The organism is Glutamicibacter nicotianae (genome assembly GCF_016907615.1).
GTDB lineage: Bacteria > Actinomycetota > Actinomycetes > Actinomycetales > Micrococcaceae > Glutamicibacter > Glutamicibacter nicotianae.
Map to the genome: position 1 here is coordinate 167,893 of NZ_JAFBCH010000001.1, position 55,721 is coordinate 223,613.

General features: G+C 62.5%; 54 protein-coding genes, 1 pseudogene and 1 riboswitch (1 of these 56 running past the window's edge). Of the genes and pseudogenes, 20 read left to right on the forward strand and 35 right to left on the reverse strand.

From position 1 onward, the window contains the following. Positions 1 to 248 precede the first annotated feature (248 nt). The 4 genes from JOE62_RS00885 to JOE62_RS00900 all read right to left on the reverse strand — a co-directional run bounded on the left by JOE62_RS00885 (position 249) and on the right by JOE62_RS00900 (position 5,443). Complete coding sequence (locus JOE62_RS00885; RefSeq protein WP_204719626.1) at positions 249 to 1,085, reverse strand: bifunctional allantoicase/(S)-ureidoglycine aminohydrolase; 837 nt, start codon at positions 1,083 to 1,085, stop codon at positions 249 to 251. A 10-nt stretch (positions 1,086 to 1,095) separates the two neighbouring features. Continuing rightward, positions 1,096 to 2,349 carry a DUF6986 family protein gene (locus JOE62_RS00890; RefSeq protein WP_204719628.1) on the reverse strand — a complete coding sequence of 418 codons (1,254 nt, stop codon included), beginning with the start codon at positions 2,347 to 2,349 and terminating at the stop codon, positions 1,096 to 1,098. After that, the gene (gene aceB / locus JOE62_RS00895) at positions 2,346 to 3,977 is read right to left on the reverse strand and encodes a malate synthase A (RefSeq protein WP_204719630.1); all 1,632 of its coding nucleotides are present in this window, start codon (positions 3,975 to 3,977) and stop codon (positions 2,346 to 2,348) included. Before aceB ends, JOE62_RS00890 begins: the two co-directional genes overlap by 4 nt. 80 nt (positions 3,978 to 4,057) lie before the next feature. Continuing rightward, positions 4,058 to 5,443 carry an NAD-dependent malic enzyme gene (locus tag JOE62_RS00900; RefSeq protein WP_204719632.1) on the reverse strand — a complete coding sequence of 462 codons (1,386 nt, stop codon included), beginning with the start codon at positions 5,441 to 5,443 and terminating at the stop codon, positions 4,058 to 4,060. 220 nt (positions 5,444 to 5,663) lie between these two features. Between JOE62_RS00900 and JOE62_RS00905 the strand changes: the two genes are divergently transcribed. Beyond that, positions 5,664 to 6,437: an IclR family transcriptional regulator gene (locus JOE62_RS00905; protein WP_204719633.1), complete on the forward strand. Its 774-nt coding sequence runs from the start codon at positions 5,664 to 5,666 to the stop codon at positions 6,435 to 6,437. A gap of 56 nt (positions 6,438 to 6,493) precedes the next feature. Here JOE62_RS00905 and JOE62_RS00910 read toward each other — a convergent pair whose 3' ends face one another. After that, a complete protein-coding gene (locus JOE62_RS00910) occupies positions 6,494 to 8,347 on the reverse strand; it encodes an ABC transporter ATP-binding protein (RefSeq protein WP_204719635.1) in 1,854 nt (617 codons plus the stop codon). Between the two features lie 423 nt (positions 8,348 to 8,770). Here JOE62_RS00910 and JOE62_RS00915 point away from each other — a divergent pair, with 423 nt between their 5' ends. Next, positions 8,771 to 9,070, forward strand: coding sequence for a type II toxin-antitoxin system Phd/YefM family antitoxin (locus JOE62_RS00915; protein WP_239543095.1), 300 nt, complete (start codon positions 8,771 to 8,773; stop codon positions 9,068 to 9,070). Further along, positions 9,067 to 9,633: a type II toxin-antitoxin system RelE family toxin gene (locus tag JOE62_RS00920; protein ID WP_338085727.1), complete on the forward strand. Its 567-nt coding sequence runs from the start codon at positions 9,067 to 9,069 to the stop codon at positions 9,631 to 9,633. The genes JOE62_RS00915 and JOE62_RS00920 overlap by 4 nt, the downstream gene beginning before the upstream one ends. A gap of 399 nt (positions 9,634 to 10,032) precedes the next feature. Here JOE62_RS00920 and JOE62_RS00925 read toward each other — a convergent pair whose 3' ends face one another. After that, positions 10,033 to 10,368 (reverse strand): hypothetical protein, encoded by a 336-nt coding sequence (locus JOE62_RS00925; RefSeq protein ID WP_204719641.1) that lies wholly within the window; start codon positions 10,366 to 10,368, stop codon positions 10,033 to 10,035. Between the two features lie 38 nt (positions 10,369 to 10,406). Here JOE62_RS00925 and JOE62_RS00930 point away from each other — a divergent pair. Then, positions 10,407 to 11,648 (forward strand): annotated as a pseudogene (locus tag JOE62_RS00930) (cation:dicarboxylate symporter family transporter); the annotation flags it as partial. 161 nt (positions 11,649 to 11,809) lie between these two features. On the opposite strand, the gene JOE62_RS00935 reads toward JOE62_RS00930, so the two are convergent. Then, a complete protein-coding gene (locus tag JOE62_RS00935; protein WP_204719643.1) occupies positions 11,810 to 12,406 on the reverse strand; it encodes a TetR family transcriptional regulator in 597 nt (198 codons plus the stop codon). Between the two features lie 194 nt (positions 12,407 to 12,600). Between JOE62_RS00935 and JOE62_RS00940 the strand changes: the two genes are divergently transcribed. Continuing rightward, positions 12,601 to 13,629, forward strand: coding sequence for an aldo/keto reductase (locus JOE62_RS00940; RefSeq protein WP_204719645.1), 1,029 nt, complete (start codon positions 12,601 to 12,603; stop codon positions 13,627 to 13,629). A 75-nt stretch (positions 13,630 to 13,704) separates the two neighbouring features. Beyond that, the gene (locus JOE62_RS00945; protein WP_204719646.1) at positions 13,705 to 14,499 is read left to right on the forward strand and encodes a carbon-nitrogen hydrolase family protein; all 795 of its coding nucleotides are present in this window, start codon (positions 13,705 to 13,707) and stop codon (positions 14,497 to 14,499) included. 13 nt (positions 14,500 to 14,512) lie between these two features. On the opposite strand, the gene JOE62_RS00950 is transcribed toward JOE62_RS00945, so the two are convergent. After that, positions 14,513 to 15,388, reverse strand: coding sequence for an alpha/beta hydrolase family protein (locus tag JOE62_RS00950; protein ID WP_204719649.1), 876 nt, complete (start codon positions 15,386 to 15,388; stop codon positions 14,513 to 14,515). Between the two features lie 178 nt (positions 15,389 to 15,566). Here JOE62_RS00950 and JOE62_RS00955 point away from each other — a divergent pair, with 178 nt between their 5' ends. Beyond that, a complete protein-coding gene (locus JOE62_RS00955) occupies positions 15,567 to 16,595 on the forward strand; it encodes a Gfo/Idh/MocA family oxidoreductase (protein ID WP_204719651.1) in 1,029 nt (342 codons plus the stop codon). On the opposite strand, the gene galE is transcribed toward JOE62_RS00955, so the two are convergent. The 12 genes from galE to JOE62_RS01015 all read right to left on the reverse strand — a co-directional run bounded on the left by galE (position 16,596) and on the right by JOE62_RS01015 (position 32,433). Next, on the reverse strand, positions 16,596 to 17,558 hold the full coding sequence (galE, locus tag JOE62_RS00960; RefSeq protein ID WP_204719653.1) for a UDP-glucose 4-epimerase GalE: 963 nt from the start codon (positions 17,556 to 17,558) through the stop codon (positions 16,596 to 16,598). Next, entirely contained in the window at positions 17,555 to 18,751 is a 1,197-nt protein-coding gene (gene galK / locus JOE62_RS00965; RefSeq protein ID WP_204719655.1) for a galactokinase, read from the reverse strand. The genes galE and galK overlap by 4 nt, the downstream gene beginning before the upstream one ends. After that, positions 18,748 to 19,857 (reverse strand): galactose-1-phosphate uridylyltransferase, encoded by a 1,110-nt coding sequence (galT, locus tag JOE62_RS00970; protein WP_204719657.1) that lies wholly within the window; start codon positions 19,855 to 19,857, stop codon positions 18,748 to 18,750. Before galT ends, galK begins: the two co-directional genes overlap by 4 nt. A 66-nt stretch (positions 19,858 to 19,923) precedes the next feature. Next, positions 19,924 to 20,868 carry an aldose 1-epimerase family protein gene (locus tag JOE62_RS00975; RefSeq protein ID WP_204719659.1) on the reverse strand — a complete coding sequence of 315 codons (945 nt, stop codon included), beginning with the start codon at positions 20,866 to 20,868 and terminating at the stop codon, positions 19,924 to 19,926. 97 nt (positions 20,869 to 20,965) lie between these two features. Then, positions 20,966 to 22,147 carry a multiple monosaccharide ABC transporter permease gene (mmsB, locus tag JOE62_RS00980; protein ID WP_204719661.1) on the reverse strand — a complete coding sequence of 394 codons (1,182 nt, stop codon included), beginning with the start codon at positions 22,145 to 22,147 and terminating at the stop codon, positions 20,966 to 20,968. Next, complete coding sequence (mmsA, locus tag JOE62_RS00985; RefSeq protein ID WP_204719663.1) at positions 22,144 to 23,682, reverse strand: multiple monosaccharide ABC transporter ATP-binding protein; 1,539 nt, start codon at positions 23,680 to 23,682, stop codon at positions 22,144 to 22,146. Before mmsA ends, mmsB begins: the two co-directional genes overlap by 4 nt. A 93-nt stretch (positions 23,683 to 23,775) precedes the next feature. After that, complete coding sequence (chvE, locus tag JOE62_RS00990) at positions 23,776 to 24,945, reverse strand: multiple monosaccharide ABC transporter substrate-binding protein (protein WP_204719665.1); 1,170 nt, start codon at positions 24,943 to 24,945, stop codon at positions 23,776 to 23,778. A gap of 176 nt (positions 24,946 to 25,121) precedes the next feature. After that, positions 25,122 to 26,633 (reverse strand): L-arabinose isomerase, encoded by a 1,512-nt coding sequence (gene araA, locus JOE62_RS00995; RefSeq protein WP_204719667.1) that lies wholly within the window; start codon positions 26,631 to 26,633, stop codon positions 25,122 to 25,124. Between the two features lie 7 nt (positions 26,634 to 26,640). Beyond that, entirely contained in the window at positions 26,641 to 27,357 is a 717-nt protein-coding gene (locus tag JOE62_RS01000; protein ID WP_038992817.1) for an L-ribulose-5-phosphate 4-epimerase, read from the reverse strand. Positions 27,358 to 27,382: 25 nt separating this feature from the next. After that, the gene (locus tag JOE62_RS01005) at positions 27,383 to 28,996 is read right to left on the reverse strand and encodes a xylulokinase (protein WP_204719669.1); all 1,614 of its coding nucleotides are present in this window, start codon (positions 28,994 to 28,996) and stop codon (positions 27,383 to 27,385) included. A gap of 163 nt (positions 28,997 to 29,159) precedes the next feature. Further along, the gene (locus JOE62_RS01010; RefSeq protein WP_239543097.1) at positions 29,160 to 30,161 is read right to left on the reverse strand and encodes a LacI family DNA-binding transcriptional regulator; all 1,002 of its coding nucleotides are present in this window, start codon (positions 30,159 to 30,161) and stop codon (positions 29,160 to 29,162) included. Between the two features lie 532 nt (positions 30,162 to 30,693). Then, positions 30,694 to 32,433: a hypothetical protein gene (locus tag JOE62_RS01015; protein ID WP_204719672.1), complete on the reverse strand. Its 1,740-nt coding sequence runs from the start codon at positions 32,431 to 32,433 to the stop codon at positions 30,694 to 30,696. A gap of 447 nt (positions 32,434 to 32,880) precedes the next feature. On the opposite strand from JOE62_RS01015, the gene JOE62_RS01020 reads away from it, so the two are divergent. Beyond that, the gene (locus JOE62_RS01020) at positions 32,881 to 33,414 is read left to right on the forward strand and encodes a hypothetical protein (RefSeq protein ID WP_204719674.1); all 534 of its coding nucleotides are present in this window, start codon (positions 32,881 to 32,883) and stop codon (positions 33,412 to 33,414) included. A gap of 121 nt (positions 33,415 to 33,535) precedes the next feature. On the opposite strand, the gene JOE62_RS01025 is transcribed toward JOE62_RS01020, so the two are convergent. The 4 genes from JOE62_RS01025 to uraD form a co-directional block, all read right to left on the reverse strand. Continuing rightward, on the reverse strand, positions 33,536 to 35,071 hold the full coding sequence (locus JOE62_RS01025; protein WP_204719676.1) for a nucleobase:cation symporter-2 family protein: 1,536 nt from the start codon (positions 35,069 to 35,071) through the stop codon (positions 33,536 to 33,538). A 75-nt stretch (positions 35,072 to 35,146) separates the two neighbouring features. Then, positions 35,147 to 36,070 (reverse strand): factor-independent urate hydroxylase, encoded by a 924-nt coding sequence (gene pucL / locus JOE62_RS01030; RefSeq protein WP_204719678.1) that lies wholly within the window; start codon positions 36,068 to 36,070, stop codon positions 35,147 to 35,149. Positions 36,071 to 36,074: 4 nt separating this feature from the next. Next, complete coding sequence (gene uraH / locus JOE62_RS01035) at positions 36,075 to 36,431, reverse strand: hydroxyisourate hydrolase (protein ID WP_038993376.1); 357 nt, start codon at positions 36,429 to 36,431, stop codon at positions 36,075 to 36,077. Positions 36,432 to 36,498: 67 nt separating this feature from the next. Further along, positions 36,499 to 36,993: a 2-oxo-4-hydroxy-4-carboxy-5-ureidoimidazoline decarboxylase gene (gene uraD / locus JOE62_RS01040; protein WP_204719679.1), complete on the reverse strand. Its 495-nt coding sequence runs from the start codon at positions 36,991 to 36,993 to the stop codon at positions 36,499 to 36,501. A 322-nt stretch (positions 36,994 to 37,315) separates the two neighbouring features. Between uraD and JOE62_RS01045 the strand changes: the two genes are divergently transcribed. Further along, on the forward strand, positions 37,316 to 37,510 hold the full coding sequence (locus JOE62_RS01045; RefSeq protein ID WP_066142901.1) for a hypothetical protein: 195 nt from the start codon (positions 37,316 to 37,318) through the stop codon (positions 37,508 to 37,510). 188 nt (positions 37,511 to 37,698) lie between these two features. Here JOE62_RS01045 and JOE62_RS01050 read toward each other — a convergent pair whose 3' ends face one another. Together JOE62_RS01050 and JOE62_RS01055 are read right to left on the reverse strand one after the other, a co-directional pair. Next, on the reverse strand, positions 37,699 to 38,034 hold the full coding sequence (locus JOE62_RS01050; protein WP_204719681.1) for a cupin domain-containing protein: 336 nt from the start codon (positions 38,032 to 38,034) through the stop codon (positions 37,699 to 37,701). A gap of 106 nt (positions 38,035 to 38,140) precedes the next feature. Then, on the reverse strand, positions 38,141 to 39,157 hold the full coding sequence (locus JOE62_RS01055) for an AEC family transporter (RefSeq protein ID WP_204719683.1): 1,017 nt from the start codon (positions 39,155 to 39,157) through the stop codon (positions 38,141 to 38,143). Between the two features lie 199 nt (positions 39,158 to 39,356). On the opposite strand from JOE62_RS01055, the gene JOE62_RS01060 reads away from it, so the two are divergent. Both JOE62_RS01060 and JOE62_RS01065 read left to right on the forward strand, forming a co-directional pair. Further along, the gene (locus JOE62_RS01060; protein WP_204719685.1) at positions 39,357 to 40,121 is read left to right on the forward strand and encodes an SDR family oxidoreductase; all 765 of its coding nucleotides are present in this window, start codon (positions 39,357 to 39,359) and stop codon (positions 40,119 to 40,121) included. Between the two features lie 29 nt (positions 40,122 to 40,150). Next, complete coding sequence (locus tag JOE62_RS01065) at positions 40,151 to 40,534, forward strand: nuclear transport factor 2 family protein (RefSeq protein WP_204719687.1); 384 nt, start codon at positions 40,151 to 40,153, stop codon at positions 40,532 to 40,534. A gap of 3 nt (positions 40,535 to 40,537) precedes the next feature. Here JOE62_RS01065 and JOE62_RS01070 read toward each other — a convergent pair whose 3' ends face one another. The 3 genes from JOE62_RS01070 to JOE62_RS01080 form a co-directional block, all read right to left on the reverse strand. Then, entirely contained in the window at positions 40,538 to 40,987 is a 450-nt protein-coding gene (locus JOE62_RS01070; protein ID WP_204719688.1) for an SRPBCC family protein, read from the reverse strand. A 45-nt stretch (positions 40,988 to 41,032) separates the two neighbouring features. Continuing rightward, on the reverse strand, positions 41,033 to 41,290 hold the full coding sequence (locus tag JOE62_RS01075; RefSeq protein ID WP_204719690.1) for a hypothetical protein: 258 nt from the start codon (positions 41,288 to 41,290) through the stop codon (positions 41,033 to 41,035). Positions 41,291 to 41,375: 85 nt separating this feature from the next. Then, entirely contained in the window at positions 41,376 to 41,837 is a 462-nt protein-coding gene (locus JOE62_RS01080; protein WP_204719692.1) for a MarR family transcriptional regulator, read from the reverse strand. Positions 41,838 to 42,006: 169 nt separating this feature from the next. On the opposite strand from JOE62_RS01080, the gene JOE62_RS01085 reads away from it, so the two are divergent. Next, entirely contained in the window at positions 42,007 to 43,008 is a 1,002-nt protein-coding gene (locus tag JOE62_RS01085) for a pirin family protein (RefSeq protein ID WP_204719694.1), read from the forward strand. A 17-nt stretch (positions 43,009 to 43,025) separates the two neighbouring features. Further along, positions 43,026 to 43,358 (forward strand): GNAT family N-acetyltransferase, encoded by a 333-nt coding sequence (locus tag JOE62_RS01090; protein ID WP_204719696.1) that lies wholly within the window; start codon positions 43,026 to 43,028, stop codon positions 43,356 to 43,358. A gap of 10 nt (positions 43,359 to 43,368) precedes the next feature. Here the strand turns inward: JOE62_RS01090 and JOE62_RS01095 are convergent, their stop codons facing one another. Next, on the reverse strand, positions 43,369 to 43,584 hold the full coding sequence (locus JOE62_RS01095; protein WP_204719698.1) for a helix-hairpin-helix domain-containing protein: 216 nt from the start codon (positions 43,582 to 43,584) through the stop codon (positions 43,369 to 43,371). A gap of 252 nt (positions 43,585 to 43,836) precedes the next feature. Here JOE62_RS01095 and JOE62_RS01100 point away from each other — a divergent pair, with 252 nt between their 5' ends. Further along, a complete protein-coding gene (locus tag JOE62_RS01100; RefSeq protein WP_204719700.1) occupies positions 43,837 to 44,220 on the forward strand; it encodes a hypothetical protein in 384 nt (127 codons plus the stop codon). 26 nt (positions 44,221 to 44,246) lie between these two features. After that, on the forward strand, positions 44,247 to 45,425 hold the full coding sequence (locus tag JOE62_RS01105; RefSeq protein WP_204719701.1) for a hypothetical protein: 1,179 nt from the start codon (positions 44,247 to 44,249) through the stop codon (positions 45,423 to 45,425). Positions 45,426 to 45,447: 22 nt separating this feature from the next. On the opposite strand, the gene JOE62_RS01110 is transcribed toward JOE62_RS01105, so the two are convergent. The 4 genes from JOE62_RS01110 to JOE62_RS01125 form a co-directional block, all read right to left on the reverse strand. Further along, the gene (locus JOE62_RS01110; RefSeq protein WP_204719703.1) at positions 45,448 to 46,830 is read right to left on the reverse strand and encodes an MFS transporter; all 1,383 of its coding nucleotides are present in this window, start codon (positions 46,828 to 46,830) and stop codon (positions 45,448 to 45,450) included. 23 nt (positions 46,831 to 46,853) lie between these two features. After that, positions 46,854 to 47,591 carry a ZIP family metal transporter gene (locus tag JOE62_RS01115; RefSeq protein ID WP_204719705.1) on the reverse strand — a complete coding sequence of 246 codons (738 nt, stop codon included), beginning with the start codon at positions 47,589 to 47,591 and terminating at the stop codon, positions 46,854 to 46,856. A 61-nt stretch (positions 47,592 to 47,652) separates the two neighbouring features. Beyond that, positions 47,653 to 49,008 (reverse strand): replicative DNA helicase, encoded by a 1,356-nt coding sequence (gene dnaB, locus JOE62_RS01120; protein ID WP_038992790.1) that lies wholly within the window; start codon positions 49,006 to 49,008, stop codon positions 47,653 to 47,655. An 856-nt stretch (positions 49,009 to 49,864) separates the two neighbouring features. Next, positions 49,865 to 50,365, reverse strand: a complete 501-nt coding sequence (locus tag JOE62_RS01125) for a flavin reductase family protein (protein WP_128470894.1) — start codon at positions 50,363 to 50,365, stop codon at positions 49,865 to 49,867. A 94-nt stretch (positions 50,366 to 50,459) separates the two neighbouring features. Further along, a riboswitch (SAM riboswitch) is annotated at positions 50,460 to 50,577 on the reverse strand. A gap of 376 nt (positions 50,578 to 50,953) precedes the next feature. On the opposite strand from JOE62_RS01125, the gene JOE62_RS01130 reads away from it, so the two are divergent. From JOE62_RS01130 to JOE62_RS01150, 5 genes are all read left to right on the forward strand, one after another. Beyond that, positions 50,954 to 52,561, forward strand: a complete 1,608-nt coding sequence (locus JOE62_RS01130; protein ID WP_204719707.1) for a long-chain-fatty-acid--CoA ligase — start codon at positions 50,954 to 50,956, stop codon at positions 52,559 to 52,561. 15 nt (positions 52,562 to 52,576) lie between these two features. Beyond that, positions 52,577 to 52,993: a PaaI family thioesterase gene (locus JOE62_RS01135; protein WP_204719709.1), complete on the forward strand. Its 417-nt coding sequence runs from the start codon at positions 52,577 to 52,579 to the stop codon at positions 52,991 to 52,993. Between the two features lie 118 nt (positions 52,994 to 53,111). After that, positions 53,112 to 53,390 (forward strand): hypothetical protein, encoded by a 279-nt coding sequence (locus tag JOE62_RS01140; RefSeq protein WP_204719711.1) that lies wholly within the window; start codon positions 53,112 to 53,114, stop codon positions 53,388 to 53,390. 94 nt (positions 53,391 to 53,484) lie between these two features. Next, positions 53,485 to 54,075: a dihydrofolate reductase family protein gene (locus tag JOE62_RS01145; protein ID WP_204719713.1), complete on the forward strand. Its 591-nt coding sequence runs from the start codon at positions 53,485 to 53,487 to the stop codon at positions 54,073 to 54,075. A 7-nt stretch (positions 54,076 to 54,082) separates the two neighbouring features. After that, complete coding sequence (locus JOE62_RS01150; RefSeq protein ID WP_204719715.1) at positions 54,083 to 55,141, forward strand: PQQ-dependent sugar dehydrogenase; 1,059 nt, start codon at positions 54,083 to 54,085, stop codon at positions 55,139 to 55,141. A gap of 128 nt (positions 55,142 to 55,269) precedes the next feature. Here JOE62_RS01150 and JOE62_RS01155 read toward each other — a convergent pair whose 3' ends face one another. Beyond that, positions 55,270 to 55,721: the end of a succinyl-CoA:acetate CoA-transferase ScpC gene (locus JOE62_RS01155; protein WP_204719717.1), read on the reverse strand. 1,066 nt of this gene lie beyond the right edge of the window; the window shows 452 of its 1,518 coding nt (coding positions 1,067-1,518); the start codon falls outside the window, past its right edge; the stop codon is at positions 55,270 to 55,272.

Consider the following 55,721-nt stretch of genomic DNA (forward strand, 5'->3'; position numbering starts at 1 on the left):
CGCTTCCCTCGCCTGCCCGGATGCCAACCGATATTGCCGATGTTTGTGGTACATGGGTTCTGATAATCGTTTGGTCCTCAGGCAACAACCGGGAACCCAAAACCAAAGGTCGCATCCCGCGCGACCCGGCCGTCAGCCCACCACGTCCGAGCAAAGAAAACATCACTGGAACATGAAAAGGACACGGTGCGCCGATAATCGGCGGGTCAGCGCGGGGTGCGGCCCCGGCAGTCTCTGGAAATGAACGCTTACAACGCGATCTGGCGGTTCTGGTCCTTGTAGAGCAGGTAGCGGAAGTTCTCCGGGCCGCCGGCGTAGCAAGCCTGCGGGCAGAAGGCACGCAGCGACATGTAGTCCCCGGCCTCGACCTCGACCCAGTCGCCGTTCATCCGGTACACGCCCTTGCCTTCCAGCACGTACAGGCCGTGCTCCATGACGTGGGTTTCGGCGAACGGGATGGACGCGCCCGGTTCGAAGGTCACGATGTTCACACCGAAGTCGAAGGCTACATCGTTGGGATCCAGCATGCGCGTGGTGCGCCACTTGCCATCGGTGCCCGGCATCGGGCCAGGCTCGATGTCACGTTCGTTGCCCACGACCGGGCCCGGAGCCGCGACGCCGGCCAGGACTTCGTAGCGTTTGCGCAGCCAGTGGAAGCTGGTGGTCTCGGTGCCGTCATTGCGGGCGGACCAGATGGCGCCGGCTGGCAGGTAGGCGAAGCCGCCGCCCACCAGCACATGCTCGGTGCCCTCGATGAGAAGGGTCAGCTGGCCGGTGAGCACGAAGATGAATCCCTGCACCTCGGCCTGCGGCTCCGGCTTCTCGGCACCGCCACCGGGGGCGACTTCCACGATGGACTGGGCGAAGGTGGTGGCGCCGCCGGCCACTGGGCGGTTCAGCACCCAGGCGCGGGTGTTGGTCCATTCGGGGAAGACGCTGGTGACGATGTCGCGCAGCACGCCCTTGGGGATGACGGTGTAGGCCTCGGTGACGATGGCGCGGTCGGTGAGCAGATCGCTCTGCGGCGGGTGGCCGCCGAAGTTCGAGTAATAGGACGAGGAGTTCTGGATGGCAGGAACAGTCATGGTGTAACCCTTAGGCGTGGGAGCGGTTCAAGGCGATCGCCTCGAGTTCGGGCAGGGTGATCTGGGCCAGTTCGGTGACCTCGTCGGCGGTGACCGCACCGCAGGCGACCCCGCGGTGGATGTAGCGGGCCAGGGCACGCGCGGTGGCTGGCTCGTCCATGATGGCCGAGTTGATCTGGTGGACGTAGTTGCGCAACCGGGTGCCGGCCGCCTGAAGTCCCTCGCGGAAGAAGGCGAAGGTGGCCAGGTAGCGGGTGACCAGCTGGTTCTCGTGCATATCCCAACCCTGGTAGATGCCGCGGGCCAGATGGCGGGACACCAGGCGGGCGTGCAGCTCCCAGGCGGCGGCGACGTTCTCCGGGTCGCCGGCGGGCAGGATGTTGGTAGAGCCGTCGGACAGTTCCACACCGGTGCCTGCCACGGCGACCTGCATGACGTCCTTGGCGAAGTCCGCCACCGGGTGCTCCATGGACTGGTAGCCGGCGGCCACGCCCAGCGAGGCGGAGTAGTCGTAGGTGCCGTAGTGCAGCGAGGAGACGCGTCCCTGACCGGCATGGATCAGGGTGGCGACCGGGTGGGTCCCGTCCGCGGCGATGATCACCTGTGGGGTCTCGACCTGGACCTCGAAGCGGATGCGTCCGGCTTCCAGGCCGTGGGCTTCCTCCAGCTTCTCGGCCAGGAAGACCATGGCCTGGACCTGGGCCACCGTGGTGACCTTCGGCAGGGTCAGGCGCAGTCCTTCGGGCAGGCCGCCGTTGGCGACCAGGCGCGAGATGAACAGGTCCAGGGTGCGGATCCCGCGGGCCCGGGTGGGGGCCTCGAAGCACTTGAAGCGGATGCCGATGCAGGCCGGGGCCTTGCCGGCGGCTACGGCAGCGGATACCGAGTCGGCGCCAGCCAGAACGGCTGCGTCCTCCTCGGCATCCGTGCGGTTGCCATAGCCATCCTCGAAATCGAGGCGCAGATCTTCGATGGGTTCACTTGCCAGCTTCGCGGCCACCAGGTCGCCCAGGCGTTCGGGCTCGGCCAGATCCAGCTTGGCGGCCAGCTTGGCCAGCCCGGCGGCATTGCCGGCGGCGGCCAGGGCGTTGGCGCCCCAGGCATCCGGCAGGCCGGCGGTGAACTTGTCCCCCGGCACGTACACGGTGTGCACGGGCTGGCGGGCGCCGGAGTCTCCCGGGTAGGAGTGCTCCAGCAGGTGGTCGGTATCAGCCAGTTGGGCTTCTACGCTGGCAAGCGTTGACTCATCGAAGACGGTGCTCATGGCTTGGTCACGTATTCCTTTTCCAAGAGTTCGTAGGCAGGGGTGGTGAGGAAGTCCGCGAAGTCCTCGTCCTTGCCGCTGGTCAGTTTCGCGATCAGTTCCGCGGCCGGCTCGTAGTACGCGGCAAAGCGTGCCTCGTCATTGACTTCCCCGCGCAGCTTCTCAACCTCTTCGGCGAGAATGGTCTGCACCAGTTCGGCGGTGATGGTGTTGCCGGTATCGGCGGCCACGACCTGGTTGCGGATCTGCTGCCAGATCTGCGAGCGCGAGATCTCGGCGGTGGCGGCGTCTTCCATCAGGTTGTGGATGGCGACCGCGCCGTTGCCCGAGAGCCAGACGGCCACGTAGTTCACCGCCACGTAGAGGTTGGCGCGTACGCCGGCCTCGGTGACATCGCCGGGGGCGCTGGCCACGTCCAGCAGCTGGGCTGCGGTGACCTCGACCTCCGGGCGCTGGCGATCGATCTGGTTCGGCTTCTCGCCGAGCTTCGCGTCGAAGATCTCCTTGCACAGGTCGACCAGGTCCGGGTGGGCCACCCAGGAGCCGTCGAATCCGTCATTGGCCTCGCGGGACTTGTCCTCGCGGACCTTGTCGAAGGCGGCGGCGGTGACTTCCGGTTCGCGGCGGTTCGGGATGAACGCGGCCATGCCGCCCATGGCGAATGCCCCGCGCTTGTGGCAGGTCTTGACCAGCAGCTCGGTGTAGGCGCGCATCATCGGCGCGGTCATCGACACGGCCGAGCGGTCGGGCATGATGAACGCCTCGCCGGCTTCGCGGAAGGTCTTGATGATGGAGAACAGGTAGTCCCAGCGGCCTGCGTTCAAGCCCGAAGCGTGCTCGCGCAGCTCGTAGAGGAACTCTTCCATCTGGAAAGCGGCCGGAATGGTCTCGATGAGCATGGTGGCGCGCACGGTGCCGTGGGCGATGCCCAGCTCGGACTGGGCGAAGGTGAAGACCTCGTTCCACAGGCGCGATTCCAGGTAGTGCTCCATCTTCGGAAGATAGTAGAACGGTCCTTGGCCGGATTCTGCCAGCACCTTCGCGTTGTGGAAGAAGTGCAGGCCGAAGTCCACCAGTGCGCCGACGGCAGGCTTGCCGTCGATGAGCACGTTGTTCTCCGGCAGGTGCCAGCCGCGGGGGCGGACCACCACGACAGCCCGTGGGGCGTCGGTGCGCAGCGCGTAGGACTTGCCGGTCTTCGCATCGGTGAAGGCCAGGGTGCCGCGGGCGGCGGCCGAGAGGTTGGAAATCGCGTCGATGACGTTGAACCAGCTCGGGGTCGAGGCATCTTCCAGGTCGGCCAGCCAGACCTTGGCGCCGGAGTTCAGCGCGTTGATCGCCATCTTGGCCGGGGAGGCCGGGCCGGTGATCTCCACACGGCGGTCCTTGAGCGCCTCGGGCGCTTCGGCGACCTTCCAGTCGCCGGTGCGCACGGATTCGGTCTCCGGGTCGAAGTCGATGGACTTGGCGGCGGAGAACTCTTCGCGGCGCACGCCGCGGGCGGCGAGCAGCTCGTCGCGGGTGCCGGCGAACTTCTGGTGCAGCTTCTCGATGAAGGCCAGTGCCTCGTCGGAGAGGATCTGCTGGGCATCGGCGACATCGGGGATGCTGGTGATTTCAATACTCATGGGTTGTTCCTTAACCTCTTGTGCTCTGTTCCATTGAAAGGATGCGTTGACATGCACCCTTGGGTCTTGCTGCGCAGCACCTACTTAGCGGCGGCTGCGTCCTGCACCGCCAGTGCAACATCGGAGGCGACCTGTGGGTCGAATACCGACGGGATGATGAATCCTGGGTTCAGCTCTGATTCGCTGACTCGGGCGGCAATGGCATCCGCGGCGGCCAGGAGCATGGCGTCGGTGATCTCGGTGACGCCTGCATCCAGCAGCCCGCGGAAGAAACCTGGGAATGCCAGGACGTTGTTGATCTGGTTCGGGAAGTCGCTGCGCCCGGTGGCGACCACCACGGCGTGGCGGCCTGCAATCTCCGGGTCCACCTCGGGATCCGGGTTGGCCATGGCGAAGACGACGGCACGCTCGTTCATGGCGGCGATGTCCGCTTCGTCCAGCACGTTCGGGGCCGAGACGCCGATGAAGACATCTGCGCCGACGACGGCTTCCTTCAGGGTGCCGGTGACGTTCTCCGGGTTGGTGTTCTGAGAGAGCCAGATGCGGTGCGCATCGGTGTAGCTCTCGTTGCGGCTGATCGCGCCGTTGCGTCCGCAGGCGATGATGTTCCTTGCGCCGCGGGCCATGAGCAGCTGGATGATCGCGTTGCCGGCCGCGCCGACACCAGAAACCACGATGCGCAGGTCCTCGATCTTCTTGTCCACGACTTTCACCGCGTTCAGCAATGCGGCCAGCGTGACAATTGCGGTGCCGTGCTGGTCGTCGTGGAAGACCGGGATGTCCAGCTCCTCGCGCAGCCGCGCTTCGATCTCGAAGCAGCGCGGGGCGGCGATGTCCTCGAGGTTCACCCCGCCGTAGACCGGGGCCAACGCCTTGACGATCTTGATGATCTCCTCGGTGTCCTGGGTGTCCAGGCAGACCGGCCAGGCATCGACATCGGCGAACTGCTTGAACAGCGCGGCCTTGCCTTCCATGACCGGCAGGGCCGCGGCCGGGCCGATATTGCCCAGGCCCAGCACTGCCGAGCCGTCGGTGACCACTGCGATGGTGTTGCGCTTGACCGTCAGGTTGCGCGCGTCGGCAGGGTTTTCGGCGATGGCCATGCAGACACGGGCGACACCCGGGGTGTAGGCGCGGGAGAGGTCGTCGCGGTTTCGCAGGGCCACCTTGGGGGTGACCGAGAGCTTGCCTCCCAGATGCATCAGGAAGGTGCGGTCCGAGACGTTGCGCACGCTCACGCCGTCGAGGTTCTCCAGTGCAGCGCGCACGGTCTCGCCGTGGGCCACGTCGGTGGTGTTGCAGGAAACGTCCACCACCATGTGGGTGTGGTTCGACTCGGTGACATCCAAGGCCGTGATGTGCGCGCCGGCCGAGCCGACAGCGCCGGCCAGTTCGCTGGTCGCGGTAATCGACGCAGGCGCCTGGACGCGAAGGGTGAGTGAATATCCCGGGCTTGGCGCTGCCATCTGATCCTCCTGTAAAAGTTTTCCGTATAGTGGATACTATTATCCTCAAAATGAAAATGCAAGGATGTTTTGTGGAGTGGGGCACGATTTTTTGACGGCTTAATATCGGATCGTGGAAGGAATGGTCGTTTCTGCGCTATTCTTGGGACGAAGGATCTCGCATCGTAGAAGTAATGCACTATCCGTTTCCGAAAACTACTGCCTCTATATAGGAGCAAAGATGACGCAGACTGCCAGCAAGTCCACCACCGGCGGCGTCCAGTCCGTCGAGCGTGCTTTTGAGCTCCTGGAAGTCATCGCGCGGACTGGCGGCGAAGCGGCGCTCAGCGAGCTGGCCGCCGATACTCCCCTGCCATTACCGACCATCCACCGATTGCTGCGCACCCTGGTGGGCGTGGGCTACGTGCGCCAGCTGCCCAATCGCCGCTACTCGCTCGGCCCGCGGCTGATCCGCCTCGGCGAGGTCGCCAACCGCCAGCTGGGGGCCCTGGCTTCCCCCGCATTGAAGGAACTGGTCGCGAAGCTGGGCGAATCGGCGAATATCGCCGTGCTCGATGGCGACATGGTCACCTACATCGCCCAGGTCCAGTCGGCCCACTCGATGCGCATGATCACCGAAGTAGGCCGGCGCGCCATGCTGCACAACTCCGGGGTCGGCAAGGCCGTGCTCTCGGTGCTCGATGACGAGCGTGTGCAGCGCCTGGTCTCGCAGGCGGGCATGCCGCCGAAGACCGCTAACACCATCACCACCCTGGGAAAGCTGTTCACCGATGTCGAGGCCACCCGGGAGCGAGGCTACGCCGTCGACGAGGAAGAGCAGGAATTGGGCGTGCGCTGTATCGCGGTGCCGGTACCGGGCGCGCCCACGCCGATGGCCATCTCGGTCTCCGGCCCGGTGACCAGAGTCGACGAGGCCTTCACGAAGAAGGCCGTGCCGGTACTGCAGGACGCTGCCCGCGAACTGGGCCGCCAGCTGGTGGCAGCCGCCGACTAGGCAGGCGGCAATTCCAGCTGGTACCTGATCACCTCCGGAACTGCCGAACCGGCGCGCTACTGCGCGAACTGGGTGGCGTGCAGCTCGCTGTAGCGCCCGCCGATGGCCAGCAGCTCACTGTGCGTGCCGCGCTCGAGAATGCGTCCGCCCTCCACGACCAGGATCTGGTCTGCCGAGCGGATGGTCGACAGGCGGTGGGCGATGATCAGCGCGGTGCGGTTTTCCAGCGCTTCGCCCAGCGCCGCCTGCACTGCGGCCTCGTTCGACGAGTCAAGCGCGGCGGTGGCCTCGTCCAGGATGACCACCTGGGGAGCTGCCAGCAGCAGCCGGGCAATGGTCATGCGCTGGCGTTCTCCGCCGGAAAGCCGGTAGCCACGCTCCCCCACCACGGTGTCCAGTCCATCGGGCAGGGCGGCAATCACCGGCTTGAGCCGGGCGCGCTCCAGCGCCTCCCAGATCTGCTCATCGGTAGCTTCCGGACGAGCCAAGGCGAGATTGGAGCGGATAGACTCGTGGAACAAGTGCCCGTCCTGGGTGACCATGGAGACCGCCCCGCGCAACGAGTCCAGCTTGAGCTGGCGGATGTCCTGGCCGGCCAGTTCGATGCTGCCCGAGTCCACGTCGTAGAGACGGGCCAGCAGCGAGGCGATGGTGGATTTGCCGGCACCGGAAGAACCGACCAGCGCAAAGGTCTGTCCCGCGGGGATCTCGAAATCGATATCATGCAGGACTTCCTCGCCGCCGCGGGTGTCAAGCACTGCCACTTCCTCCAGCGAGGCCAGCGAAACCATGTCCGCGCTCGGGTAGGAGAAGTTCACGTGGTTGAACTTCACCGGCACCGACCCGGCCTCAAGCCGGCGGGCGTTCGGCGCATCGGCAATCAGCGGTTCCAAATCCAGCACCTCGAAGACACGGTCGAAGCTGACCAGCGCGCTGGTGATTTCCACACGGGCATTGGCCAGTGCGGTCAGCGGCGTGTAGAGGCGGGTGAGCAGCATACCCAGAACCACCACGTCGCCGGCGGCCAGGTCGCCACGCACCGCGTACATTCCGCCCAGGCCGTAGACCAGTGCGAGGGCCAGGGCAGCCACCAGGGTCAGCGCGGCGACGAAGTAGAACTGGCGCATGGCCATCTTCACGCCGATATCTCGCACCTTTCCGGCACGCAGCGCGAACTGCTCGGACTCGTCCTTGGGGCGGCCGAAAAGCTTGATCAGGGTGGCGCCGGGTGCGGAGAAGCGCTCGGTCATCTGGTTGCCCATGGTCGCGTTCAGCTCCGCGGATTCGCGGCGCAGCAGGGCCACGGACTTGCCGAAGTGGCGGGCGGGCAGCAGGAAGATCGGCAGCAGCACCAGCGCGATCAGCGTGACTTGCCACGAGGTGGTGAACATGACGCCCGCGGTGAGCACCAGCGCCACGGTATTGGAGACTAGTCCGGACAGGGTTCCGGCGAAGGCTGACTGCGCACCGATGACGTCGTTGTTCAAGCGGCTGACCAGCGCACCGGTCCGGGTGCGGGAGAAGAACGCCACCGGCATTTTCTGTACGTGGTCGAAGACCGCAGTGCGCAGGTCATAGATGATTCCCTCGCCCAGGCGCGAGGAGAACCAGCGGACGACTACTGAAACCACGGCGTCCAGGATCGCAATCACCGCCATGAGCAGCGCCACGTTGAGGATCGTGCGGATGCCGGATTGCGCGACAATCTCGTCGACCACCCGTCCCGCGAGCACCGGGGTGATCACGGCCAGCACGGCGGCCAGGATGGAGAAGATGACGAAGACCAGCAGGCGGGACTTGTAGCTAGCGGCAAATTTCAACACTCGCTTGGGCGTGGTGGGAGCGTAGGCCTTGCCCTTGTCTCCCGACAGCTTCCATAGCGAATGCCAGGCGGCGCTTTCCATGCTCATTAACGAGTGCTCTCAATCCTGCTGGAGTTAATCGGTGGGACGCTTGAACCCAATGATCTCAGTAAGCGGACCACGCCTCTACGTAGGCAAAGCTTACGTCCCGGTCTGATTGCATGAAAGAACTTCCTTGCCGGCGGCAGCAAGATCACGCATGGAGCCCCTGGCAATTCCAAGCCCGCCCTCAGTGCATGAGCTGGCGTGCTCAGTGTAGAAAGTGAGGAACTCAGTGTGAGGCCGGCAGCCTATTGACCATGAACGACAAGCTTTAAACGAACAACTGTAATCGCCGTTAGCCAACATGAAATGAATTACCGGCCTGCGCTCATCGTGCTGATAAATGCTGAGGCTCCCAAGCCGCCGAACGGGAACTAAGCAGACATTGAAAATCTAGGTAGAAATCTATATAGTTTTTGCATGACTACCATGAGCATCACCGAAGCTTCCCGTTCCGGCCTTTCAGCGTTGGTGGCGGCCGCTGAAGAAGGCCGCGATACAGTCTTGTCGCGTCACGGCAAGGTTGTGGCCGAAGTGGTGTCAGCCAAGGAAATCGCTCAACTACGACAGGACCGGGAGACACTTCGCGACGCCGCATTGGTTATGGCACGCTTTGCCACCGATAGCGGTGCACGCACGACCCTCGATCAAGCCTTGGAATTCTTCAACTTGGACCGCGCAGAGTTGGAGGCAGAAAATGCCAAAGAAGCTAAGTCAGGGGATTCGTGAGTCAGCCTCGAGACCGGCTGTGTATTGTTCGGCTAACTGAAGACGCAGTGTCCGACCTGCATCGCCTTCACAAAAAAGACCCCCGGATCGTCCGTGCCGTGTTCAAGAAAATGCTGCTTCTGGAACAGTCGCCTGAAGCCGGTGAACCACTGCTTGGAGCCCTGGGTGGTTTTCGCAAGCTAGTTGTCGGTGACCGGGATTGGCGCATCGTTTGGCGCATCACCGAGGATGCCTCCGGTATACCCGTTCTTGATATCTCGGAAATCTGGGCTGTGGGCGCACGTTCAGATGGCGAAGTCTACGAGGAGCTCACCTCACGGGTTGCACGCATGGGCAACAGCCCGAAAATTCGACCTTTGAAGGACGTCATCATCCAAATGGGTCGGCTCTACGAATCAGTTGAGGCAACGGCCGAGCCAGCCCTCGCATCGCCCCTTCCCGAATGGATGATCAGTGCATTGAAAGATCAGCTGCACTTGTCTGATCCGGAAATCTCAGAGCTCAGCGAACAACAAGGCCAGCAAAGACTAATTGAGCACTGGTCCGGACATAGCGGTAGCTGAATCCCCGTCTGGCACGCTTCGAGCAACTTCAATGGGATATGCAGAAACTAAGTGGAGCACTCTGATACCCAGCTCTGCCGACAGATCACAAGTGATAGTGGCATTAGCGACGACCCATCGTCAGCGTCGAATCATGTTCACGACTTGTATCTTTTACTGAATCAAATTGGATCACGACTGTTTTCGAAGCAAGCAACAATTCCTCTGCAATTAGAGGTCTCCAATACCGCAACCGTGTCTGCGGCATTAGCAATTTTTGGCCTGCCTCCTCCTACAAATGTCCATTCCGGACACAGGGAATCGAACGATCGCAGAACACCGGAGGACGGCTCATCTGAATTTCGCGAGTACAGGCAAGCCGTGCACCTTCCGTAAGTTCAATACGCCAATGCAGGCTCGCTAGACGCGCGTAAGTAAGGTGTCCCGCACTTGCAGCAGCCCGTCATAGCGGCTTATCGGTGCATTCGGATCATACAGGTTGAAACGCTCCACGTCCGCTTGCGCGCCTTCGGGGCGCACATAGCGCACATCGACAACGCCCAGGGTCGCGGCGTACTCGAAGATCAGGGCCATCAGGTAACGGCGGTCCACCACGCCAGGGAAGTCGGAGTCGGCGTAGCCCAGCGATCCATACTGGGGGTGCTCAATGTAGAACTTCCAGGTAGCCCGTTCCGTGCGCGCACTGGTGAACGGCGCCACCGCGGTCACCTGATCGAAAAGTCTATCGATCTCCACGAACTCGTCGACCGCCAGCAACTCGATAGCCGTGGCCGATCTTCCTGTTGATCGTCACCGGCATCGCGGCGGTGGGCGATGTCAAGGCAGTGGGACGCGTCGGCGTCAAGGCCTTGATCTACTTCACCTGCGCCTCGGTCTTCGGCCTGATCATTGCCAACGTCTTCCAGCCAGGTGCCGGTTTGAGCATCGACCCGTCAACTCTCGACACCGGGGCTATCGAGGAGAAATCCGGCGAGGCCAAGGGGGGCGGCCGACTTCATCCTGGGAATCATTACGGTCAGAGTCATCGGTGCCTTCGCCGATAACAACCTGCTACAGGTGCTGTTCTTCTCGGTCTTCTTCGGCGCAGCCATCGTAGTCGTCGGCCAGGAACGCTGCGCACCGTTGCTGGCGGCATTCGAGAACATCCTGGAACTGATTTTCAAGGTCATGAGCTGGGTCATGCGCGTTGCACCCCTGAGTGCCTTCGGCGCCATGGGTTTCATTATCGGTCAATACGGCATCGAGACACTGGGCACCTATGCGAAGTTGATTCCGGCCTGCTACGCCGCGGCCCTGCTGTTCATCGGCATCCTCTTCGTAGTTGCCTGGGCATTTGCCCGGGTTCCACTATGGGAGTTCATCAAGTACACCCGCCAGGAATTCCTGCTGGCCCTGGGCACCGCATCGACGGAGTCCGTGATGCCGAGGATCATGACCAAGCTGACCAACGCCGGATGTTCCCGTGCCACCACCGGCTTGGTGGTTCCGACCGGATATTCCTTCAACCTCGATGGTGCGGCCAGCAGCTCTCCGCGCTGGGCATCTTGCTGCTAACTTCCAAGGGCATGGCAGGCGTCCCGGGATCCTCGTTCTTGGCGTTGTCGGCGACCGCCGCGGCCCTGGGCATCTTCCCGGTGGCCGGCGTGGCCCTGCTGCTGGGCGCAGACCACATCATGGATTCGATGCGCGTCGCGGTGAACCTGCTGGGCAACTGCGTAGCCACCTTCGTCGTCGCCAAATAGGAAGGGCAGTTCGAGCGCGAGGCGATGAAGCGTGCCGTCGCCGGTGAAATCACCAACGAGGACTCGGCCCGCATGCTCGGACGCGAAGAGGAGTAGGAAGAACTGGAAGCGGACCGCGTAGCCAACGGCGGCCAGCCTTCGCCGTAGTTCGGTGGCTGCCCTTCCCCGGATGCCCTGCCAAAGTTCGATATGCGTCCGGCAACTGAAGCCGAGGCGGCAGCGGCCGCACGAAAAAGCCACTTCGATGACGAACGCGCCGAAGTGCGCAGCTGAGGCAAGCCGAATGCTTCAAGGGAAACTGCGGGGATCCTGAACACGAAACGGCCGGCGTGCACTGGAATTGTTCCAGTGCACGCCGGCCGCTCTCCGTTCTACTCGCCAGCTTTGGTCCGCGGCCATTGTTGTGCGTTGTTTGCCATAGCTTGCACCGGTTCCTAGTGCTTCACCACCCAGTTGTCATCGATCATCGCGGCGAAGTCGAAAGCCTCATCAAGGATCTCGCGCAGCGTGCTGCCGGTGGTGCCAACCCAGCGGTCCAGCGCATGGCCGTACAGGGACAGGCCCAGCAAAGCGGCGGTTTCGGCCAGCCGCTGGTTCGCGCAGAACGGCGAGAGCGCCTGGGCCAGCGCCGCCTGCTGCTCACGCAGGGATTCCTGCCAGCTGGCCCGCAGCGCAGGGGTGCTCCGGATCAATTCAATGCGGCTGATCATTGTCGCCGGATCCTGTTCAGCGAACGCCACTGCCGGTTCGAAGCTGCGGCGCAAGAGCTCCAGCAAGCTCTCCCCCGGCTGCGACGTCATGGAGCGGGCCATATCGGCGAAGTGCCCGGTCATGGAACGTAGCGCGGTAACCACCGCATCCTCTTTCGAGGAGAAGTACCGGAAGAACGTTGCGCGGGAAATTCCGGCGGCTTGGGCTGCTTGCTGGACGGTGACGTTCTCTACACCGCGTTCGGCGAACACGGCATAGGCCTGTTCCGCCAACTCGACTTTCATCTTTTCGCGAACCCGATCGCGAACCACGCTGCCCATGGCAAGAATCTTACTCTGCGATCAATTCGCGAAAGTGAGACGCAGTCTCTTTATCCAAGTCATCAGACATTCGGCTAGGGTGTGTCGCGGTGGTTGCGGTTCGCGGGGCTCAATATTTCCTCGAACGTGAGGCCATTCCGTTTCCGCTTCGCTAGGCTCTGGTACAGAAAAACCGACTACTGATGAGGACAAGCATGGCACAGCAGATCGCAAACCGCATCGACCTCGGCCAAGGACTGGAAACCACTGCGCAGGGTTTTGGCTGCATGTCGCTGAGCGGGCCCTACGGCGCGGCCGACGATGCCGAATCCTTGCGCACACTGAACCACGTCATTGATCGCGGCGTGACGTTCCTGGATACCGCCAACATCTACGGCGATGGGCACAACGAAGCCCTGCTGTCCCAGGTGCTGAAAACCCGACGGGACGAAGTCACGCTGGCAACCAAGGCGGGTATCGTCCGCCCGAAGAACCCGGGAGATCCACGCGCCAACGGCGACCCCGCCTTCATCAAGAAATGCATGGACGAGAGCCTGCAGCGCCTCGGCGTCGACCACGTCGACCTGTACTACTACCATCGCGTGGATTCCAGAGTGCCGATCGAGGAGACGGTCGGAGCCTACAGGGAACTGGTCGAAACGGGGAAAATCCTGCACATCGGATTATCCGAGGTGACCTCCCAGGAGCTGCGCCGAGCCCATGCGGTGCATCCGATTTCAGCGATCCAGACGGAGTACTCGATTTTCAGCCGCGACATCGAGCGCTGGCTGCTGCCAACCGCCAGCGAACTGGGCGTGGGCCTGGTGACCTACGCGTCGCTGGGCCGCGGATACTTCACCGGCGAAGTGGATTCACTGGAACAGCTGGGCTCAGAGGACATCCGCCGCAACTTCCCGCGCTTCGAGGCATCCCGCATGGAGCACAACCAGCCGCTGCGCCAAGTCATCAATGATGTGGCCGAACGCGAGAACATCTCCACCTCCCAAGCATCGCTGGCCTGGGTCTACGAAAAGGCCCGCGCATTCGGTGTCGCCGTCTCCCCGATCCCGGGGACCCGCTTCAGCGCGCACTTCGATGACAACCTGCAGGCATTGGATGTCCGCTTGTCCGCGGAATCCCTGTCGGCACTGGATGCCTTGGCCGCCCAAGTGGACGGCGAGCGCCAGAAGGACGTGATGTCGGTGTCCAAGGGCCGCGAAGAGGTCCAGATGGCCCAGATGTAGCTTCGCTGATCGCTACTGCGTAGAGTCGTGAGCGTAGCGCATCGCCACACGTTCGCCACAGGAAAGGACTATCCCATGAGAATCGCTTTGGCGCAGGTGCTGAGCACCGCTGATCCCCAGCGCAATCTGGTGACGGTGCGCGATCATGCCCGCCAGGCGAAGGAGGCAGGGGCAACGCTGGTGGTCTTTCCCGAGGCGATGCAGGTGTCTTTCGGCCATGATCTCGCCAAATACGCGCAGGCTCTGGATGGCCCCTGGGCTACGCTGATTCGCCAGCAGGCGCGGGAGATCGGCATCACCATCGCCGCGGGCATGTTCACCCCCGGCGAGGGCGGACGGGTACGCAACACCTTGCTGGTCGCCGGCGACGGGGTTGATACCCACTACGACAAGATCCATCTCTATGATGCCTTCGGCTATGCGGAGTCGGATTCGGTGACGCCCGGTCAGTCCCCGGTGCAGTTCAAGCATGAGGGCACGATCATCGGGTTGGCCACCTGCTACGACCTGCGGTTCCCGCGCTTGTTCACCCGCCATGCGCAGGCTGGCGCTTCGATCTGCATTGTCAGCGCTTCGTGGGGACAGGGCGAAGGGAAGGCCGAGCAGTGGACCACCCTGGCACAGGCCCGGGCACTGGATTCAACGACCTTCGTGGTGGCGGTGGACCAGGCGGATCCGCAAAGCATTGGCCGCACGGTCACCGGCACGGCGCCTTTGGGCGTCGGCCACTCACTTGCGGTGGATCCGCTGGGCCGTGTTATCGCCCAGGCCGGTGCGGAGCCCGAGCTGCTGGTCGTGGACCTGGATCTCGATCGGGTCGAGGTCGCGCGCAAGCAGCTGCCGGTGCTGGCCAACGCGGTCGACCTGTAGCCAGGCGGCGGGCTCAGCGTTTCCGGTTCTCCAGCCAGTCCAGCATGTCCGGCCAGGCGGCATCCCCGACCCCGCGCCGCATCAGCCCGTGATGCCCGATGACTGGCACCCCGAGCTCATCTGGCGTGCAGGTCCGGCGCTGGACCGTGGCCGAGACCAGGTGCCCGGTCAGCTGGTCCATCTGCCGTGGCGAGGCCCACCGGTCATCACTGGCACCGACGGCCAGGATGGGAATCCGGGTTCGGGCTGCACGTTCCCGGGCCTGCATGCTCGGGTCATCGAAGAAGTAGTTGGGTTTCCGGATCCAGCGGCTCCACTCCAGCAAGGCAGCTGTCGGGATGTCCTCGCCCAACCCGAGTTTCTGCCCGGGCATGTAGCCCATGGTCCGGCTGAGCGCCGGTCCCACGATATTCAGTATCGCGGTGACGCGCGCCCGTTCCTGCCACGGGGAGATGGTCCGCGAAGCGGCCACATGGCTGGAGACGATAACCGCTGCCGACAGCGCTTCGGTGCCGTAATCCAGGATCAGCCCATGCCCTCCGATGCTGTGGCCCACTGCGTAGTGCGGGAGGTCGGGGTAGCTCTCGGCCGCCCACCGCGCGACGGCTGGGATATCCTGCTGGATCCAGTCGCGCATCCGCAGGCTGCTGCATTCCTTGGGCGAGCCGGACAGCCCTGTACCCCGGTAGTCGTAGGTCACGGCAATCATTGAGGAGCGCGTCGCCATTTCAGCCAAGGCGCGATAGAACCGCTGCGGGGTGGCGGTCGCCGGATGAATCACCAGCACGCCGCGCGGGTCTTGTGCCGGTTTGAACACCGTGGCCTGGACACTGTCCTTGGCTGTGACGAGAACGCGCACTGCTTCGCTGATGATGCTCTGGGGTTGCATACCGCCATCCTAGCCATATGTTACTCACCAGTAAATACATTCTTCCGCTCGGAATCCACTCGACCAGATCCATCCAGCTTCCGGCCGGTTGATCATTGCTCAATTCCTCTTCCACCAGGGCCATCCTCCGCTTAGGGTAGAAACAGCCATCTGACCTTGCCTGCCATCGGAGCCCCCAGTGCCACTAGCCCTGCCCGAATCCACGCTGCCCCATCCCTCTTCGGCCCCTGCGCTGAATTGGGGCATTCTCGGGCCGGGGTGGATCGCCTCGCAGTTCGCCCAGTCGCTGAACAGCTTGACCGCCAGCCGGATCGGCGCTGTCGGCTCGCGCACCCTGGCCCGCTCCGAGCAGTTCGCGCGCACCTACGGGGATGGGCGAACCCGGGCCTTCGGTTCATACGATGCGGTACTCGACGACCCTGCGGTGGATGCCATCTATATCGCTGTCCCGCACAGCGGCCACGCGGACCTGGCGCTGAAGGCCATCGCCGCGGGCAAGTACGTCCTGGTGGAGAAGCCGATGAGCCTGGATGCCCGGCAAACGGCCCGGATCATCGAGGCGACAAGGGCTGCCGGGGTGTTCGTGATGGAAGCCATGTGGTCGCGTTTCCTGCCGATCGGGAATGTGCTGTCGCAGGTCATCGAGTCCGGAATGCTCGGTCAGGTGATCACCATCCAGGCTGATTTCGGTGCCAGGTTCGAGGTCGACTACAGCTCGCGCATCTACGACCCGGCACTGGGCGGCGGGGCCCTGCTTGATCTCGGCATCTATCCCATTGCCTTCAGCGCCATGGTTTCCCCGGCCAAGCAGCTTCTGCACGCTTCCGGGCGGATGGCCCCGACCGGTGTCGATGCGTCCTTCACCGCGGTGCTGGCCAATGAGGACGGATCCACGGCAACGGTGTTCAGCAGCATTGAGACCGATTCGCCGCAAGGCGCATGGATCGCCGGCACCGAGGGAACGCTGGAGCTGGAGCGTCCGATCTGCTGCGGTTCCGCGCTGGTGCTGCGCAGTGCCGACGGAAAGCTCGTCGACAGCCGCAAGTTCGCCGAAACCTCGCCGGCTGCCGGCTTGGGCTTCGAAGCGGCCCACGTAGCCCGGTGCATCGCCGATGGATTGACCGAGTCGCCGGTCATGCCGCTGGACGAGTCGCTGGCGATTGCCCAGACCATGGATGCGATCGCCGCAAAACTGCGCACCGGCTAGTCAGCGACGCTGCGCCGAGGCCTCCCAGGCGCTGTGCACCATCTGCGCCAGGCTATGGCGCATCCTCCAGTCCAGGTCGCGGGCGGCCAGCTTGCCGTCGGCAACGATGCGCGCCGGATCGCCCGGACGGCGGGCTTCCTCAATAGCGGTGAAGCCGATGCCGGTCACCTCGGCGACCGCATCCATGATCTGCCGCACCGAGACGCCATCACCTGAACCCAGGTTGTAGACCGGCTCCAACGCCTCGCCCGCCTCCAGCTTCCTGGCCGCTTCCACATGCGCCAGCGCGAGGTCGGCGACATGCACGTAGTCGCGCACGCAGGTGCCATCGGGGGTGCCGTAGTCGGTGCCGAAGATCTTCGGGGACTTGCCGGCATTCAACGCCTGGAACACCAGCGGGAACAGGTTGTGCGGACTCGCGTCATAGAGTTCAGCGCTGCCCGACCCAACCACATTGAAGTAGCGCAGCGAAGTGTGCTTCAGCCCGGCGGCCGTCGCCTGGTCGCGGATCATCCACTCCCCCACGAGCTTGCTCTGGCCATACGGGGATTCGGGGAAGGTGCCGGTAGTCTCGGTGACCACATCCTCGGCCGGGGTGCCGTAGACGGCGGCCGATGAGGAGAAGACCATATTGTGCACGCGGGCGGTGGCCATCGCTTCGAGCAGGTGCGCGGTGCCGGTAGCATTCTGCTCGAAGGCCAGCAGCGGGTGCTTCACCGATTCCCCGGCATACTTGTAGCCGGCCAGGTGGATGACTCCGGAGGCTTCGTGGCGCTTCATGATTTCCACGAGCTTTTCGGTCTGCAGGATGCTCAACTGGTAGAACGGCACTTCTTCGGGAACGAAGGAGCGCACCCCGCTGGACATCGAGTCCACGACCACCGGTTCGAACCCCGCCGCCTGCAGCGAACGCACCACGTGGGATCCGATATACCCGGCTCCGCCGGTCACTAGCCAACTCATGCCCTGCCTGCTCCCTCATCTGCGATTACGGTGAAAATGGCCGGCTCGACGTAGCCGGCGCGGTCAAAGGCCTCGCGGACGGCCTGGCTGGCCGGCTCGATCTGCTCGCGCTTGACCAGGGCAATGGCGCTGCCGCCAAAACCGCCACCGGTCATGCGGGCGCCGATGGCTCCGGCCGCCATGGCCGCGTCCACGGCGGTGTCCAGTTCCTCGCTGGAAATCTCGTAGTCGTCGCGCATGGATTCGTGGGACTGGCACAGCAGCTTGCCTACCGCGTCCAGGTCCGAGGCGCGCAACGCGGCAACGGCATCGAGCACCCGCCGGTTCTCGGTCACGATGTGCTTGGCGCGGCGCCGGGCCACCGGGTCGGCGATGGCTTCCAGTTCCGCGACGCTGTGCACTTCGCGCAAGGATTCCACCCCCAGCGCGGCGGCGGCCTGCTCGCAGCTGGCACGGCGGGCGGCATAGCCGCCATCCACATGCGAATGCTCGACGCGGGTATCGATGACCAGCACCACCGCGTCGTGCTGCGCCAACGGCAACGGCACTGCCTGCGTTTCCATGGAACGGCAATCCAGGAAGAGCGCGTGCTGGGCCTGGGACATCAGCGAGGCGCTCTGGTCCATGATTCCGGTCGGGGCGCCCACGAATTCGTTCTCGGCCCGCTGGGTCAGCTGGGCCATCTGCACCTTGGTCAGCTGAAGGCCGTAGAGGTCATCCAGCGCCACGATGGTCGCCACTTCCAGGGCATGCGAGGAGGACAGCCCGGAGCCCACCGGGACGTCGGAGTCGACCATCAGTTCCAGCCCGCCGATGCGCACGCCTTCGAGCTGGTTCAGCGCCCACAGCACGGCCGCCGGGTAGGCGGCCCAGCCGGGCACCGCCCGGGGCACCAGTTCCTCGACGGTGATCGAGGTGACCGGCGGTTCGCCGCCTGCTCCGTAGGTGGAGGCGAAGTCCAACACCTGGCTTCCCGGATCCAGCCGCGGCTTGCGGCGCACCGCCACCAGCGCGTTCTTGTCGATGGCGAAGGGCAGCACATAGCCCAGGTTGTAGTCGGTATGCTCGCCAATCAGGTTCACCCGTCCAGGGGCGCGCCAGATGCCTTCGGGCCGGTGGCCGTAGACCTTGGTGAACTTTTCGCGCAGGGCGTTGACCCGCGCCGCGGTTTCCCCGCTTCCGCTGCGGCTCATGGCATGACCTCGCGCAGCCGGGCGGCTGCCTGCTCGGCCGGGACATCGTTGATGAAGGCGCCCATGGCAGCTTCCGAGCCTGCCAGGTACTTCAATTTGCCAGCTGCCCGGCGCGGGCTGGTCAGCTGCAGGTGCAGCCGTGCCGCCTCACGGGCTTCCGCTTCCAGTGGAGCCTGGTGCCAAGCGGCAATATAGGGTGTGGGGGTGTCGTACAGCGCGTCGACTCCGCGCAGCAGATCCCGGTACATCACTGCCAGTTCGGCTTTCTCCTCTTCATTGAGCACGGCAAGATCCGGCACGTGGCGGTGCGGGACCAGATGGGCTTCCAGCGGCCATCGGGCGGCATAGGGCACGAACACGGAGAAGTGCTCGCCTTGGCGCACCATGCGCGTGCCCTCATTGCGCTCGAAGTCCAGGATGTCTTGCACCAGGGGGCGTCCGGTGTTCGCCAGGTGCGCCACCGCCTGGCCCGCCATCTTGGCGGCGGTCGGGGCCAGGTACGGGTAGGCGTAGATCTGCCCGTGCGGGTGGTGCAGGGTCACGCCGATGTCCTGGCCGCGGTTCTCGAAGACGAATACCTGCTCGATGCCTTCCATCGCGGATAATGCGGCGGTGCGCTGCGCCCAGGCCTCGATGACGGTGCGTGCCCGGGCGTCATCCAGCGAGGCGAAGGAGCCGGTGTGCTCGGGGGTGAACACCACGACTTCGCAGCGCCCGTAGGCCGGGGCTGGAACCTGCACCGGTGCGGCGGATGGAATCGAACCCAGTGCCGGGCCGAGCGACGGGAAGCGGTTCTCGAAGACCACCACGTTGAAATCCTCGGCGGGGATTTCGCTCATGCGCCCGTTGCCGCTGGGGCATAGCGGGCATTCTTCCTTGGGCGGCAGGTAGGTGCGCGACTGGCGGTGGGCGGCGACCGCCACCCAGTCTCCGGTCAGCCGGTCATAGCGCAGCTCGCCGGGTTCCCCGCGCGGATCCAGCGGCCGGGTATCGACCGCCGGTTCGGGCAGTGCGGTGTTGGCATCGGCGAAGAAGATCGCTTCGCGGCCATCGGCCAGGTGGTGCACCCGGTGGGCTGCTTCATATGCTGCGGAGCCTTGCGGCATGGCCATCTCTCCAATGGGCTAGTGGTGGTGCAAATAGGTAGGCGGCGCGGCGGGCGCGCCTGCGGGTCAGCGCGGCTGGACCGGGCCGATCAGCCAACTGGCTTCGCAGCTGGCGCTCGGGGCCAGCGCGATGACGTCCTGGCCTGAGTTGAACCCGCCGGGCGGGCAGGTCATCGGCTCGATGGCCAGGCCGGTGCGGTCAAGCGCCGGGTCATCGCGGTCAGCGGTGTGGATCTGGACCCACGGGCAGGCCACATCCCAGCTGATCTGCGCGCCGACGCCCACAGCGTCGGCGATCGATGCACTGAACAAGCCGTCGGCGCCGGCGGCCAACCCGGTGTACGCATGATCGATGAACAGTTCCCCGATCGGCTTCGAGGTGCGGAAATCCAGCTCGGTGCCGGACACCTCCACCACTTCCTTCGGCAGCAAGCGCGCGCCTTCGGTGAGTTGCACCTTGCCGGCAGGCAGGGTGAATTCCCAGTCATCCGCCCGTTGGCCCGGGGCAACCAGGTAGGCGTGCGAACCCCAGGCGAAGGGCGCGGTGCCCTGTCCGAGGTTGGTGGCGGTGGCGATGGTGCGCAGGCCGCCGGCTTCCAGCCGGTAGCCGATCACCAGTTGCACCCGGTACGGGTAGCCGCCGCTCGGGGCGATCACTGTGCGCAGCTGGGCGAAGTCCGGGCCGCGTCCGGTGATCTCGAAGTTCTCGTCCAGCACTAGGCCGTGCAGCGCGTGGCCGCGCACCGGCTCGCTGATTCCCAGTTGCAGCTCCCGGCCTTCCCAGTGGTAGGCCCCGTCGATCACCCGGTTGGGCCAGGGGGCAAGGATGGCTCCGGAGAACACCGGGCGCTGGCTATGGGGGTCGAAGGCGCGCACCAGCGGGCGGCCGGCATATTCCAGCGACACCAGGGTGGCGCCCACCGTGGCCAGCTGCGCGGTGAAGCCGTGGGCTCGCAGAGTGAGCACCGTGCCGTTGGCGGTGTCCTGCGCTGGCAGTGCTTGGCGATCCATGTCGTCATCCTTCATGCGGGGGGGCAGGGAAACTGTCGGGCATGGGCAGGCCCTCCCGCCACCTCATTCGGGAGGGCCCGTGGCAGCAAGCCGCAGCCTAGTTGCCGGCGCCTGCGCGGCGCTTGTTGTAGATGTCGAAGGCCACTGCCAGCAACAGCACCACGCCCTTGACGATCTGCTGGGTGGACGCGCCGACGCCCATCAGCTGCATGCCGTTGGACAGCACCGCCATCACCAGGCCGCCGACGATCGCTCCGGTCACCCGGCCCACGCCGCCGGTGGTCGAGGCGCCGCCGATAAAGCAGGCGGCGATCGCATCCAGCTCAAACATGTTCCCGGCACCCGGCTGGGCACCGTTGGAGCGCGAGGAGAAGACCACGCCGGCCACACCGGAAAGCAGGCCCATGTTGATGAAGATCCACATGTTGATCTTCTTCACGTTCACGCCCGAGAGCTTCGCGGCGGAGAGGTTGCCGCCGATGGCGTAGACGTGGCGGCCGAAGACGGTCTTGGTGGTCAGCACGTGGTAGCCCAGGATCAGGGCGGCCAGGATGATCAGCACGATCGGCATGCCGCGACTGGTGGCGATCTGCCAGAAGAACCAGAGGATGATGATGCCCGTGACGATGTTCTTGGCCAGGAACATGGCCATGGATTCAACGCTCTGGCCGTACTTCGCGCGGCCGGAGCGGTTGCGCCACTGCGAGACGATCAGGCCGGCTACGGCGATCACGCCGATGATCACGGTGAACAGGTCAAAACCGTTGCCGCCCAGCAGGCCGTTGAGGAAACCGCCGGCGATCTGGCCGTATTCGCCGGGGAACGGCGAGAGCGAAACGTTGCTGAGCACTTCATAGGTCAGACCGCGGAAGAGCAGCATTCCGGCCAGCGTCACGATGAACGCGGGAATGCCCACGTACGCGACCCAGAAACCCTGCCACACACCGCACAGCCCGCCGACCGCGATGCCGGCGAGCATGCCTGCCCACCATGGCATGTCGTTCTTGATCACCAGCACCGCGGAGACCGCGCCGGTCAGGGCGACCAGCGACCCGACGGAGAGGTCGATGTGCCCGGCCACGATCACGATGATCATGCCCAGCGCGAGGATCAGCACGTAGGAGTACTGCAGGATGATGTTGGTGATGTTGATCGGGCTGAGCAGCAGGCCGTTGGTCAGGATGGTGAACAGCACCACGATGAGCACGAAGGCAATGTAGATGCCCGAGGTGCGCAAGTTCTTGGTGAAGATATCCTTCAGCTCGTTTGTGATGGTCATCGGGTGCTTTCCTTCTCGATGGTCATGAGTTCCATGAGGCGTTCCTGGGTGGCTTCGCTGCGCGGCAGCTGGCCGGTCATCCGGCCGTAGGCCAGGGTGTAGATGCGGTCGCAGATGCCCAGCAGCTCGGGCAGTTCGGAGGAGATCACCAGCACCGCCTTGCCGGCCGCGGCCAGCTCGTTGATGATCGTGTAGATCTCGTATTTGGCGCCGACGTCGATGCCGCGGGTTGGCTCGTCGAGGATCAGCAGCTCGGGGGCGGTGTGCAGCCACTTGCCCAGCACGACCTTCTGCTGGTTGCCGCCCGAGAGGTTGCCGACCTTCGCCATGACGTTGGGGGTCTTGATGCGCATGGACTTGCGGTAGTGCTCGGCGATCTGGATTTCCCTGTTGCCGTCCACGAAGCCCTTCGAGGAGATCTTGCCCAGCCCGGCCGCGGTGGTGTTCACGCGGATGTCCTCGATGAGGTTAAGGCCGAACTTCTTGCGGTCTTCCGAGACGTAGGCGATGCCGGCTCCGATGGCCTTGCCCACAGTGGAGGTGTCCACCGGCTTGCCGCCCATCAGCACGGTGCCGGTGATGTTCCGGCCGTAGCTGTGCCCGAAGATGCTCATCGCCAGTTCGGTGCGCCCGGCGCCCATGAGCCCGGCAATGCCGACGATTTCGCCGGCGCGCACGTCGAGGCTTGCGTGTTCCACCACGGTGCGGTCCTGCTGCACCGGATGCTGGACCGACCAGTCGCGCACCTCGAAGACCACGTCGCCGATCTGCGGCTCGCGCTCCGGATAGCGGGCCGAGAGCTCGCGGCCGACCATGCCGCGGATGATGCGGTTCTGGTTGGAGGCGGGGTCGGCCATGTCCAGGGCCTCGATGGACTGGCCATCGCGGATGATGGTGGTGGTGTTGGCGATGTCCTCGATCTCGCCGAGCTTGTGCGAGATGATGATCGAGGTGATGCCCTGCTCGCGCAGTTCGCGCAGCAGGTTCAGCAGGTGCTCCGAGTCGTCGTCGTTCAGCGCGGCGGTCGGTTCGTCCAGGATCAGCAGCTTCACGTTCTTGCTCAGCGCCTTGGCGATTTCCACCAACTGCTGCTTGCCGACGCCGAGCTGGCCGACCGGGGTAACCGGCTGCTCGTCCAGGCCCACGCGGGCCAGCAGGTCGGCGGCGCGATGGTTGGTTTCGTTCCAGTCGATGAAGCCGCCGCGGGAGGTCTCGTTGCCGAGGAAGATGTTCTCCGCCACCGAGAGGTAGGGCACCAGGGCCAGCTCCTGGTGGATGATCACGATGCCCTGGTCTTCGGAATCCTTGATGTTCGAGGCCTTGAGCTCCTCGCCCTCGAAAATGATCTTGCCCTCGTAGCTGCCGTGCGGGTAGACCCCGGAGAGCACCTTCATGAGGGTGGATTTGCCGGCGCCGTTCTCGCCGCAGATGGCGTGGATCTCGCCCTTGCTGACCGAAAGGTTGACGCCGTCCAGCGCCTTGACTCCGGGAAAAGTCTTGGTGATGTCCTGCATGTGCAGGATCGTGGTGTCCATAGTGCAGACGTCCTTGGTGTGTGCTGTGAGCGGTGAACCGCGGCGGCGGGAGCGCAGCTTGCCCTCCCGCCACCGTGGTTGCTGCCTGGGCGGCTACTTGGCCTGGCCGGCCTTGACTTCCTCGGCGGTGTAGTACCCGGAGTCGACCAGCAGCGAGGTGATGTTGTCCTTGACCACGATGTCCGAGTTCAGCAGGTACGAGGGAACGACCTTCTTGCCGTTGTCGTAGCTTTCGGTGTCGTTGGCTTCCGGCTCGCCGCCGCCGGCGTAGGCCTTCACTGCCTCGACAGCCTGGGTGGCCAGCTTGCGGGTGTCCTTGAAGATGGTTGCGTACTGCACGCCGTCGTCGATCAGCTTCACCGAGGCGATTTCGGCGTCCTGGCCGGAGATGATCGGCAGGCCGTCCTTGATGGACTTGCCGTAGCCGGCGTTGGACAGGGCGGTGATGATGCCGCGGGAAATGCCGTCGAATGGCGAGAGGATGCCGTCGATCTTGGTCTTGCCGCCCTGGTAGTGGGCGGTGATCAGGTCTTCCATGCGCGACTGGGCTTCTTCCTGGCTCCAGCGCAGTGTGGCGGCCTGCTCGATCTTGGTCTGGCCGGACTTGACCGTCAGCGTGCCGTCGTCGAGGTATGGCTTGAGGGTGTCCATGGCGCCCTTCCAGAAGAAGTGCGCGTTGTTGTCGTCGATCGAACCGGCGAAGAGCTCGATGTTGAACTTGCCCTTCTTGTCGGTGCGCTTGCCCTGGTCGTCGGCCAGGCCCATGCCGGTCAGCAGCGAGGTGGCCTGCTGGACACCGACGTTGTAGTTGTCGAAGGTGACGTAGAAGTCCACGTTCTCGGTGCCGTTGATCAGGCGGTCGTAGGAGATGATCGGGATGTTCTGGTCCGCGGCGGCCTGCAGCTGGGTGGACAGCGCGGTGCCGTCGATGGAGGCGACCACCAGGATGTCGCTGCCCTTGGTGATCATCTGGTCGATCTGCTGCTGCTGGGTGGGGATGTCGTCATTCGCGAACTGCAGGTCGACTTCGAAGCCGGCTTCTTCCAGCTGGGACTTGACGGCTTCGCCGTCGGCAATCCAGCGCTCGGACGTCTCGGTTGGCATTGCGACGCCCACCTGGATGTCCTCGGGGGCGGTCGATTCCCCGCCGCCAGCCCCGGCTCCGCCTCCGGCGCCGCTGCCGCTGCAGGCTGCCAATGCGCCGACCAGTGCGAGCGATCCCATGGTCGCCACGGCTTTGCGGGTCCAATTATTCCATGCCATCTTTTCCTCCTTGAAAGGTTGCCATATCTGCGAATGAGACTGGACTCACACTATGTTAGCGCTAACACAGTGACTTCGACCACCCTCTGATGAAAATAAATTAAGATTCCTTACCCAGTGGCCTTGCGCGCCCAGCACAGGGCGCGCAGGGCACATTAAAGGGGCTTGTCTGGCTGCTAGAAACCCTGCGCCAAGCGGTAGTAGCTCTGGTTGACGCGGATCTGCTGCGCGAAGTTCCGGCGTGTGGTCTCCTCGTCGATGACCAGCAGTTCGGCACCGGCGATCTCCGCGAAGATCTCGAAAGCCTCGATGCCTGCGGCGGTGGACATCACCGTGTGGTGCGCCCCGCCGGCAGCAAGCCAGGACTCGGCAGAGATATTGAAATCAGGCCGCGGACTCCACACCGCGCGGGCTACCGGCAGGTTCGGCAGGTCAGCTGGCGGGGTCACCACATCGACCACATTGGCGGTCAGCCGGAAGCGCTCGCGCATATCGGCCATGGACACGACCACCGCGCCCTCGGCGGCGTCCGCGCTGAAGACCATGCGCACCGGATCCTCGCGGCCGCCGATGCCCAGCGGGTGGATTTCCACCCTTGGCTTGGAGGTGGTCAGCGACGGGCAGACCTCGAGCATGTGGGCACCGAGGATCAGCTCCTTGCCGGGGGTCAGGTCGTAGGTGTAGTCCTCCATCAGCGAGGCTCCGCCCGGCAGGCCCTCGCCCATCACCTTGGCGGCGCGCACCAGCACCGCGGTCTTCCAGTCGCCTTCGGCGCCGAAGCCGTAGCCCTTGCCCATCAGGCGCTGCACGGCCAGGCCAGGCAACTGCTTGAGCCCGCCGAGATCCTCGAAGTTGGTGGTGAAGGCCATGGCGCCGGCCCTGGACAGGAACGCTTCCAGCGCGATTTCCTGGGCAGCGGCATAGCGCAGCGAACCGTGGCGCGCGCCTCCGGCGCGCAGTTCTGGAACCACGTCGTACTCGCGCTCGTACTCGGCGACCAGCGCATCGATGCCGGCCTCGGCCACCGCCTTCACGGCCTCGACCAGGTCGTTGACGGCCCAGGTGTTCACCGAGACCCCGAAGCGGATCTCCGCTTCGGTCTTGTCGCCCTCGGTCACCGCGACATTGCGCATGTTGTCGCCGAAGCGGACCAGCTTCAGGTTCTGCACGGCGTTGAAACCGGCAGCGCCGCGGATCCAGGTGCCCACGCGGCGGGTGACCGCGGGATTGGAGACGTGGCCGACCACCGTGGTGCGCGCGGCGCCCAGGCGGGTGGCCACGTAGGCGTATTCGCGGTCGCCGTGCGCAGCCTGGTTCAGGTTCATGAAGTCGAAGTCGATCGAATCCCAGGGCAGTTCGACATTTGCCTGGGTGTGCAGGTGCAGCAGCGGCTTCTGGAGGGCCTTCAGGCCATTGATCCACATCTTCGCCGGGCTGAAGGTGTGCATCCAGGTGATCACGCCCAGCACGTTCTCATCCGAGTTGGCCTCCAGCATCGCGCGGCGGATCGACTCGGAGTCCTTCAGCACCGGCTTCCAGATGATCTTCGCCGGGACATCGGCGGACGCATCCAGCGCCTGCGCCACCTCGGTGGACTGCTGCGCCACCTGGCGCAGGGTGTCCTCGCCGTACAGGTCCTGGCTGCCGGTGAAGAACCAGATTTCCTTGTCGTTATATGCCTTGGCCATGATGTCCTTACTGTCCGTAGACGTTCTGGTAGCGCTCGTAGAGCGAGTCGATCTTCGCGGGGTCGATGGGCTGCGGGTCCCCGAGCTGCTGGGCGATATGCACAGTGCGGGCCACTTCCTCGCACATCACCGCAGCCTTGACTGCAGCCCGGGCATCCTTGCCGATGGTGAATGGCCCATGGTTGGCCATGAGCACCGCGGGGCTGCGGGATTCGCGCAGCGTGGAGACAATGCCGCGGCCGATCGAGTCGTCGCCGATGATGGCGAAAGGGCCCACCGGGATTGGTCCGCCGAATTCGTCGGCCATCATGGTCAGCACGCAGGGGATTTCCTCGCCGCGCGCTGCCCACGCGGTGGCGTAGGTGGAGTGGGTGTGCACCACGCCGCCGACTTCCGGCATGTGCTCATACGTGTAGGCATGGGCGGCGGTATCCGAGGACGGCGCATGCTCGCCCTCAAGCAGCTTGCCGTCGATGGTGCACACCACCATCGATTCAGGGGTCAAGTCGTCATAGGAAACCCCCGACGGCTTGATCACGAACAGATCTGCGCTGCCATCGGTGATCTGCGGATGGCGCACGCGCTGGGAGACGTTGCCTGCGGTCCAGACCACCAGCTCGTAGCGCGGCAATTCGGCGTGCAGGCTGGCAACTGCCTGCCGGACCGCGGCCACCTCGTCTTGCATCGATTGCGGATAATCCGCCAGCGACTTGAGCTCACTCATGTTTTCTTGGCTTTCTGCTGGGAACTTAAAGGGCGGCGATGGCCGCACGCTGGATGGCCAATCCGGATTCATAGTTCTGCAGCCAGGCGTTGTAGCCGACCACATCTTCAGGCAATGGGGCCGCGCCCTTGGTCTTGGCCTCGGCGAAGACCAGCTCGTCCAGATAGGAATCCAAGCTGGCCTGCGGGTTGGCTTCGATGAACTGGCGGAAGCTTGCCAGCACCGCGATGCCCCACGGCCCGCCGTGGCCGGCAGTTTCCGAGACGCTCACTTCGGTGTCCAGCGCGGCGGCCAGGAAGCGCTGGGCCACCCCGGCGGTGCGGAAGATGCCGCCATGGGCATTGAGCTTTTCCACCTGCACGCCCTGCGCGGCCAGCACCTTCATGCCCAGGCTCAGGGTGGCGAACATGCCGTAGACCTGGGCGCGCATCAGGTTGGCCAGGGTCAATGCGGAGTCCGGGGTGCGGATGACCAACGGCCGCCCTTGCTCCAGGCCGGTGACCGGCTCGCCGGACAGGTTGTTATAGGCCAGCAGGCCCGCCCCATCGGCCTGGCCGTCCAGCGCCGAGCCGAGCAGTGCCTCGAAGATGCGGTCGCTGGAGGCATCCACGCCCAGCGCCTTCGCGAACTGGCCGAATACGCCTGCCCAGACACCGATCTCGCTTGCGCCGTTATTGCAGTGGACCATCGCGACGCTGTCGCCTGCCGGGGTGGTGACCACATCGATTTCGTGGTGCACTCCGGACAGCGGCCGATCCAGCACCAGCATCGCGAAGATCGAGGTGCCGGCCGAGACGTTGCCGGTGCGCACGGCCACCGAGTTGGTGGCCACCATACCGGTTCCGGCATCGCCTTCGGGCGGGCAGAACGGGGTGCCGGGCTGCAGCTGGCCGGTGGGATCGAGCAGGCGGGCGCCGGCTTCGCTCAGGTTTCCTGCCGCCGCGCCGGCTGGCAGGACTGCCGGCAGCAGCTCGGCCAGGGTGCATGTGGCCTGGTAGGACGCTGATATCTCGTCGAAGGCGTCGAGCATCGCGGCGTCGTAGGTGCCGGTCGCGGTGTCGATGGGGAACATGCCCGAGGCATCACCGATCCCCAGCACCTTCTCGCCGGTGAGCAGCGTGTGGACATAGCCAGCCAAGGTGGTAAAGTGCCGGACCTGCGGCACATGCTCCTCGCCATCGATCATGGCCTGGAAGTAGTGGGCAACGGACCAGCGCAGCGGGATATTGACACGGAAGGCTCCGGTCAGCCGCTCGGCGGCCACCCGTGTGTTGGTGTTGCGCCAGGTGCGGAACGGAACCAGCAGATCATCGTCCTGGCCAAAGGCCATGTAGCCATGCATCATGGCCGAAACGCCCATGGAGGCGAAGCTGCTGGGCGCAACGCCGTAGCGCTGGCGGCAGTCGGCAAGCACGGCGGCGAAGCACTGCTGCAGGCCGGAGTGGATAGCGTCCAGCGAGTAGGTCCACAGCTGGTCTTCGAACTGGTTCTCCCACTGGTGGCTTCCGCTGGCCAGCTGCTGGAAGTCCGGACCGATCAGGCTGGCCTTGATGTTGGTGGAGCCCAGTTCGATGCCGAGCACGGCTTGGCCGCTGGTGATGAGCTGGGCAGCAGTTGCATCCTGGGGCGCGGTGGCCATGAACTCTCCGTCCTGAGGCCCAGCTTGTGGGCAGCGTCTTCGCATCGCCAGCAGCCCTCCGAGGTATTCGGAATATTGCCGGCAGGAACTTCGAAGTAATGTTAGCGCTAACATTTCGTGATGCGCAACACCCGCTGTCGAGATGCGGGCAACTAGAACAGAATTACTGGGACCTCGGCGGGGCCGTGCTCGCCCGCATGACCAGCGTTGGAGCGATCACCTTTGGAGATTTATCGGCGGTGTCGCCTTCGAGCAATTCCGTGAGTGCCGCATGCCCGACGTCCCTGAATGGCTGCCGGACAGTGGTCAGCGATGGAATGAGGAAATTCGAAATCTGCAGGTCGTCGAAACCGATCACCGAGACATCGGTTGGCACATCCAGCCCGGCTTCCCAGAAGACGCGCAGGATGCCAGTGGCGAGATAGTCATTCGCGGCGAAGACTGCCGTCACTTCCCCGACGCGCACCGAGTCAACCAGCCTCTTGCCCGCCTCGTAGCCACTGGGCGCCAGCCATGATTCGGCGGGCACTTCAATAATCGGCGCCTTGGCTTCGAGCATTCTTTCCTGCCAGCCGATTTGCCGCTCGGTGGCGTCGAACCAGCCGGTTGGACCGGAGACATGGGCAATTTTGCGATGGCCTAAAGCCAGGAGGTGCCCGGTAGCCAGGCGCGCGCCTTCGCGCTGGTCAACGTAGACGTAGCGAGCCGGATCCGAGACCGGAACGCTGGTGCGGGCGGCGACAACCACCACTGGGATCTTGAGCGCCGCATCATCCAGGGCGTCAATGACGTTTTCGAACGGCGCGACCATCACCACGCCGTCAACCCCTTGGTCAACCAGGTGGTTCAAGGCTTCGGTTGCACTGTGAGCGTCGTAGCGATCCAATGCGGTCACGCTGACGAAGTAGCCTTGCGCGCGGGCTGCTGCTTCGATGGCCAGCACGGTTGACTGCGGTCCGAAGAACTCGCTGCCGATGGTCAGAATCCCAATGGTGCTGGAGTGCGATGTCGCCAAAGCACGGGCAGCTCGATTGCGGCGATACCCGAGTTTGCGGATTGCTTCCATGACCTGGTCACGCGTTCCGGACCGGACATTGGGGTGGTTGTTGAGCACTCGCGACACAGTCTGGTGCGACACCCCTGCCATGGCCGCTACATCCGCCATTGACGGAGGCCTTTTATTCGGGTGCCCTTCACCGGGCTGAGCAATGTTCACATCGGTCATTATTGCAAAAACCGGCGGTTTGGCTACTGCCACGCCGGGTAATCCGGGGCCTTATGAACCCATCGAGGTGGTATATGACGTGGTGGACATATATCTTTGCCCGGGAACTTATCCGCTAGATTGCGGGGGTTCTCCCCCAGCTTTTCCGGAGGGGGAAGGTTTACTTGCTATGAATCAGTGGCCTCACTTCAGCCTGACAGACAGAGTAATCCGGTCTGATCTGTTACCGATGTCCTGAGACAGAAGTGTCACCGGTGTCTTGAGACATCACACATTTAAAAAGTAAGTATGTGGGACATGATTCGAAAGTGCCGTCATTCGATTGTGCTCGGAGGTAGCCAATAGTTCATCGAAGGATGGGCAACTTCATCCCCGTATTGGTCATGAGGTTACATCGTCCGTCTTGAGTCGGGCAGGGCGTAAAAGCCGACAACCACGTGAACACGTAGTTGTCGGCCAGTCGCTGACGATGCTACTTAACCGAAGAAGTTGAGGTCTTCGAGGCGTAGCCCTTCTTACTTCCGGTGACCTTCACGTAGACAACCTTGCCCAGGTCCCGCGAGGTCACCTTGTAGGTCGACTTGGTGGCTTTGCTGATCGGGGCGCCAGAACGGTACCACCGGTATTTGTATTTCTCGGGTTTCGGACTCCACGAACCGGGTTTGACTGTCAGTTTCGAGCCAACCTTCATCTTGCCCGATACGGATGCTCCCTTCTTTACCGTGAACTTCGCCTTGGCTACCTTCTTGGTCTTAGCAGTGGTGCTTGTCTGAGTTGCAAATCCGGGACCGCTGGCGGTGACTCGGACGCTGATATTCCTGCCTGTATCGGACAGACCCAGTTTGTAGGTGGTCTTCGTAGCGTTCTTGATGGTCTTGCCATCACGCAGCCACTGGTACCTAAACTTTCCCGGCTTGGTGGAACGGGTGCCAGGATTGACCTTCAGTGTTTGTCCATAGACTGTCTTGCCACTGATACGCGGCGCTTTAGTGACAGTGTATTTTCCCTTTGTGACCCGGGAGGTGTCATACGAGGTATGGACAACCGGGTACATTCCAGATTTTGAACCCGTTACCGAATAAGCGAGGCGTTTGCCCAAATCCGCAGTGGTTGGCGTGTAAGTGGACTTGGTGGCGCCCTTGATTCTCTCCCCTGCGCGAAGCCACTGGTATTTGAGCTTTACACCTGACGGCGCATTGGAGAACTTCGCAGTGAGCTTCTTCCCTACCTGCGCCGAGTCAATCCGCCCCAGTTTTAACAGGATTGGATCCTGGACAGTGAAAATTCTGGAGAAGGTTTCCGTTGTGCTTTGCCAGTATTCTGTTTCGCCCCAGTACTCATGGTGCGTTGCTTTGACGGTGAGCTTTTTGCCGGAGTCTGCCTTGCTCAGCTTGTAAGCGCAGCCGCCTGAATCTCCACTTTTTGATTTTTGGACTACTGTGCTGCCGCGGCTCCAAGTGCAATTGGTTTTCATGGCGAAGCCGGTGGAGGTTTTGCTGCCTGCAGCAGTCACCCAAGTACCGACGGGAACCGTAGTTGCCGACGGATTCAAGATTGAAGCTTCGCCGAAGGGGGTATAGCTAGCCTGTAACTTTCCCGTACCCAGCCATGACAATTCTTCATATGCAGAGACAACATATTGTTCACCGACATGGATGTTGTACTGCAGGCTGCGCCCGTCTGCCTTGTGCTGCCCCCCGTAGTATCCATCCAAGAAGCGAATATGCGTTGCCCTGGGGGCAACGAAAGTATTAAACCCCACCTGCTTGACTGGCGGATCTGTCCATCCGTCGTTCGTAAAGTAGTCTCCGATTTCCAAGCTGAAAGGTTCGCCGTCGAAACCTCTGAAGGTTTGAAGCTTGAATTCAGTACCTGCCAGCACACGGACTGGCTTCGTGTCGAACGTGATTTCCAGTTGTGCTAAAGCTGGTGCGTTCAAGAATTCTCGTAAGTCCACGTCAATCGGACCGTTGTACGCCAGACGGTTTAGCGCGGTCATGCTTTTCAGAACATCACCCTTAATTGGCGCGTTCTCCAAGATCAAGTCAGTGATGGAAGTATTGCCATGCACTGCTTGCTGGTCGTCTCCAGTGCAAACCGCGCTGCTGCCTTCGACGGTGCAGTCCCCCATGCTGGCTTGCGCCGGCACTGCCATAAGTGGACTGATTCCCAGAGCAATGCTGAGGATCAGAGCAGATAATTTAGTTTTCAATTTTCCCCAAATGCTACGACGCGAGTATCGAGACGAATTTTATCCTGCACATAGAAAATTGGGTATTACTGTTTGTTAGTAGCCTGGTCTTTCAGGATAGTCATATCGTGTTTTTCCTAGTCTCTTTCTTCCAATTAAGTGGGGACTTACATCATCCACCTGACAGGCTCCATGATTCATCCGGTGGACTTTGAACCGCAGCCACGCGGCCAGCATGTGCCGGTTGGGGAACAGGAAACTGTATTCACACTAGCCGCGTGGCGCAGGTCATGTGTCATCTAAATGGAGGTGGTCCCATCCCAACACAGACTGGCGATGCAGGTGAGCCGGCAGAGCAATATTGATTCTGCAATCGTGCCGTTAAAGATAGGCCCGCCATTGTCCGAAGATGGCAGGACCTGGTCGGCGAATGCAGATCAACGCCATGAGATGGCCTAATCTGGGCCTATGAACCGCCTTCAACTGACGCATCCCTCGGAACTCCTGTTTCCACTCTTGGTGCGCGGAACAGCAGCCGGCATCCTGGTGGCCGCCATATGCGTCACCGCTCTCGAACTCCCTGGGCCTGCAGGCTATGCGGTCATAACATTCATGTACGGCCTGCCCTTCGGGGCGCTGCACGGGCTGCTGGTTGCTGGCGGGGTCTATGCAGTGCTCGCCTTCCGGCATCATCGAAGCTCCGCAGGCGTTATGCAGCGGCGGGTTCCAACAGCCACCGCGACGGCGGCGCTCCTCTGCATTCCTGCAGGCATCCTGATGGCTTTGCTCATCGGCGCGGAAAACGCAGCCTACCTACTGCCAGCCGCTGCACTCGTCGCCTTGGCTGCGGCGGTCGCCGCCTGGTGCACGCAGTCGGCGATACGCGCCGCTGAGAAGAAACTCAATGCTGCACGCCCGGAACCGAGTCCTGGTCGCCTGGCTCGGGGTAGGAGGCTCCCAGCGCTAGGCGCACTGCTGTGGACCAATCCATCGAGGTCTTGAGCCCACCACGGGCGAACGCCCGCAGGCTCTCGGGCCTGCGGGCGTTCGCCTCGCTCAGGATGGATCCTTGTCCATCTCGTCGCGGTCGTTCTTGTCCTGTTCGGGCTCTGCCTGCTCCGGCTTAGTGTTCCGGGCTCCCGGCAAGCCTGGGTACAGGCATCTCGATGGCCCCTGTCTGGATCTGCTCGAACTCATCGGGCGTGACTACAGGAATCTCGTAGCCTTCCTTGTCGATGAGCTTGCCGCCCACGTAGTGGTCGCCCTCGAGCAGTCCGCAGATCTCCTCGGTCTTGACCATCCGCGGCGGAGCTGCCGAGAAGACTGATGCATTCTTCGTGTTTCCGAACTTGAGCTCGTTGAACAGCAGGTTCAGCAGCACGGCCATCACGGCTGCCGAGGAAATTCCGGAGTGGAAGATCGTCTCGAACCAGGTGGGGAATCCTGCATAGAAGTCGGGCTTCACGATCGGGATGCAGCCGAAGGCAATCGAGGCGGCGACAATCACCAGGTTCATGCCGTCGTACTTCACCTTGGACAGGGTCCGGATTCCGGAGGCGGCAACGGTGCCGAAGAGCACGATGCCAGCACCGCCGAGCACCGGGGTGGGGATGGCCGCGACCACGCGGCCGAGGATCGGCAGCAAGCCGAGCACCACGAGGATGCCACCGCCGGCAGCGACTACGAAGCGGCTAGTGATTCCGGTGATGGCCACCAAGCCGACGTTCTGCGCGAAGGCCGACTGGGTGAAGGTGTTGAAGATCGGGGCTACCGCGGAGGAAGCCATGTCGGCGCGCAGGCCGTCGGCGATGCGCTTGGAATCCACCTTCGAGCCGGCAATCTCGCCCACTGCGAGGATGTCAGCGGTGGTTTCGGTGAGGATCACCAGCACCACGATGGTCATCGAGATGATGCCGCCGATTTCGAAGACCGGCATGCCGAAGGCCAGCGGCTGCGGGAAGGCGAAGATCGCGCCGTGGCCGACCTGCGAGAAATCTGCCATGCCCAGCAGTGCCGCGGCGACCGTGCCCAGCACGATGGCCAGCAGGATCGACATGCGGGAGATCGCGGCATTGCCGACCTTGGAGAGCAGGAGGACCACCAGCAGCGTTCCGGCGGCCAGGCCGATGTTGGCCAGCGACCCGTAGCCCTCGGCCTTGGCGTCCCCGCCCATGGCCCAGTTGGCTGCGACCGGGGTCAGCGAGATGCCGATCATCGTGATGACCACGCCGGTCACCACCGGCGGGAAGAATCTGATGATGCGGGCGAAGAACGGTGCGATGAGGAAGCCGATCAGCGCAGCGACGAGCACCGCGCCGAAGACAGCCTGGATGCCGCCACCGCCATTGACGATGGCCACCATGGTGGCCACGGAGGCGAAGGAGGTGCCCTGGACCAGCGGCAGCTGCGCACCGAAGAACGGGATGCCCACGGTTTGCAGGATGGTGGCCAGCCCGCCGACAAACAGGCAGCAGGCGACCAGCAGGCCGATTTCGTCCGGAGCCAGCCCTGCGGCGTTGCCGATGATCAGCGGCGGGGCGATGATTCCCCCGTACATCGTCAGGACATGCTGCAAGCCATAGGCAAAGGACTTCCCCAGCGGAAGCTTGATGTCCTCGGGACGATTGCCTTTGATAGATTCATCTTGTGTAGCGCTCAAGGCTGACCTCCTACGTCAGTCGCTGCCAAAGGTGTGCCGGTGTGCCAGCACCGGCACACCTTCAACGCTGTTCGTTTAGATAAATGCCGGAATATTTGCCCAGATCGGGTGATTCGCCTCGGTGCCTTCTCGGGTGATCGTCGCTTCGATCAGTCCGTACGGGCGGTCAGCCGCGAAGAAGACCTCATTCGGGTTGTCCTGGCCGAAGACCTCGAGGTCCACCAGGAAGTGGTGCTTGTTCGGCAGCGACATCTTGATCTCGGCGATTTCCGGATGCGCTTCGAGCACTGCCTGCCCCATCTGGAACATGGTCTGCTGCAGCGCGTACGAGTGGGTGTCGGCGAAGCGGGTCAGCAGCAGCTGGCGCACCGAGGTGTAGACCGCGTCGAAGTCGATGCCCTCGGCGATGGCCTGCTCGGTGTAGCGCCAGCGCGCGGTCACGTCGGTGGCCAGGATGCGGTCGGTGGTTTCCTTCAGTGTCGTGTACTTGTCCCGCGGGAAGCCGTGGAATTCGCTGCCCGTGGACTTCAGCACGGTGAGGTCTTCCAGGCCTGCAACGATCGACTTCTTGCCGTCGGCGCCGATTTCCAGCACGGCGGTGCGGACCTCGGACTTGTTCTGCGAGAAGGCGTGGTCGTGGTCGTTGATGCGGTCCCAGAAGAACTGCTGGGCTGCCCAGCGGCCACCGGTGATCCAATCGAATTCTCCGGTGAAGTGCTCGCCAAGCTGCACCAGGAACTCCTCGATGGCGCCCACGCCGTTGCGGGCCAAGCCATAGACGGTGTTTTTCTGGGTGTCGGTGGCGACAACGCGGCCATTGTCGCCATCCTGGTGCGCGGCAGTGAAGTCGCCGTGCAACTGGCTGGTGACGTTCAGATCCTGGATCTGGTGGCGAACCGTGTCGCGGGTGATCTTGACCAGGCGGACTTCGGCCTTGCCGTATTGGTTGGAGCCCAGCACGATCTTGGTGCCTGCTGGGGCGGTGATTTCGGTAGTCATGGTTCTAACTTCCTCGGTACGTGGAATATGCAAACGGGCTGATAAGAAGAGGTACGTGGTAGTGCTCGTCGACGTCATTGACGAAGAAATCGATGCTTACCGCGGGGAAGAAGCTTTCCGTTCCCTGCTTCCCGAAGTAGCCGCCGGTTTCAAAGGAAATCCGGTAGCGGCCGGCTTCAACCTGTACCGGTCCGAGGTTCTTGATGCGGCCATCGGCATCCGTGGAACCTGAACCGATTTCTTGCCAGCCGGATGCCGTCTTGGCTTCCAGCGTGGCCTTGACACCGGAGGCAGGCCTCCCGGTCCCGGTGTCGAGTATGTGGGTGGTGATGTGGCTGCGTTCGCCGTTGCCATCTGCCATGTTCATCTCCTGGCTGTCGGAGGGATAAGGGGTCGGTAAATGCGCGGGGTAAGCCCCGGGCATTGGCTTAGTTGTCCACCGCGTTCTGCAACCGCAGCAGCGCGATCTGGCGCAGCTGCTCGGCAACTTCAAGAAGTTCTTCCTGCTCGCCATTGGCCAGCCGGCGTTCGCATTCGGCGAGGATTTCTTCGGGGCTGCGGCCGACGGCGCGGATGAGGAAGACCCGGTTGAAGCGCTGCTCGTAGGCCTTGTTGGCCGCGGCCAGGCGTGCGGTGACATCGCTATCGAGGTCCAGGCCTGCCTGTTCGCCACGCGAGAGGTCGGCTTCCTTGCTGCTGCCCTGCGCTTGTTCGCCGATGCGCGGGTGGTGCGCCAAGGCGGCTGCGATTTCCTCGCGGTTGAAGGGGGCGACGTCCTGAAGCGCATAGCTGGAAAGCTCATCGAAGCTGTTGAAAGGACGGGCGGAAACAAGTGCATCGATCCAGCGGTCGACATCCACGCAGGGGCGCAGGAAATCTGCAGCCTCGGCTGCGGGCAATTGATTGAATACGTCTAGTCGCATCGGGTGATCAGCTCTTTTCAAACGGTCGTTCTTTCCACGGACCTTGGCTGAACACCCTTACCACCGAAGGAGACTTCGGCTTCGACTCGATGCTGGTTTCGTGGAACCTTGTGCCACCACTGTAATCCACCTCACAGCGTCGCCGTCAAGTCAAAGCCGGAAAATCTTTAACAAGTGTGACTTATGAAAGTTTTCCGCATTGCGGATAGAAAATTTTGCTCCTAGCTATTGCCAACAATCCACCATGGTGCACATAATGGTTTCGCAAGACAAAACATAATTTCCATATTATGGAAATAGAGAATCGCGAAGGAGGGTCGCAATGACCGCTATCAACACTGGCAAGATCAACTGCTCACCGGAGGGCCAGCGCCTCGTTGCCACCACCGACGCGTTGCGCACCGGGCTGTTCCAGCCTATCGAAGGCCTGGATCCCGATATCGCCCGCCAGCCGCGGATCACCCGCGAGGTCCCCTCGCTGTTCAGCCGCCTATTCGGCCAGCATCAAGGGCGCTAGTCGCCCCTCAAGACCACGCAGAGGCCAACCCCTGAGGCGTCGGGACCTGGCCTCTGCGTTTTTTTAATCCGGTTCGCGGTCGCGCGCGCTTGCCCTCTGGGACGCCGCAAACGCGAATGCAGCGGCATGAGCCGTTGCCGAAACCGGCCCCGCCCATTGATGTGGACTGGCCCGCAGTTCGCTTCCGCCTAGCGATCGGTCTTGGCCACCGTGAGCAGCACGCTGGAATCCTCGGTAGCGCTGATTTTCAGCCGCCCTTCGGGCAGCACGATCAGGTCCTGGCTGCGCCCCTCCCACTGGTTGCCCATCGATGAGACGGTGACCCTCCCGCCGAGGACCAGCAGTGTCGCTTCGCCGGGGTTCACATGCTCCTGCAGCTCGGTGCCGGCCTTGATCCCGATGACGGTTTGGCGCAGCGTATGCTCATGTCCACCGAACACCGTGCTGGCGGCGCGCCCATTGCCCGCGTGCTCGGCGTCGCGCAGCTGGGCCCGGGCAATGGCGGTCAGCGAAAACTTCTTCATTGAATCCCTGCATCTCATCTCTGCGGCTGGAAACTCCGGGCCGGTTGGCATGTGGTGCTACCAGCCTGTCCCCGGTCGGGGCAAAGGTCAAGGACTGCGCGGAAGGCTACTTCAGCGCCAGCTGCGCCAGCACCGGCAATGCTATGACCGACAGGACGCAGGTGATGACGATGGCTACCGCGGTCGGTTCGCCATCCCCGGTGTCGTTTTGCGCCATGATGTAGGCGGTTGCGCTCACCGGCATGGCCGCCATGAGCACCGCCGAATTGAACCAGATGCGGTCCAGCCCGGGGGCGAAGGCAAGCAGCATGGCCACCACCAGCACGGGGAATGCCACGAGCTTGCCCACGACCATGGTGGCGATGGAAGTTTTCGCCCAACGGGCGGCTGGCGCGGTACCGTCCGCGGCCGCCGGCGCCCGGCGCCTGGAACGTGCTCGGTCAATGGTCCGCTTCAGCGACATGCCGATGACGAAGAGCGCGCCCGGAGCAGCCGCGGCGGCCACCAGGTCGATGGTGTCGTCCACCGGCTGCGGCACCGGCACTGCGAAGATTGCTACCGCCCCGCCGACGAGCATCGCCCAGGTGACCGGGCTGCAGACCAGGGCGTTGCGCACGGTTCGGGCAATGCGCGCAGCACTGGCCTTGTGCTCTCCTCCGCCTGCGTGGGGCAGGACGATTTGGGCGAGGATGGGGAACCCGACCATGAAGATGATGTTGTGGACCAGTTGCCCCATGCCCGCCGCGAAACCGGCTTCGGTTCCCATCACGCCCAGGACGATCGGGATGCCCAGATACGAGACGTTGCCAAAGCTGGTGGCCAGCATGCCGGCGAGCGCCCGCGCCCGGTCTGCGCGCAGCAGATAGCGGAAAGCCAGCCAGCTGATCAGCGCGAACACGAGTGCCGAGACGATGCTGATCCACAGGAATGCGAACGGCACGCCGTCGCTGATGTCCGCCCGGGCCACCACCTTGTAGAGCAGGGCCGGCAGGGCGACATAGAAGACGAATACGTTCAGTGCTGGTTCCACGCTGGCCGGGAACCTGGGAGCATGGCTGGCGGCGAAGCCGATGAGCATGACGAAGAACAGCGGCAGCACGCCAAAAAGCACGTCGAGGAACACAAGTCTCCTTCGGGGATATTCGGCCCGGATTGCGCGAACCGGGCACTTCAAGGTTAGTAGCCGGCCTGTCCGATCCGGGAAACGCACCGGGGAATGCGACGCAACATGCAGAAGAAAACTGGGGTTTTGCGGCGCGAATTCCTAGGATGAGACCACGCGCCTCACCCTAATACCGTTGATATTTCCGCAAGGAGAATTGATGTCCCAAGCATCTAACGCCCCGCACGCCCCGCGCACCATCGTCATCACCGGTGCAGGATCAGGCATCGGCCGCACCACCGCCCGCCTGCTGCTGGAGCAGGGATGGAATGTGGTACTCGCCGGGCGCACCGCGCAGAAGCTGCACGAGACGGCGCAAGGACATGGCTCCGCCCTGGTGGTCCCCACCGATGTCAGTGATCCGCAGGCCGTGGATCAGCTGTTTGCCGCAGCCGCCCAGCGTTTCGGAACGGTCGACGTGCTGTTCAATAATGCAGGGATCTTCGGTCCCCCGGCAGCCATCGACGAGCTGGACCCTGCCCAATGGGATGAAGTGTGCCGGATCAACCTCACCGGGGCCATCAATGCCGCCCGGGCGGCGTTCGCCCATTTCAAGGCCAACGGCGGGGGACGCATCATCAACAACGGGTCGATTTCTGCCCAGGTGCCGCGCGTGAACTCCGTTGCCTATACCGTCACCAAGCACGGCATCGCAGGCCTGACAAAATGCCTTGAACTCGATGGGCGCGAGCATCGGATCAGGGCCACCCAGATCGATATCGGCAACACCGCCAGCGACCTGCTCGATGATTTCGGCGCCACCCAGGGCGCCTTGCAGCCCAGCGGCCATCGGCTCGTCGAGCCGACCTTCCCGCTGTCCGAAGCCGCTGAAGCCATTGCTTACATCGCCGGGGTTCCACTGGGGACATCCATCAACCAATTCACCATCACCGCTGGCGGCATGCCCTACATCGGGCGAGGCTAGGCCGCGGGCATCATCCAGGAGGAGCTGGCATGGAAGTTGAGACCCCGGCGACCTGCGGCAACGCCCCGCGCCATCAGATCATCATGGGGCTGCTGGCTGCGCTGTACGGCAAAGACCTGGCAGAACTGCGCCAGTGGCTTGCCGAGGATGTGGTGTGGGAGTTCCCGGGCGAGCAGGCCCTGCATGGACGCGACGCGGTGGAACAGTGGGTCCATGCTCGCCCCGAGACCAGCAGGGTGCTCTTCCTGAGCATCCTCACCCACGGCAAGGAAGGCAGCGCGGACGGGATCTTCACCAGTGGCGGCAGGGAAACTCCCTTCAGCCACGTGCTGCGGTTCGCTTCGGCCGGCAAGGCAGCGAAGCTGGTCGGCGTGCGCAGCTATTTCGCCGCTTCTTCCGCTGCTGCGCAGTAGGGCCTAGAAGTATTCTGCCAGCAGCGCTTCGAGCTTCGCGAAAGCCGAGTGCCATGCCTGGGTGCTGGACTCGATCACCTCATGCGGCAAGGGGGTTTGGGTCAGCGTCAGCATGGTCTGGCCGGCGAATTCCTTGAATTCGATGCGGGTCTCGATTACCAGGTCCAAGGTCATTTCGTGCGGGCCGTCGGCGCTGGCCAGGCACTCGTACTCGTCGAAGGCGGTCAGCACCGCCTTGAGCGGCACCCTGACTTCCGGGTTCCCTGCCTGCACCATGTTCAGCTCATGCCGGCCGCCGACCTTGGCTTCGAAGACGACGGAATCGTCCTCGACCAGCCAGCCCTCCGGCCCCCACCACTGGGCGATGATTTCCGGTTCGACAAAGGCAGCCCAGACGGCGTTCTTCGGTGCGGAAAACTGCCGGGCGACTACAAGCTCAGTCATCGATTCCATGGGTTCAATTCTATCGCGGCCCGCTTTCGGGCTCAGCTGCGCGGGCTAGCCTTGCGGGCGGCGGGGCTCCATGCGGCTCACGGTGTACAGCGTTTGCTCATCCGGCAGGGTTCCGGCGGCTTCATGGGCGCGCATGACCTTCACTGCGCGATCCCATTTGATGCGCTCGCGCGGGCTGGCCAGGACGCGGCGCTCGGCAGGACCGAAGATCGACAATCCCAGGTACTTCAGGCGCCAGAAAATGCGGTAGCCGACGCTCAGTCCGGTGGTATCGGAAATGATCGGCAGGGGTGATTCATCCATGATCGTCGTCCTCTTCGGTCATCTGACATGCAAGTGCTGGCACATCAATCATACGTCATTAGTTGGTGCACCAACTAAATTGGCCCTAGCTCTTCGGAGCGTTCGCACCAGCGGCAATCATGCGGTCCAGGATGCTGCGCAGCTCCACGACATCCTTCTCCGAGAGGGCAAGCCGGGCCATCATCTCACGGGGCACCTTCACCGCTTCGGCACGCAGCGCTGCGCCCTTCTCGGTGGGCTGGATAACCACTGCCCGCTCATCGTCCGGGTTTTTCGTCTTGGCTACCAGCCCGGCGGTTTCCAGCCGCTTGACCAGCGGCGAGAGCGTTCCCGGATCCAGATGCAGGTGCCCGCTGAGGGCACTGGCACTCATCGGTCCCAGATCCCAGAGGGCCAGCATCACCAGGTACTGCGGATGAGTCAGCCCCAGCGGATCCAGCACGGGCTTGTACGCCGAGATCACCGACCGCGAGGCCACGGCCAGGCCGAAGCAGACCTGCTTTTCCAGCTTGAGAAGATCTTCGTCGCGAAGAATTGCACTGTCCACGTTGATGCAAGCTCCTTGAAAGATGCCTAATACCACTGCATCGATCGTACCCCGGCCGAAAACTTCGCGGCCGGGCCCAAGCACGCACAGTGGAATGGCATGGCTTCCGGCGATATGGAAAATAGCGGAGCGAGTAGTCAAAACGGGCGGCAGTGAATAGCCTTGGCCTATGAGCAATCTTGAGCAGAGTCCGCAGGAGATCGACTGCCATGCACTGCGCTCCGGAGCAGAGGTTGAAATTCTTGAACCACGCGAAGTGCCGCTGGGTGGCCCGCGGGCCATGACTGTCTTCCGCACGCTGCCGCAAAAGCAGCGCAGCCTGATTGGCGCCTGGTGCTTCCTTGACCATTACGGTCCGGACGACGTCAAGGTCACCGGCGGGATGAACGTGCCCCGGCACCCGCATACCGGATTGCAGACCGTCTCCTGGCTCTTCACCGGCGAGATCAACCACATGGATTCTGCCGGGTTCAAGGCAACCGTGCGCCCTGGCGAGGTCAATCTGATGACCGCCGGCCACGGAATCAGCCATTCGGAAATCCTCACCGAGGACACCACCATCCTCCACGGCGCCCAACTATGGACCGCGCTGCCCGATCATGCGCAGGACATGGAGCATACTTTCGAGAACTACCGCCCGGAACCGCTGACCGCCGAGGGCTGGTCGCTATCGGTGTTCCTGGGAACCTACGCGGTAGCTGGGCAATCTTCCACCTCCCCGGTGAAGACCCATACCGAGCTCGGCGGCGCGGAATTGCACCTCGCGCCGAATACCGAAATCCAGGTGGTGGTTCCCGAGCACCATGAGCACGGGATCCTCTTGGACTCCGGCAGCCTTGAAGTCAACGGCCATGATCTCGCCCCGCGCGACCTGGGATTCGTGCGTGCCGGGTGCAAGACCCTGCACCTGAAGTCCGGCGACCAGCCAGTGCTGGCGCTACTCATCGGCGGTGAACCGCTGAAGGAAGACATCCTGATGTGGTGGAACTTCGTGGGCCGCACCCATGAGGAAGTCCTCGCCTTCCGTGCACAGTGGCAGGCCGAAATCGGGGCGGAACCCGGGGACGCCTCCGAGGACCGCTTCGGGCCTTTCCCGCCCGATACCCCGGCAGCCCTGCCGGCCCCGGCACTTCCCACCGTTCGCCTTCGCCCGCGGGTGAACCCAGCCTAGCCACCAAGGAGCTTTCCATGAGCAATATCAAGCCAGTTTTCCTGCCCGAGCGCCAGCGCTTCGCCCTCGACGATGAGGGGAAAATCATCGGCGCGGCGCACTACCGCGATTTCGACGGTTCAGAAGGAGTCGAGCGGATCTTCTTCCACACCACCGTGGATGAGGAATACGGCGGACAAGGGCTGGCCGGCATCATGGTGAAATTCGCGCTGGAGAACACCATCGCCAGCGGCGCCAGGATCGTTCCGGTCTGCCCGTATGTGAAGGCCTATGTTGCCAAGCACACCGAGTACGCGAAGCATCTGGTGGAACCGGAAAAGCACCACCTGGAGATCCTGCCGCGCGGCTGATCTGGGCAGTTCAAGGATTCATCTCCAGGCCGCGCGCGGCCAGCTCTTCGCTCAGTATGCGGATGGCTTTCGGGCCGACGCCATGCAGTGCGAGCAGCGCCGCGGCGCCGGCCTGCCCCGCCTGCTCGAGGCTGGTGATGCCCGCCTGCTCGAAGGCCCTGGCCGCGGGGTTGCTCGTTTTCGGAAGCTCGGTGCCCATGATCCCAGCGTAATCAGGTCTGTTCATGCCATTTTTGCAATCTTGAAATTGATACGAAGGTGAACCTGTATCTCTAAATGAACCGCGGGGAAGTTTCTAGGGCATTTCGCACGTCACAGATGTCTTATTGCAAGTCCTTTACCGGATGAATCGTGCCAAGTCGAGAAATAATTAACTTTCTTCTTACGCATCCAGTAGCGTTAATATGAGCCTCAATCCTTAGACATTGCCTAAGCAAGTTGATGCCTACAGTCGCCTCAACGAACGATAGGACTCGTGATGCAACAAAATCTCGGAGACCTGATTGAAGGCATCCGCCGCATAGGTGACGAAAAAATCGCCTTCTCTCGCAGAGCTGTCGAAACTATGTGCTGGCAAGGCAGACCATACAAATGCATCAGACCTACGTCGCGCACCCATCCAACGCCCCAACCTAGAAACGGTGGCACTAACCCAGACCAACTTGGCACTGAGCAGAGAACCACGCCCGAAGGGTTTAGTCTCACAGAGATTCGCGGCGCCGATACTGCGAGGTGTCCAGCACCGCCCATTGAGCAGCTAACTGCTCACCCGTACTTTGAAACCGAGCAAGAAGAGTTCGACCGGCACCTCGGCGAGCGCGGTGAAGAGAATCAGGATCCGGAAGATATGGATCATCCTTAGGCATTGGCCGTTCTTTAGGGGTAGTTATGTTTGAGTTTTTGTTGCCCACGGGTTCTTCGCATGATGTGGATCTGGTCGGTGAGTATTATCGGCGGGATAAGATCCTGCAGATTGCCGGCGGCCGCCCTTCTGACGATGAGCCTTTGCGTGCGGATATCAAGGTGGAACTTGTTCCTGAGCCTGATAATCCGCATAGCCCTAATGGTGACGCGATTAGCGCGCGCGTTGGAGGACAGCTTGTTGGCTACCTATCGTCCGCCGATGCTCGTAAGTGGAGCAACGTGATTCAGCGTATTACTGCATCAGGCGCCACTGCGATTACTAATGGCAATATTTTTGCCTACAACCGTCGGAAGTGGGATCAGAGCGGGGCGCAAAAGACTGAAGTGGAGTTGAATATTCGCGTGGGCCTGCCTGAGCCTGACATGCTACTTCCGATAAACGTCGGTCCACTTGAACTCGTGTCGATTCTTCCTTGGGGTGCTGCACTACAGGTGACCAAGGAAGAAGATCATTTTGAACATCTTTTCGAGTATGTACCGGTTCGCGGTGAAGGCATGGTTGTTTTGACGATGCATCGTCTGGAAAATGTCCTCCGGAACGGTACTGTGAAAGAACTGGTTGAAGTTCGTCTGGATGGTGAGCGCGTTGGGCAATTAACGCCGACGACTTCCCAGCACTACTTATCAACGATTCGGCATGCGGAGGACATGGGTAAGACTCTTGGAGTCTGGGCCAAGCTCAAAGGTTCCGGGGTTGCCGCTGAACTTGTTATCTATGGTGCTCGCGCCACGGACTTGTCGGACAAGTGGTTGCGCTCCATGCCAGTGCTTCCATCATTTGTCGCTGAGGCTGATCACTACGACGTGCCCAATGCTTATATTTCGGATGGACCCTCGGCAAGAACCTCGTCCAGAGGACCAAGACAAGCAAGTTCAGGTCAGTTTGGTGGTAATCAATCGACTTATCAGGTTGGCAATAAATCTGTCACGATTGGCGACAAGCAACGCCGCTACAGCCCCGGCACTTATCGCGTGGCAGGAACCTCGGCAATCGTAATCTTTGCGATTTTCGGATTGTTGTTTGCGGCCATTCCAGGCATTGGCCCAATCTTGACCATCGGAGTCATAGTTCTTGGCGTCATTGTCAATCTTGGTCAACGCAGAATCGCCAAAGCACTAGAGATCGAGCGAGGCTTATCTTAGGAACCGCATCTCCCCGGCGTAGTCAGGCTTCCAGCCGCGCAACAGCTTTGGTGCGCGGTGAGATGGCGATCAGGACCAGGACCAGCAAGAGGCTGAAGCTGAATACCGAGATGAACCCCATGCCGGTGGTGGCCATCGCGAAGATGACGCCACCGATGGCGGTGACCCCGGCATTGCCCAGGGAGTCGGCCACGGTCATTGCCGATGAGTTGAATCCCTGCTCGTCCTTGGCGGACAGGGCCAGCATGTTCACGTTTTGCCTCGGGAAGATCATGCCCATGCCGAAGCCGCCCACAGCCCATCCGCAGACCAGCACGAGCACCGGCGGATGGAAGACCGCTGTAGCCAATGCGGTTGAAATCGCCACGCAGCCGGCAATCGCCCCCACGGTGATGCAGGTGGAGGATTCCACCTTCTCCCCCAGCTTTCCCTGCAGCCATGAGCCCACCGACCAACACAGTGCCGACGCCGTCAGGATCAGGCCGGCCCGGTCGGGGCCCAAGTGGTAATCCTCGCGCAGCATGTAGGGCAGGTAGACTTCCACGCCGAAGAAGGCACCGGCCACGAAGATGCGGGTCATGATGGTGGACGGCAGTCCCCTGGCCAAGCTGAATGTGCCCTTGGGCAGCAGCGGGCGAACCGCGGCCAGGGCCACCGCCAGCGCCAGGATCAACCCGATCAGGGACCAGCGGCCCTGCGTATTTCCGAGCAGGTTCATGCAGATGACAGCCACCCCGGTCACCCCGGCCAGCACCAGCCGTTTGGCGGAAATCGGCCCCAGGTCAGGATTGCGCGTCGAGCTCAGAGACTTCAGCGCCGGCACGACCCCGCAAAACGCGAGAACCACCAGCACCGCCACTCCGGAGAACACCCAGCGCCAACCGAGGTGCACGGCAATCAGGCCCGCCATCCAGGGGCCGATCATCGCCGGGATAACCCAGGCGGTAGCGAACAGGGCGAAGATCTTCGAGTGCAGGTGCCCGGGGTACACCCGTGCAATAAGCACATAGATGGCGACGGTGATCGCGCCGCCGCCGACTCCCTGCAGGATGCGCCCGGCAATCAGGGCCTGCATGTTCTCGGCTGAGCCGCAGATCAGCAGCCCAACGCAGAATACGGCAACGGCGATGAACAGCGGGTGCTTCGGCCCCCAGCGGTCGGTGACTTCCCCGGCAGCCACCATCCCCAGCATGCCGCTGGCGATCGGCGCGGCAAAGGCCAACGCAAAGTAGCGTTCACCGTCCAGCAGCTCGCTGACCAGAGGCATCACCGTCGTCACGGCCATGGATTCGAAGGCGACCAGGAAGACGAGCACGAACATGCCAAGGGTGGTGGCAAGATACTGCGGAGCATAGATGGTGGACTCGGCGCGCTCGGTTGATTGGCTGCTGCGGTTCAGGGGCATGCATCCATGATCTCAGGTTTCGCCTAGCCGCCGATCACGTGCAGGCTGAAGGCCGCGAGGAAGCCAGAGGTCACCAGCAATCCGGTGTAGTCGTGCTCCACCTTGTAGGCTTCGGGAACCATGGTGTCGGCGATCATCGTCAAGATGCCTCCGGCAGCGACGGCGGTGGCGAAGGCCAGCACCTCGCCGGGCATGGATTCCAGCAGCAGCGCCCCGAGGAAGGCCGCGATGCCGCAGGAGATGGCGATTGAGCCCCAGAGCAACGCGATCGAGGATCCCTTCTTCCCGGACGCTTTCATCTGGGCGGTGCTCGCCAGGCCCTCGGGGACATTGGAAATGAATATGGCGATCAGCATTGCCGGATTAATGCTTGCGCTGGCGACGACGGTCAGTCCCAGAGCCACGGATTCGGGAATCCCGTCGATGAGCGCACCGACAGCGAGCGCTGATCCGGAAGATTCCTGCTCGCCTGCGCGCTGCGCCTGCCGCTTTCCGGTCCGCCAGGCCAGCAGCCGGTTCGCACCGAAGTACAAGGCAGCGCCCACGATCACTCCGCCCAGCGTCGCACCAAGGCCACCGGTGCCATAGGCTTCGAGCACCAGTTCGAAGGCCAGTGCGCTGATCAGGACCCCGGCGCCGAAAGCCATGATTGTGCTGACCCAGACCTTGGGGATCTTCAACCACCAGGCAGCGCCGGACCCCAGCAGCAGGGCGGATCCGGCCACGGTGCCCCAAAGCAAAGCCTGCAACGAAGCGAACATGGCACCCACTATAGCCAGCAATGAGCTGGCTTAGTAGGTGCCATATGAGTTCTGACTGGGACTAGCCCTCGTTGGACATGTTGTTGAAGCGCGAGTAGTGGCCCTGGAACGCTACGGTGATGGTCTTGGTCGGACCTGCACGGTGCTTCGCGATGATCACGTCGGCCTCGCCCGGACGGTTTTCCTTGTCATACACGTCGTCGCGGTGCAGCAGGATGACCATGTCGGCGTCCTGCTCGATCGAGCCCGATTCACGCAGGTCCGAGACCATGGGACGCTTGTCGGTGCGCTGCTCGGATCCACGGTTCAGCTGCGACAGGGCAATCAGCGGCACGTCGAGCTCCTTGGCCAGCAGCTTGAGGTTACGCGAGAACTCCGAGACTTCCTGCTGGCGCGATTCCACGCGCTTGCCCGAGCTCATCAGCTGCAGGTAGTCGAGGATGATCATGCGCAGCTCGTTGCGCTGCTTCAACCGGCGGCACTTGGCGCGGATTTCCATCATGGACATGTTCGGCGAATCGTCGATGAACAGCGGGGCTTCGTTGAGCCGGCCCATGGTCGTGGCGATCTTGGTCCACTGTGCATCTTCCACCGAGCCCTTGCGCAGGTCCTGGAGCTGGATGGACGCTTCGGCCGAGAGCAGGCGCATCGCGATCTCGTTGCGGCCCATTTCCAGGGAGAAGAACACGGTGGCCATGTTGTGCTTGATGGCAGCGGAACGGGCGAAGTCCAGTGCGAACGTCGATTTGCCGACGGCGGGACGGGCGGCGATGATGATCATCTGGCCGCCCTTCAGGCCCTGGGTCAGCTCATCGAATTCGTAGAAGCCGGTGGGCACGCCGGTGATGCCATCGCCAGCGTTGGCCGCGTTCTCGATCTCGTCGACGGTGTCTTCGATGATGTCCGAGAGGCGCACGTAGTCCTCGCTGCTGCGGTTCTCGGCAACCTTGTACACCTCGGCCTGGGCTTCGTTGACGATTGCGTCGACCTCGCCATCCGGCGAGTAGCCCATCTGGACGATGCGCGTACCGGCGTCAACCAGCCGGCGCAGCACTGCGCGTTCGCGCACGATTTCTGCGTAGTACCCGGCATTCGCCGCAGTGGGAACCTGCTGGATGAGGTTGTGCAGGTAGGCAGCGCCACCCACGCGCGAGATTTCGCCGCGCTTGGTCAGCAAGTCGGCTACGGTGACCGCATCGGCTGGCTCGCCGCGGCCGTAGAGGTCAACGATTGCCTCGTAGATGGATTCGTGGGAGGGACGGTAGAAGTCGGTGCCGCGGATGGATTCAACGACGTCGGCAATCGCATCCTTGGAAAGCATCATGCCGCCGAGCACCGACATTTCGGCCTCGATATCCTGTGGCGGCTTGCGCCCTGCGTCGGATTCCCGTCCTTCGTAAACCGGCTCAGCACTCATTGCAGACACTTCCATCCCCTATTGACCCGCTGGGAAAATTCTCCTTGCCCTCATGGCAACGCTTCATCATGTCAGTCGATACGGACATTTAGCTGTAAAGCGCCTGTGGATATTTCTCTCCCGAAGCCAACACTAGGGCTGTTATTAACAGGCGTAAACCTCATTATCCACAGAATATGTGGATAACACACCGCTACCTGTGGACTCACCTGTTCACAGTCTGGGGAGAACCCTGTGGATTACCCCGCTCTATACACCGGTAACATCGATTGACTAGTCTGTTTGTATTTTCACACTTGTGGAAAGAAAGTTTATTCATTGAAGGTCACGCCAACCACATCGAGGTTATCAACACCCACAATCGCCCAGTTTCCGGGGTTTTCGCTCCTTTGTTCACATTTCCCCACACTTCATCCACAGTTTTGTGGATAACACTGTGGATACTGTTAATTTTGCAAAACCCTTAGTCACCACGGATTAATGTTCGCTATCAAGGCTCCGAGCCCGAAGTAGTTCACAACCAACAAGAATTTCACCGCTCAGGGCCGTGGATAACTTGATGTCGCCGAGGTGGCGTTGCGTGAATTTGAAGCCGTAACTGGGCTCTTGGCCCACTGCCACCGATTTACCCCGGCAATCAGCTGCAGTGGAAGTGCAATTACACGTCGAACTTGCCCGCAGTGCATGGGCTGCATGTAGTCCATGGTTGCTGCCGGGGTGCCCGGAGATCAACAGGCATCGCGCCTAATTTTCCGATTGGCACAGGGATCAAGTGATTCCGCAGGCCTCGAAATCAAAAAAGCTTCGGCCAGATCGATATGTTGATCTGGCCGAAGCTATGGAAGTTCAGAAGAGCTTAGACGAGCTCGGGGACCGGCAGTGAATGGAAGCGCGAATCGTGGAAGATCTGCGGCGAGTGCTTCGAGATGCGGTGCCCGTGGACTTCCATCAAGATCACCCAGTGATCCCCCGCTTCGACCTCGTTGTAAATCGAGGTTTCCAGCCACAGCGTGGAGTCGTTAATGAACAGTGCGCCCTGTTCCGAGGAATAGGTGTCGATCCCGCGGAATCGGTCGCCGTTCTTCGACGCGATCTGAGCACACACTCCTTCATTGCGTTCGCTGAGCACCGAAACGCCGATGCGGCCAGCGTTGCGCAGCTTTGGCCACGTATTCGAGGATTTCTGCACGGCGAACATCACCAGTGCTGGCTCGAGGGAAACACCCACGGTAAATGACGAAGCCACAATGCCGGTTTTCTCGCCATCCAGTTCTGCACAGAGGGCGGCTACGCCTGACGGATGCTGAGCGAAAACCTTGCGCAAGGTCAACGGGTCAAGTTCAAGATTCAATGACATGGCTCGATTCCTTCGGGTCTTGCCCACCGCGCAATAATCCGCACGCCGGAGCTTCTTGATTCTCGAAGCCGCCAGCGTTGGAGTTCAGCGCCGTGTGCGGTACTTGTTCCAGCACGTTTTTGCGTGGAACCGAATCCTCACCTGGAGCACCCCACTACCGTTGAGAGGGTTGCCGATCAGCAAGCCAGGGCTTATAGCTGATGCTCTTGATTCTGCTTAAAACAATATGGGTGATTACGAAGCAGCGTCAAACATTTTGCTTCGCAAATCGCAATATTCAACGAAACGTTCGATCCAATGCCTTGAAATGAACCTTTTAGCAGTCTTTTATTCGCCAAATCCACCTTGCCCGAGACCTTCGACGCAACTTTCATTACGGACCTTCTCCGGTCACGTTGCAGCGGAAGACCCGGCTCTACCCGTGGAACCGGAGGCCTGTCGCGAATTCACTACCGCTCACCGCAATGAAACTTGGTTTCTCCGCATGACGCTGAGGTTCATGGCACTATCGATCATGGAGTGCGTTGAGTCACACTCCCTCTTATTGTTCTCCGTAACCATCGCTGACGATTGAGGAATAGCCACACCATGGTAGAGATTCAGGCAAACCATTCAGAACTGACCCCGCTGCGTTTCCTTGAGCGCACAACCGAGGCCTATCCGAAGAAGACCGCCGTCATCCATGGAACTCGCAGCTACACCTACGCGGAACTCGAAGCACGCGTGCACCGCTTTGCCCAGGCGCTGAAGGCGCGCATTGAACCGGGCGACCGCGTGGCCGTGCTGGCACCGAATACTCCCGAAATGCTCATGGCGCATTACGCCGTGCCGCTGGCTGGCGGCGTCCTCATTGCCCTGAATACCCGCCTTTCGGCCCACGAGCTGCAGTACATCATTGATCATTCGGCTGCCAAGCTGATGCTTGCCGACACCGAGCTGCTGGAGCATACGAAGACCCTGCGCCGGGAGAACCCGACGCTGGAAGCGCTCATTGAAATCACCGATGACCAGTACTCCGGACCGCGTCCCGAAGTGCAAGTCGACGCCACCTTGGACGAGTTGCTGGCAGAAGCCTCGGATGAGAAGCTTCCCTATGCCATTGCCGACGAGCGGGCGCCGATCACTCTCAACTACACGTCAGGCACCACCGGCAAGCCGAAGGGCGTGCTCTACTCGCACCGCGGCAGCTACCTGAATTCCTTGGGCGAAGCTCACCACCAGGGCTTCACCGCCAAAACCCGCTACCTGTGGACCCTGCCGATGTTCCACTGCAACGGATGGTGCACCCCATGGGCCGTCACCGCAGCGGGCGGAACCCACCTGTGCCTGCGCGGCGTGCGCGAGAATGCGGTCTGGGACGCCATCGAGAATCTTGGGACCACCCACCTGTGCGGCGCCCCGACCGTCTGCTCCATCATCGCCGACTCAGCCCGTGCCCATCAGCTTGATACGCCATTGCGGATCACCACCGCAGGCGCTCCCCCGTCCCCGGCCATCATCTCCAAGCTGCAGAATCTGGGCATCGAAGTAGTCCACGTGTACGGCCTGACCGAAGTCTATGGGCCGTACACGGTGTGCGAATATCAGGATAAGTGGGATGAGCTCGATGGGCCGGCCCGGGCAGCGAAGCTCGCCCGCCAGGGCGTTGGCATGATCACTGCCGAGTCCGCGCGCATTGTCGACGAGAACATGGACGATGTCCCCGCGGACGGGCAGACCATGGGCGAAATCGTACTGCGCGGCAATAACGTCATGATCGGCTACTACCGCGACGAAGCCGCCACCGCCCAAGCTTTCCATGGCGGCTGGTTCCACACCGGCGACCTCGGCGTCATGCACCCGGACGGCTACATCCAGGTGCGCGACCGGGCCAAGGACATCATCATTTCCGGCGGCGAGAACATCTCCACCATCGAGGTGGAACAGGCCCTCGCATCGCACCCAGAAGTGCTGGACCTTGCAGTCATCGGCGTCGCCGACGAGAAATGGGGCGAGCGCCCGGTGGCTTATGTCATCCGCGGCAGCGGATCCACCTTGGATGCCGAAACCCTGATTGGCTTCGCCCGCGAAAAGCTCGCCGGATTCAAGGTGCCGCGCACCATCGTCTTCCCGCAGGATCTGCCGCGCACCTCCACTGGTAAGGTGCAGAAGAATGTTCTGCGCGCCCAGGCGCTTGAAGACAGCACGACGAACTAGCCCAAGGACCAGTAATTGGATAAGCCAGCACCACGGATTCCTGACAAGACCAGCCGATTCAGCGCAAGCATCGGATTGGAATTCGATGGAATCTCTGCCACTGAAGTACGCGGCCACGCGCAATTGGACGAGAACCACCACACTCCGTGGGGAGTGGTCCATGGCGGCGTGTACGCCTCGATGATCGAGAGTGCAGGGTCGGTTGGCGCCAGCTATGCGGTGGCCGAACGCGGGCAATTCGCCGTTGGAGTGCACAATGCCACTGACTTCCTGCGCCCCTCCACCGGGGCGCGGGTCCAGGTGGTCGCCACCGCGCTGTTCCAAGGGCGCACCCAGCAGCTCTGGGAGGTCATCATCACCGATGAAGCCACCGGCAAGCAGCTCTCCCGTGGCCAGCTTCGTACCCAGAATGTGGATTTGCCCAAGGAATGACGTCAAGCAGAAGATTCATAAGATGCGCTTCATGTCCAGCACAGTGAGCGTGCATTTCATGTAGTGCGCCCGCAATGCACAGATGCAGTACTGTCAAAGGCGGGAAGAAGGTGCGCAATTGAAGGTCTCCGCAAATATACTCGTCGGCAAATGTCCGCTGTGGACTTGGGTACTGATGGGATTGGCGCTTGCTTCTGCCCTGGCCCTCATTGACTGGGCAGACACGGGGACGGCAAAACCACTCTGGATGTTCCTCCTGCCCACTGCCTTTGGCTTATTGGGAGGCATCGTGGCTGCGTTGAAGAAGAGCTTTGGATGGGCGCTCATCTCGCTGGCTTTCGGCCTGCTGGTTGTGCAACTGCTATCCGTCGTGGTCACCGTGGTCCAGGGTCCATAACGGTTCCCTGAGAATCCCGCGTCACTGCTTTTCCCTCTGCGAGCACCGGCGTACGGTAGGTGGCATCTAACGCCCGAGCTCCAGGAGGTTCGCCATGAGCGCGACCTATACCTTCGATGTGTTCAGCAGCCTTGATGGCTTCGGCAGTGCCGGAAGCGATTGGGGCGGCTATTGGGGAAAGCAAGGGCCGGAGCTGCTGGCCCATCGGCTCGAACTGTATACGCGAGCATGCCGAGTAGTCTTCGGAGCCAACACCTTCCGCCTCTTCAGCCGCTTCTGGGAAGAAATCGAAATGAATCCCGAGGTGGAAGACGCGTGGGGCGTAGCCTTGCACGACAAGCCCGCCACCGTCATCTCCACCACCTTGGAAGAGCCTCTGAACTGGCCCAACCCCACACTGGAGCGCGCTGATGCACTGGAAGTCGTCGCGCGGCTGAAGGAAACCTCGGATGTGCCGCTGCGCTCCCACGGTTCTCTCGCCATGAACCATTCCCTGCTCGCGGCAGGCCTGGTCGATTTCATCCAAGTGACCATCTTCCCCGTGCTGACCGGGCACAGCGGCTCAGCTCCTGTACTTGGCGGGGTGGACGACTACGACCTGGAACTTGTCGATTCCAAGCTGCTGGACGGCCGGATCCAGGAGTTGACCTATCGTCCGACGCGCCATCAACCAGCACACAGCTAGCAGCACCATGCCTCGCATCCTCTTTCCTTGGACGCTGGTTGGCATGCTCCTGCTCAATGGGTGCGCTGCACCGACCGCCAGCGACCAGCCTGCCAGCACGCCAGCTCCCCTGGCCACCGGTCTGGAAGCCCCCTGGTCAATGGTCTACGCCCAAGGCAGCTTGCTGGTCAGCGAACGGGATTCGGGACGCATCGTGGAAATCCTGGATTCCGGGCAGCATCAGGAAGTCGCTCGGGTCGATGGCGTGGCAGCCCAGGGCGAAGGCGGGTTGCTCGGCTTGGCCTTCCTCGCCCCCGATCAGCTGTACGCCTACTCCACCACGGAATCAGGCAACCGCATCCAGCAGTTCACCGTGCAGGGCACCACGGGAAGCCTTTCGCTCTCGGCACCGCGCACGCTGCTCTCCGCCTTGCCGTCGGCGAGCATCCACAATGGCGGGCGGCTGGCTATCGGCCCCGATGGCATGCTCTATGCCTCCGTCGGGGATGCGGCGGATCCCGAGCAAGCCCAGGACCTCCAGCAATTGGGCGGCAAGATTCTGCGCATGGCACCGGACGGGAGCATCCCAGAAGACAACCCGTTCAAAGGTTCCCATGTCTATAGCTATGGGCACCGCAATGTGCAGGGCATGGCGTGGAGCACGGACGGGACCATGTACGCCAGCGAGTTCGGGCAGAACACCTGGGATGAGCTGAATATCATCGAAGCCGGCGGGAATTACGGCTGGCCGCTGGTTGAGGGATCCGCTGGCACGGCGGATCAGTACATCGACCCGGTCGCGCAGTGGGCGCCGTCCGAGGCGAGTCCGAGTGGAATCGAGATTGTCGACGACACCTTGTACCTCGCGAATCTGCGTGGACAGCTATTGCGCAGCGTCCGCCTGGATTCACCCTCCGACCAAGAGGAACTGCTGAAGGGGGAACACGGAAGACTGCGCGATGCGTTGCTGTCAGAGAATGGGGACCTTCTGATCTTGACCAACAATACCGACGGCCGCGGCAATCCGGCTCCCCAAGATGATCAGATCGTACGCATCAAGGTCGCAACACATTCGCCAACTGGATAAGCCGCGCATCTGCAACTCGCAAGCGCGCGAATTCTGTCTCAAGGAATCCACGTAGTTGGTTCTCGCTCGCGGCAAAGGCGGAGGGCCGGCACCGTGGTGCCGGCCCTCCGCCTTTGATCCGGGCCAGCCTAGTTGGCCGGACGCATGTCTCCGGTCTGCCGGAAGCGCTCATGCCAGGACAGCGCCTCGCCCAGCAGGTGCGGGGTGTGCTTGCCGTAGCTCTCCTTGCAGGCGCGGTCGAAGTAGTCCTGCAGCATCGGGCGGTACTCCGGGTGGGCGCAATTGTCGATGACAGTCTGCGCACGCTGCTTTGGCGAGTGGCCGCGCAGGTCGGCCAGGCCCTGCTCGGTAATCAGGATCATGGTGTCGTGCTCGGTGTGGTCCACATGCGAAGCAAAAGGAACGATGCCCGAGATCTTGCCGCCCTTGGCGGTGGATGGGGACATGAACACGGACAGGTAGCCGTTGCGGGCGAAGTCGCCCGAACCGCCGATGCCGTTCATCACGTGCGAGCCGAGCACGTTGGTGGAGTTCACGTTGCCGTAGATGTCGGCTTCGATCATGCCGTTCAGCGCAATGC

What these genes read in the sequence shown, in the direction of transcription:
- JOE62_RS00885 (WP_204719626.1), bottom strand. Translation starts at nt 1,085, where the DNA reads ATGACTGTTCCTGCCATCCAGAACTCCTCGTCCTATTACTCGAACTTC.
- JOE62_RS00890 (WP_204719628.1), bottom strand. Translation starts at nt 2,349, where the DNA reads ATGAGCACCGTCTTCGATGAGTCAACGCTTGCCAGCGTAGAAGCCCAA.
- aceB (WP_204719630.1), bottom strand. Translation starts at nt 3,977, where the DNA reads ATGAGTATTGAAATCACCAGCATCCCCGATGTCGCCGATGCCCAGCAG.
- JOE62_RS00900 (WP_204719632.1), bottom strand. Translation starts at nt 5,443, where the DNA reads ATGGCAGCGCCAAGCCCGGGATATTCACTCACCCTTCGCGTCCAGGCG.
- JOE62_RS00905 (WP_204719633.1), top strand. Translation starts at nt 5,664, where the DNA reads ATGACGCAGACTGCCAGCAAGTCCACCACCGGCGGCGTCCAGTCCGTC.
- JOE62_RS00910 (WP_204719635.1), bottom strand. Translation starts at nt 8,347, where the DNA reads ATGAGCATGGAAAGCGCCGCCTGGCATTCGCTATGGAAGCTGTCGGGA.
- JOE62_RS00915 (WP_239543095.1), top strand. Translation starts at nt 8,771, where the DNA reads ATGAGCATCACCGAAGCTTCCCGTTCCGGCCTTTCAGCGTTGGTGGCG.
- JOE62_RS00935 (WP_204719643.1), bottom strand. Translation starts at nt 12,406, where the DNA reads ATGGGCAGCGTGGTTCGCGATCGGGTTCGCGAAAAGATGAAAGTCGAG.
- JOE62_RS00940 (WP_204719645.1), top strand. Translation starts at nt 12,601, where the DNA reads ATGGCACAGCAGATCGCAAACCGCATCGACCTCGGCCAAGGACTGGAA.
- JOE62_RS00945 (WP_204719646.1), top strand. Translation starts at nt 13,705, where the DNA reads ATGAGAATCGCTTTGGCGCAGGTGCTGAGCACCGCTGATCCCCAGCGC.
- JOE62_RS00950 (WP_204719649.1), bottom strand. Translation starts at nt 15,388, where the DNA reads ATGCAACCCCAGAGCATCATCAGCGAAGCAGTGCGCGTTCTCGTCACA.
- galE (WP_204719653.1), bottom strand. Translation starts at nt 17,558, where the DNA reads ATGAGTTGGCTAGTGACCGGCGGAGCCGGGTATATCGGATCCCACGTG.
- galK (WP_204719655.1), bottom strand. Translation starts at nt 18,751, where the DNA reads ATGAGCCGCAGCGGAAGCGGGGAAACCGCGGCGCGGGTCAACGCCCTG.
- galT (WP_204719657.1), bottom strand. Translation starts at nt 19,857, where the DNA reads ATGCCGCAAGGCTCCGCAGCATATGAAGCAGCCCACCGGGTGCACCAC.
- JOE62_RS00975 (WP_204719659.1), bottom strand. Translation starts at nt 20,868, where the DNA reads ATGGATCGCCAAGCACTGCCAGCGCAGGACACCGCCAACGGCACGGTG.
- mmsB (WP_204719661.1), bottom strand. Translation starts at nt 22,147, where the DNA reads ATGACCATCACAAACGAGCTGAAGGATATCTTCACCAAGAACTTGCGC.
- mmsA (WP_204719663.1), bottom strand. Translation starts at nt 23,682, where the DNA reads ATGGACACCACGATCCTGCACATGCAGGACATCACCAAGACTTTTCCC.
- chvE (WP_204719665.1), bottom strand. Translation starts at nt 24,945, where the DNA reads ATGGCATGGAATAATTGGACCCGCAAAGCCGTGGCGACCATGGGATCG.
- araA (WP_204719667.1), bottom strand. Translation starts at nt 26,633, where the DNA reads ATGGCCAAGGCATATAACGACAAGGAAATCTGGTTCTTCACCGGCAGC.
- JOE62_RS01000 (WP_038992817.1), bottom strand. Translation starts at nt 27,357, where the DNA reads ATGAGTGAGCTCAAGTCGCTGGCGGATTATCCGCAATCGATGCAAGAC.
- JOE62_RS01005 (WP_204719669.1), bottom strand. Translation starts at nt 28,996, where the DNA reads ATGGCCACCGCGCCCCAGGATGCAACTGCTGCCCAGCTCATCACCAGC.
- JOE62_RS01010 (WP_239543097.1), bottom strand. Translation starts at nt 30,161, where the DNA reads ATGGCGGATGTAGCGGCCATGGCAGGGGTGTCGCACCAGACTGTGTCG.
- JOE62_RS01020 (WP_204719674.1), top strand. Translation starts at nt 32,881, where the DNA reads ATGAACCGCCTTCAACTGACGCATCCCTCGGAACTCCTGTTTCCACTC.
- pucL (WP_204719678.1), bottom strand. Translation starts at nt 36,070, where the DNA reads ATGACTACCGAAATCACCGCCCCAGCAGGCACCAAGATCGTGCTGGGC.
- uraH (WP_038993376.1), bottom strand. Translation starts at nt 36,431, where the DNA reads ATGGCAGATGGCAACGGCGAACGCAGCCACATCACCACCCACATACTC.
- uraD (WP_204719679.1), bottom strand. Translation starts at nt 36,993, where the DNA reads ATGCGACTAGACGTATTCAATCAATTGCCCGCAGCCGAGGCTGCAGAT.
- JOE62_RS01045 (WP_066142901.1), top strand. Translation starts at nt 37,316, where the DNA reads ATGACCGCTATCAACACTGGCAAGATCAACTGCTCACCGGAGGGCCAG.
- JOE62_RS01050 (WP_204719681.1), bottom strand. Translation starts at nt 38,034, where the DNA reads ATGAAGAAGTTTTCGCTGACCGCCATTGCCCGGGCCCAGCTGCGCGAC.
- JOE62_RS01060 (WP_204719685.1), top strand. Translation starts at nt 39,357, where the DNA reads ATGTCCCAAGCATCTAACGCCCCGCACGCCCCGCGCACCATCGTCATC.
- JOE62_RS01065 (WP_204719687.1), top strand. Translation starts at nt 40,151, where the DNA reads ATGGAAGTTGAGACCCCGGCGACCTGCGGCAACGCCCCGCGCCATCAG.
- JOE62_RS01070 (WP_204719688.1), bottom strand. Translation starts at nt 40,987, where the DNA reads ATGGAATCGATGACTGAGCTTGTAGTCGCCCGGCAGTTTTCCGCACCG.
- JOE62_RS01075 (WP_204719690.1), bottom strand. Translation starts at nt 41,290, where the DNA reads ATGGATGAATCACCCCTGCCGATCATTTCCGATACCACCGGACTGAGC.
- JOE62_RS01085 (WP_204719694.1), top strand. Translation starts at nt 42,007, where the DNA reads ATGAGCAATCTTGAGCAGAGTCCGCAGGAGATCGACTGCCATGCACTG.
- JOE62_RS01090 (WP_204719696.1), top strand. Translation starts at nt 43,026, where the DNA reads ATGAGCAATATCAAGCCAGTTTTCCTGCCCGAGCGCCAGCGCTTCGCC.
- JOE62_RS01095 (WP_204719698.1), bottom strand. Translation starts at nt 43,584, where the DNA reads ATGAACAGACCTGATTACGCTGGGATCATGGGCACCGAGCTTCCGAAA.
- JOE62_RS01100 (WP_204719700.1), top strand. Translation starts at nt 43,837, where the DNA reads ATGCAACAAAATCTCGGAGACCTGATTGAAGGCATCCGCCGCATAGGT.
- JOE62_RS01105 (WP_204719701.1), top strand. Translation starts at nt 44,247, where the DNA reads ATGTTTGAGTTTTTGTTGCCCACGGGTTCTTCGCATGATGTGGATCTG.
- JOE62_RS01110 (WP_204719703.1), bottom strand. Translation starts at nt 46,830, where the DNA reads ATGCCCCTGAACCGCAGCAGCCAATCAACCGAGCGCGCCGAGTCCACC.
- JOE62_RS01115 (WP_204719705.1), bottom strand. Translation starts at nt 47,591, where the DNA reads ATGTTCGCTTCGTTGCAGGCTTTGCTTTGGGGCACCGTGGCCGGATCC.
- dnaB (WP_038992790.1), bottom strand. Translation starts at nt 49,008, where the DNA reads ATGAGTGCTGAGCCGGTTTACGAAGGACGGGAATCCGACGCAGGGCGC.
- JOE62_RS01125 (WP_128470894.1), bottom strand. Translation starts at nt 50,365, where the DNA reads ATGTCATTGAATCTTGAACTTGACCCGTTGACCTTGCGCAAGGTTTTC.
- JOE62_RS01130 (WP_204719707.1), top strand. Translation starts at nt 50,954, where the DNA reads ATGGTAGAGATTCAGGCAAACCATTCAGAACTGACCCCGCTGCGTTTC.
- JOE62_RS01145 (WP_204719713.1), top strand. Translation starts at nt 53,485, where the DNA reads ATGAGCGCGACCTATACCTTCGATGTGTTCAGCAGCCTTGATGGCTTC.
- JOE62_RS01150 (WP_204719715.1), top strand. Translation starts at nt 54,083, where the DNA reads ATGCCTCGCATCCTCTTTCCTTGGACGCTGGTTGGCATGCTCCTGCTC.